The sequence below is a fragment of the Streptomyces sp. NPDC089799 genome (assembly GCF_040684755.1).
Taxonomy (GTDB): Bacteria; Actinomycetota; Actinomycetes; order Streptomycetales; family Streptomycetaceae; genus Streptomyces.
Genome location: NZ_JBFBGR010000014.1, coordinates 110664 through 166536, shown reverse-complemented (window position 1 = coordinate 166536; position 55873 = coordinate 110664). Strand labels below are relative to the sequence as shown.

At 73.3% G+C, this 55873-nt stretch carries 53 protein-coding genes and 1 tRNA gene (1 of these 54 running past the window's edge); 31 read left to right on the top strand and 23 right to left on the bottom strand.

What is annotated here, in order from left to right:
- From fbaA to AB0O36_RS18165, 5 genes are all read left to right on the top strand, one after another.
- On the top strand, positions 1–474 hold the 3' portion of the coding sequence (gene fbaA, locus AB0O36_RS18185; RefSeq protein WP_365110970.1) for a class II fructose-bisphosphate aldolase. The gene continues 549 nt to the left of window position 1, outside the view; the window shows 474 of its 1023 coding nt (coding positions 550–1023); its start codon lies beyond the left edge, outside the window; its stop codon occupies positions 472–474.
- A gap of 292 nt (positions 475–766) precedes the next feature.
- Positions 767–1531 carry a ScbR family autoregulator-binding transcription factor gene (locus AB0O36_RS18180; protein ID WP_365110967.1) on the top strand — a complete coding sequence of 255 codons (765 nt, stop codon included), beginning with the start codon at positions 767–769 and terminating at the stop codon, positions 1529–1531.
- Between the two features lie 172 nt (positions 1532–1703).
- Positions 1704–2408, top strand: coding sequence for a BTAD domain-containing putative transcriptional regulator (locus AB0O36_RS18175; RefSeq protein WP_365110964.1), 705 nt, complete (start codon positions 1704–1706; stop codon positions 2406–2408).
- Positions 2409–2648: 240 nt separating this feature from the next.
- Complete coding sequence (locus AB0O36_RS18170; protein WP_365110962.1) at positions 2649–3122, top strand: hypothetical protein; 474 nt, start codon at positions 2649–2651, stop codon at positions 3120–3122.
- A gap of 97 nt (positions 3123–3219) precedes the next feature.
- The gene (locus tag AB0O36_RS18165; RefSeq protein ID WP_365110959.1) at positions 3220–5208 is read left to right on the top strand and encodes a helix-turn-helix domain-containing protein; all 1989 of its coding nucleotides are present in this window, start codon (positions 3220–3222) and stop codon (positions 5206–5208) included.
- A 139-nt stretch (positions 5209–5347) separates the two neighbouring features.
- On the opposite strand, the gene AB0O36_RS18160 is transcribed toward AB0O36_RS18165, so the two are convergent.
- Positions 5348–6532, bottom strand: coding sequence for a transposase (locus AB0O36_RS18160; RefSeq protein WP_365111045.1), 1185 nt, complete (start codon positions 6530–6532; stop codon positions 5348–5350).
- A 272-nt stretch (positions 6533–6804) separates the two neighbouring features.
- The gene (locus AB0O36_RS18155; RefSeq protein ID WP_365110956.1) at positions 6805–7224 is read right to left on the bottom strand and encodes a DUF3151 domain-containing protein; all 420 of its coding nucleotides are present in this window, start codon (positions 7222–7224) and stop codon (positions 6805–6807) included.
- A gap of 145 nt (positions 7225–7369) precedes the next feature.
- On the opposite strand from AB0O36_RS18155, the gene AB0O36_RS18150 reads away from it, so the two are divergent.
- The 4 genes from AB0O36_RS18150 (at position 7370) to AB0O36_RS18135 (ending at position 11953) form a co-directional block, all read left to right on the top strand.
- A complete protein-coding gene (locus AB0O36_RS18150) occupies positions 7370–8146 on the top strand; it encodes a VOC family protein (protein ID WP_365110954.1) in 777 nt (258 codons plus the stop codon).
- Between the two features lie 297 nt (positions 8147–8443).
- Complete coding sequence (locus AB0O36_RS18145; RefSeq protein WP_365110951.1) at positions 8444–9292, top strand: tryptophan 2,3-dioxygenase; 849 nt, start codon at positions 8444–8446, stop codon at positions 9290–9292.
- A complete protein-coding gene (gene kynU, locus AB0O36_RS18140; protein ID WP_365110948.1) occupies positions 9285–10517 on the top strand; it encodes a kynureninase in 1233 nt (410 codons plus the stop codon). Before AB0O36_RS18145 ends, kynU begins: the two co-directional genes overlap by 8 nt.
- A gap of 551 nt (positions 10518–11068) precedes the next feature.
- Positions 11069–11953 carry an alpha/beta hydrolase gene (locus AB0O36_RS18135; RefSeq protein WP_365110946.1) on the top strand — a complete coding sequence of 295 codons (885 nt, stop codon included), beginning with the start codon at positions 11069–11071 and terminating at the stop codon, positions 11951–11953.
- A gap of 155 nt (positions 11954–12108) precedes the next feature.
- Here the strand turns inward: AB0O36_RS18135 and AB0O36_RS18130 are convergent, their stop codons facing one another.
- The gene (locus AB0O36_RS18130) at positions 12109–12906 is read right to left on the bottom strand and encodes a hypothetical protein (protein ID WP_365110943.1); all 798 of its coding nucleotides are present in this window, start codon (positions 12904–12906) and stop codon (positions 12109–12111) included.
- 54 nt (positions 12907–12960) lie between these two features.
- On the bottom strand, positions 12961–13353 hold the full coding sequence (locus AB0O36_RS18125) for a VOC family protein (protein WP_365110941.1): 393 nt from the start codon (positions 13351–13353) through the stop codon (positions 12961–12963).
- 93 nt (positions 13354–13446) lie between these two features.
- Between AB0O36_RS18125 and AB0O36_RS18120 the strand changes: the two genes are divergently transcribed.
- From AB0O36_RS18120 to AB0O36_RS18110, 3 genes are all read left to right on the top strand, one after another.
- Complete coding sequence (locus AB0O36_RS18120; RefSeq protein ID WP_365110939.1) at positions 13447–13677, top strand: hypothetical protein; 231 nt, start codon at positions 13447–13449, stop codon at positions 13675–13677.
- Between the two features lie 164 nt (positions 13678–13841).
- A complete protein-coding gene (locus tag AB0O36_RS18115) occupies positions 13842–15095 on the top strand; it encodes a histidine kinase (protein WP_365110937.1) in 1254 nt (417 codons plus the stop codon).
- Positions 15080–15733 carry a response regulator transcription factor gene (locus AB0O36_RS18110; RefSeq protein ID WP_365110934.1) on the top strand — a complete coding sequence of 218 codons (654 nt, stop codon included), beginning with the start codon at positions 15080–15082 and terminating at the stop codon, positions 15731–15733. The genes AB0O36_RS18115 and AB0O36_RS18110 overlap by 16 nt, the downstream gene beginning before the upstream one ends.
- 10 nt (positions 15734–15743) lie before the next feature.
- Here the strand turns inward: AB0O36_RS18110 and AB0O36_RS18105 are convergent, their stop codons facing one another.
- Together AB0O36_RS18105 and AB0O36_RS18100 are read right to left on the bottom strand one after the other, a co-directional pair.
- A complete protein-coding gene (locus tag AB0O36_RS18105; RefSeq protein WP_365110931.1) occupies positions 15744–17810 on the bottom strand; it encodes an NACHT domain-containing protein in 2067 nt (688 codons plus the stop codon).
- Between the two features lie 194 nt (positions 17811–18004).
- Positions 18005–19288 carry an adenylosuccinate synthase gene (locus AB0O36_RS18100; protein WP_365110929.1) on the bottom strand — a complete coding sequence of 428 codons (1284 nt, stop codon included), beginning with the start codon at positions 19286–19288 and terminating at the stop codon, positions 18005–18007.
- 185 nt (positions 19289–19473) lie between these two features.
- Between AB0O36_RS18100 and AB0O36_RS18095 the strand changes: the two genes are divergently transcribed.
- Positions 19474–20358: a diacylglycerol kinase gene (locus tag AB0O36_RS18095; RefSeq protein WP_365111043.1), complete on the top strand. Its 885-nt coding sequence runs from the start codon at positions 19474–19476 to the stop codon at positions 20356–20358.
- A gap of 72 nt (positions 20359–20430) precedes the next feature.
- Here the strand turns inward: AB0O36_RS18095 and AB0O36_RS18090 are convergent, their stop codons facing one another.
- Positions 20431–20979, bottom strand: a complete 549-nt coding sequence (locus tag AB0O36_RS18090; protein ID WP_365111040.1) for a MarR family transcriptional regulator — start codon at positions 20977–20979, stop codon at positions 20431–20433.
- 72 nt (positions 20980–21051) lie between these two features.
- Here AB0O36_RS18090 and AB0O36_RS18085 point away from each other — a divergent pair, with 72 nt between their 5' ends.
- Positions 21052–21969, top strand: a complete 918-nt coding sequence (locus AB0O36_RS18085; RefSeq protein ID WP_365110926.1) for an ABC transporter ATP-binding protein — start codon at positions 21052–21054, stop codon at positions 21967–21969.
- Positions 21966–23540, top strand: coding sequence for an ABC transporter permease (locus AB0O36_RS18080; RefSeq protein ID WP_365110924.1), 1575 nt, complete (start codon positions 21966–21968; stop codon positions 23538–23540). Before AB0O36_RS18085 ends, AB0O36_RS18080 begins: the two co-directional genes overlap by 4 nt.
- An 82-nt stretch (positions 23541–23622) precedes the next feature.
- Here the strand turns inward: AB0O36_RS18080 and AB0O36_RS18075 are convergent, their stop codons facing one another.
- Complete coding sequence (locus tag AB0O36_RS18075) at positions 23623–24828, bottom strand: cytochrome P450 (RefSeq protein WP_365110921.1); 1206 nt, start codon at positions 24826–24828, stop codon at positions 23623–23625.
- A 59-nt stretch (positions 24829–24887) separates the two neighbouring features.
- Between AB0O36_RS18075 and polX the strand changes: the two genes are divergently transcribed.
- Positions 24888–26615, top strand: coding sequence for a DNA polymerase/3'-5' exonuclease PolX (gene polX, locus AB0O36_RS18070; RefSeq protein ID WP_365110918.1), 1728 nt, complete (start codon positions 24888–24890; stop codon positions 26613–26615).
- Here polX and AB0O36_RS18065 read toward each other — a convergent pair.
- From AB0O36_RS18065 to AB0O36_RS18025, 9 genes are all read right to left on the bottom strand, one after another.
- Positions 26602–27270 (bottom strand): response regulator transcription factor, encoded by a 669-nt coding sequence (locus AB0O36_RS18065; RefSeq protein WP_365110915.1) that lies wholly within the window; start codon positions 27268–27270, stop codon positions 26602–26604. The genes polX and AB0O36_RS18065 overlap by 14 nt on opposite strands.
- Positions 27267–28601 (bottom strand): histidine kinase, encoded by a 1335-nt coding sequence (locus tag AB0O36_RS18060; RefSeq protein WP_365110913.1) that lies wholly within the window; start codon positions 28599–28601, stop codon positions 27267–27269. Before AB0O36_RS18060 ends, AB0O36_RS18065 begins: the two co-directional genes overlap by 4 nt.
- A gap of 87 nt (positions 28602–28688) precedes the next feature.
- The gene (locus AB0O36_RS18055; RefSeq protein WP_365110910.1) at positions 28689–29360 is read right to left on the bottom strand and encodes a response regulator transcription factor; all 672 of its coding nucleotides are present in this window, start codon (positions 29358–29360) and stop codon (positions 28689–28691) included.
- 7 nt (positions 29361–29367) lie between these two features.
- Entirely contained in the window at positions 29368–30765 is a 1398-nt protein-coding gene (locus AB0O36_RS18050) for a sensor histidine kinase (RefSeq protein ID WP_365110907.1), read from the bottom strand.
- A 10-nt stretch (positions 30766–30775) separates the two neighbouring features.
- A complete protein-coding gene (locus AB0O36_RS18045; protein WP_365110904.1) occupies positions 30776–31945 on the bottom strand; it encodes an acyltransferase in 1170 nt (389 codons plus the stop codon).
- The gene (locus AB0O36_RS18040) at positions 31938–32897 is read right to left on the bottom strand and encodes an alpha/beta hydrolase (protein ID WP_365110901.1); all 960 of its coding nucleotides are present in this window, start codon (positions 32895–32897) and stop codon (positions 31938–31940) included. Before AB0O36_RS18040 ends, AB0O36_RS18045 begins: the two co-directional genes overlap by 8 nt.
- 153 nt (positions 32898–33050) lie before the next feature.
- A complete protein-coding gene (locus AB0O36_RS18035) occupies positions 33051–35006 on the bottom strand; it encodes a serine/threonine-protein kinase (protein ID WP_365110898.1) in 1956 nt (651 codons plus the stop codon).
- Between the two features lie 88 nt (positions 35007–35094).
- Positions 35095–35652 (bottom strand): MarR family transcriptional regulator, encoded by a 558-nt coding sequence (locus AB0O36_RS18030; RefSeq protein ID WP_365111037.1) that lies wholly within the window; start codon positions 35650–35652, stop codon positions 35095–35097.
- A 133-nt stretch (positions 35653–35785) separates the two neighbouring features.
- Positions 35786–36505 (bottom strand): DJ-1/PfpI family protein, encoded by a 720-nt coding sequence (locus tag AB0O36_RS18025; protein ID WP_365110895.1) that lies wholly within the window; start codon positions 36503–36505, stop codon positions 35786–35788.
- Positions 36506–36766: 261 nt separating this feature from the next.
- On the opposite strand from AB0O36_RS18025, the gene AB0O36_RS18020 reads away from it, so the two are divergent.
- From AB0O36_RS18020 to AB0O36_RS18010, 3 genes are all read left to right on the top strand, one after another.
- Positions 36767–38149, top strand: a complete 1383-nt coding sequence (locus tag AB0O36_RS18020) for an aspartate aminotransferase family protein (RefSeq protein WP_365110893.1) — start codon at positions 36767–36769, stop codon at positions 38147–38149.
- 64 nt (positions 38150–38213) lie between these two features.
- Positions 38214–38978, top strand: coding sequence for a GntR family transcriptional regulator (locus AB0O36_RS18015; protein ID WP_365110890.1), 765 nt, complete (start codon positions 38214–38216; stop codon positions 38976–38978).
- 98 nt (positions 38979–39076) lie between these two features.
- Positions 39077–39727 carry a hypothetical protein gene (locus AB0O36_RS18010; RefSeq protein WP_365110887.1) on the top strand — a complete coding sequence of 217 codons (651 nt, stop codon included), beginning with the start codon at positions 39077–39079 and terminating at the stop codon, positions 39725–39727.
- Positions 39728–39860: 133 nt separating this feature from the next.
- Here the strand turns inward: AB0O36_RS18010 and AB0O36_RS18005 are convergent, their stop codons facing one another.
- Positions 39861–40613, bottom strand: coding sequence for an SLATT domain-containing protein (locus AB0O36_RS18005; protein WP_365110884.1), 753 nt, complete (start codon positions 40611–40613; stop codon positions 39861–39863).
- Positions 40614–40888: 275 nt separating this feature from the next.
- On the opposite strand from AB0O36_RS18005, the gene AB0O36_RS18000 reads away from it, so the two are divergent.
- From AB0O36_RS18000 to AB0O36_RS17965, 8 genes are all read left to right on the top strand, one after another.
- Positions 40889–41233 (top strand): YbaB/EbfC family nucleoid-associated protein, encoded by a 345-nt coding sequence (locus AB0O36_RS18000; protein WP_365110881.1) that lies wholly within the window; start codon positions 40889–40891, stop codon positions 41231–41233.
- A gap of 129 nt (positions 41234–41362) precedes the next feature.
- Positions 41363–41962 carry a recombination mediator RecR gene (gene recR / locus AB0O36_RS17995; protein WP_365110878.1) on the top strand — a complete coding sequence of 200 codons (600 nt, stop codon included), beginning with the start codon at positions 41363–41365 and terminating at the stop codon, positions 41960–41962.
- Positions 41955–42617 carry a DUF5063 domain-containing protein gene (locus AB0O36_RS17990; protein ID WP_365110875.1) on the top strand — a complete coding sequence of 221 codons (663 nt, stop codon included), beginning with the start codon at positions 41955–41957 and terminating at the stop codon, positions 42615–42617. The genes recR and AB0O36_RS17990 overlap by 8 nt, the downstream gene beginning before the upstream one ends.
- Positions 42618–42753: 136 nt before the next feature.
- Complete coding sequence (locus tag AB0O36_RS17985) at positions 42754–43308, top strand: superoxide dismutase family protein (RefSeq protein WP_365110872.1); 555 nt, start codon at positions 42754–42756, stop codon at positions 43306–43308.
- A 144-nt stretch (positions 43309–43452) separates the two neighbouring features.
- The gene (locus tag AB0O36_RS17980) at positions 43453–44733 is read left to right on the top strand and encodes an aspartate kinase (protein ID WP_365110870.1); all 1281 of its coding nucleotides are present in this window, start codon (positions 43453–43455) and stop codon (positions 44731–44733) included.
- Positions 44730–45803: an aspartate-semialdehyde dehydrogenase gene (locus AB0O36_RS17975; protein ID WP_365110867.1), complete on the top strand. Its 1074-nt coding sequence runs from the start codon at positions 44730–44732 to the stop codon at positions 45801–45803. The genes AB0O36_RS17980 and AB0O36_RS17975 overlap by 4 nt, the downstream gene beginning before the upstream one ends.
- A gap of 168 nt (positions 45804–45971) precedes the next feature.
- Entirely contained in the window at positions 45972–46715 is a 744-nt protein-coding gene (locus AB0O36_RS17970) for a SigE family RNA polymerase sigma factor (protein ID WP_365110864.1), read from the top strand.
- Positions 46712–47761 carry a hypothetical protein gene (locus AB0O36_RS17965; protein ID WP_365110861.1) on the top strand — a complete coding sequence of 350 codons (1050 nt, stop codon included), beginning with the start codon at positions 46712–46714 and terminating at the stop codon, positions 47759–47761. Before AB0O36_RS17970 ends, AB0O36_RS17965 begins: the two co-directional genes overlap by 4 nt.
- Here the strand turns inward: AB0O36_RS17965 and AB0O36_RS17960 are convergent.
- Positions 47745–48656 carry an SURF1 family protein gene (locus AB0O36_RS17960; protein WP_365110859.1) on the bottom strand — a complete coding sequence of 304 codons (912 nt, stop codon included), beginning with the start codon at positions 48654–48656 and terminating at the stop codon, positions 47745–47747. The two genes, AB0O36_RS17965 and AB0O36_RS17960, sit on opposite strands and share 17 nt — an antisense overlap.
- An 88-nt stretch (positions 48657–48744) precedes the next feature.
- Entirely contained in the window at positions 48745–50535 is a 1791-nt protein-coding gene (locus tag AB0O36_RS17955) for a prolyl oligopeptidase family serine peptidase (protein ID WP_365110856.1), read from the bottom strand.
- Positions 50536–50643: 108 nt separating this feature from the next.
- On the opposite strand from AB0O36_RS17955, the gene AB0O36_RS17950 reads away from it, so the two are divergent.
- The 3 genes from AB0O36_RS17950 to AB0O36_RS17940 all read left to right on the top strand — a co-directional run bounded on the left by AB0O36_RS17950 (position 50644) and on the right by AB0O36_RS17940 (position 52946).
- Complete coding sequence (locus AB0O36_RS17950; RefSeq protein WP_365110853.1) at positions 50644–50817, top strand: hypothetical protein; 174 nt, start codon at positions 50644–50646, stop codon at positions 50815–50817.
- Positions 50818–50988: 171 nt separating this feature from the next.
- Positions 50989–52323 (top strand): cytosine deaminase, encoded by a 1335-nt coding sequence (gene codA, locus AB0O36_RS17945; protein ID WP_365111034.1) that lies wholly within the window; start codon positions 50989–50991, stop codon positions 52321–52323.
- 41 nt (positions 52324–52364) lie between these two features.
- On the top strand, positions 52365–52946 hold the full coding sequence (locus tag AB0O36_RS17940; RefSeq protein ID WP_365110850.1) for an HD domain-containing protein: 582 nt from the start codon (positions 52365–52367) through the stop codon (positions 52944–52946).
- Between the two features lie 62 nt (positions 52947–53008).
- Here the strand turns inward: AB0O36_RS17940 and AB0O36_RS17935 are convergent, their stop codons facing one another.
- The 3 genes from AB0O36_RS17935 to AB0O36_RS17925 form a co-directional block, all read right to left on the bottom strand.
- Positions 53009–53806, bottom strand: coding sequence for a DUF4118 domain-containing protein (locus AB0O36_RS17935; RefSeq protein WP_365110848.1), 798 nt, complete (start codon positions 53804–53806; stop codon positions 53009–53011).
- Positions 53807–54018: 212 nt separating this feature from the next.
- Positions 54019–54092, bottom strand: a tRNA-Pro gene (locus tag AB0O36_RS17930).
- 155 nt (positions 54093–54247) lie between these two features.
- The gene (locus AB0O36_RS17925; RefSeq protein ID WP_365110845.1) at positions 54248–55186 is read right to left on the bottom strand and encodes a metallophosphoesterase; all 939 of its coding nucleotides are present in this window, start codon (positions 55184–55186) and stop codon (positions 54248–54250) included.
- Positions 55187–55262: 76 nt separating this feature from the next.
- On the opposite strand from AB0O36_RS17925, the gene AB0O36_RS17920 reads away from it, so the two are divergent.
- A complete protein-coding gene (locus AB0O36_RS17920) occupies positions 55263–55724 on the top strand; it encodes a GatB/YqeY domain-containing protein (protein WP_365110842.1) in 462 nt (153 codons plus the stop codon).
- Positions 55725–55873: the final 149 nt, after the last annotated feature.

The following is a 55873-nucleotide window of genomic DNA, read 5'->3' as shown; positions in this document are numbered from 1 at the left end:
GTCGAGGACGCGATCCGCACCGCCGAGGCCCTGGGCCTGGGCGAGAAGGGCCGCTACCTGCTGGCCGCCTCCTTCGGCAACGTGCACGGCGTCTACAAGCCGGGCAACGTGGTCCTGCGTCCCGAGCTGCTGAAGGACCTGCAGCAGGGCGTGGGCGAGAAGTACGGCAAGACCAGCCCGTTCGACTTCGTCTTCCACGGCGGCTCCGGCTCCACCGAGCAGGAGATCGCCACCGCGCTGGAGAACGGCGTCGTGAAGATGAACCTGGACACCGACACCCAGTACGCCTTCACCCGCCCGGTCGCGGACCACATGCTGAAGAACTACGACGGTGTGCTGAAGGTCGACGGCGAGGTCGGCAAGAAGTCCACCTACGACCCGCGGACCTGGGGCAAGCTGGCCGAGGCGAGCATGGCCGCGCGCGTCACCGAGGCCTGCGCGAACCTGCGTTCCACCGGCACCAAGCTGAAGTAACCCGCCGAGGCGGCGTCAGCCGCCCTGTGCAGCCGTACACGAGAGGGCCCTGGCCCGCCTGTCCCCCGACGGGCGGGACAGGGCCCTTCCGCTTTCCTTCATGATCCAAGTGAAACATACTCCAGGGTTTGCCAGCCACTCGGATGGAAAGGATTCCGCCTCATCTGCGAGCCCAAATGCCGCTCGGGGGGCCGGAATCGGGCAGGAAGTGCAGGGTTCCGGGCCGCGCCGCGTGTGAAATCATACCTCCAGGTATGTATTTGGCCGCGGTGTGGAGAGGGACCTACGGCACATGAGTACGGAACGACCCCAGGCCAGGCAGGACAGGGCCGTGCGGACCCGGCAGGCCGTCCTGGAGGCGGCCGCGCTGGTCTTCGAGGAGCGCGGCTACGAGGCGGCGAAGCTCTCCGACATCGTCTCCCTCGCCCGGGTCACCAAGGGGGCGCTGTACTTCCACTTCGGCTCCAAGGAGGAGCTCGCCCAGGCCGTCATGGAGACCGAGCCGGACCTCGGGCCGGCGTACGTGCCGCAGGAGTTCAGGGTCCAGGAGTTCGTCGACGTGGGGATGGTCTTCTCGCACCGGCTCCGCCGTGACGTACTGCTGCGCGGCCGGGCGCGGCTGGCCCTGGAGCGCGGCGGGCGCGGCCTGGACCGGGCGGCCCCGTACCGGGACTGGATCGACCTGCACACCGGGCTGCTGGCCGGGGCCAAGGCCCGGGGCGAGCTGCTCGCGCACGTGGACCCGGCGCAGTCCGCGCGCACGGTCGTCGGATCCTTCACCGGGCTCCACATCATGGCGCAGACCCTGGGCCTGGACCTGGAGCGGGAGGTGTCGGCGTTCTACTCCTCGGTCGTGCCCAGCCTGGTGCTGCCGGCGGTGGCGGTCCGGCTGGACACCGCTCCCGGCCGCGGCGCGCGCGCCCTGCACGGGCCGGACGGGGCGGACGGGGCGGACAGGTCGGGAGAGGTGGCAGGGGCGGGAGCGTCGGAAGGGGCGGACGGTGCGCGCTCGTGCGGCTGCGGAGCGGACCTGCCGGTATCGCAGGCCGGTGAATGACCCTGGCGCTTGTCCTCAATGTCCGAAATCCGGATGATGGGTATGTTCTGGGAAAAAAGATAGCGCTATTCTTTTTTATCGGTGAGCGTGGATCGGACGCGTCCGCGGGGGAGTGTCCGTCGGGAAGCATCTGTCGAGGAGCGCGTCCGGGGCGCGCGCCGGGGGGAGGGCCGTGGACATCGAAGTGCTCGGAGGGCTGCGGGTCAGGGAGAACGGCGTACCGCTCGCCCCGGCCACCCCGCACGCCAGGCAGGTCCTCGCGGTGCTCGTCGCCTACGCCGACCAGCTCGTCCCCGCCTCGGTGCTGGCCGGGGAACTCGCCGTCCGCACCCCGGCCGAGCGCACCCGCACCGTCCTCCACGCCTGTGTGCGCCAGTTGCGCGACCTGCTGGCCGGCGCCGCGGACCCGCGTGGCCGCCGCACCCCGGAAGCCGTGCTGGTCTCACGCCCCGGCGGGTACCTGCTCGACACCGGGGGCGGCCGGAGCGACCTGGACGAGTTCGCCCGGGACGCCGGGGCCGGCTACCGCGCCATGGCCCGGGGCGACTTCGAGGCCGCGGCCCGGCGGCTCCGGGGGGCGCTCGGACTGTGGCGGGGGCCGGCCTTCGACGGCATCACGGCCGGCCCCCGGCTCACCGAGCGGATCGACGGGCTGGAGCGGACCCGGCGCTCGGTCCTGACGCAGTGGGTGGAGGCCCAGCTGGCACTCGGCCGGTACCGCGAGCTCCGTACCGAACTGCGCACGGGCGGGGTCCGCAAGGCCCTGGAGACCCACCGCGAACTCGCCGACGTGCTCGGCGGCGCCGGCTCCGGGCCGGGCGGCCCGGGCGCCGACCGGGACGTGCGGCGGGCCCTGCTGCGCGGTGCGGTCGTCTGAGCGGGGTGCGGAGCGCGCGGCGCTGCCCCGACTGTGCCGACGAACAGTCAATTCCGGTACGCACACGATCGGTTGCCGGGAGGTGCGGTGAGTTGACAAGCCGTGTCGAGGGGCTGGAGATCGGAAAATTCGGCGGATATCTTTCTATGCGAATCGAGGTGCATGCGCTATGGGCGGCTTCGCAGACGACTCCGGCTGGGGGCTGACCGGCTCCGGCCGAAGCGGCGAGGAACGGAACGGATGGCACGGAAGACGCCGTTGATCGCGGTGGTCCACAACGGCCCGCAGGGCAGCGCCTCCCCGCTGGCCTTCGCGGCCCGCGACGGGGTCGCCGAGTCCGGTGTGCGGAGCGTCCTGATCGGTGCCGAGGGCATCGACGAGGCGCAATGGGCCGTGCTCGAATCCGCCGACGGATACGTCCTGGGGGCGCCGCTCCCGGACGCGGCCGAGGCCCGCCCCGCGGCGTGGCGGGGCAAGCCCGCCTCGCTCTTCCTCGACGGGGCGCCCGCCGCCGCACCGTCCGTGCGGCGGCTCGGGATGCGCCGCATCAAGCCCGGCCCGCTGCCCGGCTGGTACTCCGCGTGCGCCAACGAGGACGCACTGGACTCCGTCCGCCGCCTGGGCGCCCTGGTGGCGCTCGCCCTCCGGGACCCCCGCGAAGACCCCTCGGACCCCGCGGCCCTGCGCCCCGAACCGGCCATCTGCCCCCGCTGAGTCCCCACTTGACCACGCCGCGTGAGCAACCTACGTTCGACGGACTGATTTCCGTGGCCATGCCATGGAACGGGGGGACAGAACGGGGAGCGGGGGCATGGAAACGGCGCATCCGGCCGAGGGGACCAGGGCTGCGGTGACGACGGGGGTGACGGCGGCGGTGACGAGCACGGCGCCGAGCGCCGTGACGGCGGCGGGGGCCGCCGCTCCGGCAGTCGCGGCCACCACGACCACTGCGGCCACCACAAGGTCGTCCGACCTGCCCGAGCTGTCCGAAGGATCCGTGGACCGGGCCGAACGTGACCGGCTGGCCCACGCCCTGGAGTCGGCCCGCACGCTGCTGGCCGGCCGCGAGGCCGCCCTGGGCGCGCTCACCGACACGGTGCACGACCTGGCCGGCCCCTGCGAACCGGACACCCTGCTGCGGGTGGTCGCCCGCCGGGCCCGCCGGCTGCTCGACCTCGACATGGTCTGGGTCGGCTGCACCCGTCCCGACGGCAGCTCCCGCCTGCGGGTCAGCGAGGGCGAGAGCATCCCCTACCACTCGGGCCTGGACCTCGGCACCGGCCAGGGCGCCGGCGCCCCCGCCTGGACCGCCGACTACACCGCCGACCCGGCCGTCCCGCGCAGCCCCGGCCTCGACGGGCTGGTGCGCGAGGAGCGGCTCCGCGCCGTCGCCGCGGTCCCGATCCGGCACGGCGACGTGGTGCTGGGCGTGCTCTACGGCGCCCGCCGCACCGCCCGCCCGTTCACCCCCGACGAGATCGGACTGCTGCTGCCGCTGGCCGACCTGGCCGCCGTGGCCCTGGACAAGGCGGCCAGGGACGAGCGGAACCGGGCCGAGACCGCCGAACTGGAACGCTTCGGCTCCACCGCGAACACCGCCCTCACCCGGATCCGTCACCTGTGGGACTGCCAGGCCCGGCTGGCCCGGCTGGTGATCGACGGGGCCGGCCTGGCCACCCTTGCCCGGACCGCCGCCGACGCCCTGGACGGCGTACTGCAGGTGCGGGACCCCGGCGGGCGGCCGCTCACCGCGACCGGCGACCTGCCCGGCGCGGACGAGGAGGCCGTCGCCCGCGCCGCGCTCCGCGCGCACACCGCCGGCCGCCCGGTCGGGCTTCCCGGAAACGTGTGGGTGGCCGCGGTGACCGCCGGGGCCGAGGACCTCGGGGTCCTGGTGCTGCGCGCGTCCGCGCCGCTCACCGAGGAGGACGTACGGCTGCTGGAGCTCGCCGCGCTGTCGGTGGCCTCGCTGACGCTGATCCAGCGCGGCACCGGTGCCGTGGAGCGCCCCGTACGCGACGAACTGCTGCAGGAGCTGCTCGACCACTCCGGTCCCGCGGAGCACGTGCAGCACGCGGACGACCGTCTGCGGGACCGGACCGTGCGGCTCGGCATGGACCCCGACGCCCCCCACGTGGTGGTGGTGGCCCGCCCCGAGGGCGGGGACCTGGGCAAGGCGGCGGCCTGGGCCGGCTCCTACGCGTACCGCAAGGGCGGCCTGCGGACGGTCCGGCGCGGCTGCGTGGTGCTGCTGCTGCCCGGTACCGACGCCTCGGCCGTCGCCCGCCGGGCCTCGGCGGAGCTTTCCCCGCTGCTCGGCCGGCCCGTCTCCACCGGGGCCGCCGGACCGGGCACGGGGATCACCTCGGTGGCCCGGGCCTACGAGGAGGCCGTGCGCTGTCTGGAGGTGCTGACCGCGCTGGACGGGGCGGGCGGCACGGCCTCCATGCGCGACCTCGGCTTCGTCGGCCTGCTGCTCTCCGCCGACCACGACGTGGACGCCTTCGTCCGTTCGGTGATCGGGCCGGTCCTGGAGTACGACGCCGCCCGTCTCACCGAGCTCACCCGCACGCTGGAGGCGTACTTCCAGTCTGGCGGCAGCCCCATGCACTCCGCAGAGGCGCTCCACGTCCACCCCAACACCGTCTCGCGGCGGCTGGAACGGATCGGGGAGCTCCTGGGCGAGGACTGGCAGAAGCCGGCCCGCGCCCTGGAGATCCAGATGGCGCTGCGGCTCCAGCGGACCCGCGAGGCCCTGCACCGCGGCCACCAGGCCCGGCCGGGCGGCCCGGGCGGCTGAGGGGGCCCGCCGGTCCGGCCGGGCCGGGCACGCACCGGGCACGACACCCGGCACGGCACAGGGCCTGGCACAGACCTGGCATCGGTGCCCGGTACCCGGTGCCGGAGCCCGGTACCGGGCCCCGGTTCACCGGAACGGGCTATTCGATCTCGGCCAGCGCGCGGGCCGCGTGCGCCACCGAGGCCATCGTGACGTGCCGGTGCCAGCCGGACAGCGAACGCCCGGAGAAGTCCCGCAGGCCGATCTCCTGCGCGCTCTGCCGGGACGCCTCGGTGACCCGCCGGGTCTGCTTCGTCATGCGCAGCAGGGCCGCCGCCGGCGGCCGCAGCATGTCCGTGATCCACAGCTCGGCCGGCGGGTGCGTCGGGTCGACCCAGTCCCCGACCAGCATCAGGTGGCGGCGCCGGGCGGGGGACGGGTCCGGCATCATCACGCGCACCGCGGACACCCAGGAGGTGCGCCACCGGCCCTGGCTCAGCGGATCGGCCCACTTCACCGGCAGCCGGAGCCCCCGTACGTTGCGCAGCACGTCCCGCGCGGCCAGGGTGCCGGCGCCGTGCCCGGGCAGTGCCGGGTCGGTGACCAGCAGCCGGGTGCCGGGGTCGATCCGGGCGAGCACGGGCAGACCGGCCTCGGTGAACCGGTTCATCGTGGCCCGGGTGCCGATGCCGCGTACGTCGAGCACGATCGGGCGGGCCGGCAGCCCCGTCTGCCGGACCATGTCCAGCGCGGCGGTGGCCGCGCACTCCTCGTAGGACAGGTCGCCGGAGTCCACACCGGCGTGCGGCGTGCCTCCGGAGCCGTCTTCGGGGAGGAACAGCCGCCAGCCCGCGGGGGTGGTCAGCTCGGGGGAGCAGAACCACACCCCGAAGGCCTGCTGGCCGCGGAACATCTGCCCCCGGTGCGGGTCGAAGCGGTGCCCCGTGCCCACCGACTGCTCGCCGCCCTTGGGGATCGACATCGGCTGGACCACCCACGAGGTGAGCGGGGACAGCTGCCCCAGGTACTCGGCGAGGGCGGCCCGGATGGGCTGCCAGTCCCAGGTGGAGTCGGAGATGAAGTGGTGGAGGCTCTGCTCGGCGCCCACCCCGCCGGTGTGCGTGGCGATGTTCCGGATCGACTTGCGGCCCCGGGTGGCCAGCAGGCCCAGCACGTACTGGCGGCCCTTCTCCCGCTGGTCGCGGCGGCGCAGGGAGCCCAGGACCGCCGCACAGAGTTCCTCGCCCACGTCGAGGGCCGGATCCCGGCGGAGGATCGGACGGCGGCGCTGGAGCGCGCCCGAGGGCGCGCCGGTACTCGTGTCGGTACTCGCGGCGACGGTCATGGTGCTCACGGAACATTCCCCCTTGTTCGACTGCACCACCACGGTCCTGCGGACCGGCGTGCGGGGGGAGGTGTGCCGGGCACCGACCTGACGGCCCCGGTGGTGGGGAGCCCACACACCGGGAGCGGGCATCGCGTTCCGCTTACGGCCTGCGGGCCGGACGGTCGCGCGTGCGGTCGGGTCGGCCGGGCGGTCGCGGCTACGACCGGGTCGGCCGGGTCGGCCGGGCGAATGCGGTGGCGGGCCGGCCGGTGGGCCGGCCCGCCCGCCGGTCAGGCGCCGAGCAGCTCGGCGTAGCCCGTCTCGCTGCTGTCCTTGAGGAACTGCCGGCAGCGGTCGGCCTCCTCGGTCTCCTCGATGGTGCCGGCCGCCCGGGCGAGGGCCGCGAGGCAGCGCAGGAAGCCGCGGTTGGCCTCGTGCTCCCACGGGATCGGGCCGTGGCCCTTCCAGCCGGACCGGCGGAGCGCGTCCAGGCCCCGGTGGTAACCGGTACGGGCGTACGCGTAGGACTCCACGGTGCTGCCGGCCTTCGCGGCGTCCTCGGCCAGCTCCGCCCAGGCGAGGGAGTAGGTGGGGAAGCGCGCGGCGACCTCGGCGGGGGCCGCGCCCCCGGCAAGCAGCTTCTGCGCGTCGGTGTTCTCCTGCAGGTAGGTCGGGTCGGGCCCGCCGAGCAGGTTCTGGTGAATGCTCATGGTCGCAGTCTGCCAGCGCGGTCCCGGCATCGGACGCGGTGCTCCCGGGCAGGCGCCCGGGACCCACCGCCAGGCAGGCTGGAGGTGGTGTGATGCCGTTCGTGATGCCGTTGGTGATGTCGTTCGCGGTGCAGGAGGTGGCCTGATGGTGCTGGTGGCGTCGGACGCGCTGGGTGCGCCGTGCTGGCTGAGTCTCACGGCGCGCGACCGGGACACCGCGGAGCGGTTCTACCGGGAGGTGCTGGGCTGGACCTTCCGCCGGGACACCTTCGGCCGGGCGTTCTCGGTGGCCGAGCACAACGGGGTTCCGGTCGCGGGCATCGGCGCGGTGGCCGGGGAGCTCGCCGTACCGGTGGTCTGGACACCGTACTTCGCGGTCGACGACGCGGATCAGGCCGTGGCCCGGGTCCGCGAGCGCGGCGGCACGGTCGGGGTGGGGCCGGTGTCGTACCCGCCGCGTGGCCGGGCGGCCCTCGCCACCGACCTGGAGGGCGCGGTGTTCGGGCTCTGGGAGGGCACGATCGAGGAGCAGTGGCGGGTGGGCGAGGACGCCCCGGCCTGGCTGGAACTGCACACGCGCAACGCGTTCGAGGCCGCGTTCTTCTACGGCGAGGTGCTGGAGTGGGCGACCGTCGACGACCCGACCGGATGCTGCGACGTGTCCTACGAGGAGGACCAGGTCGTGCTGCGGCGCAGCGGTACGCCGGTGGCCCGGCTGAACAGCGGGCCGGTGGAGCAGGCGTCCCCCAAGCCGCAGCGGCGCCCCCGCTGGCTGGTCCACTTCAAGGTGCCGGACCTGGTGGCGGCGACGGCGGCGGTGAACGCGCACGGCGGCACGGTGGTCGAGGAGGAGGGGGCGACCCGGGTGACGGTGAGCGACCCGGACGGCGGGCTCTTCACGCTGGACGAGGTGGCGACGTAGGGCCGGCCGGCCGGCGGGCGCGTACGGCGCGTGCGCGGCCTTCGCATGCGCGGCCTCCGGCCGTGTCGTGACCCGGTCCGGGGCGCATACGGCGCACGCAGGGGCTGCGTACGGGCCGGGCGGGAGTGGTCTCCGTGCCGTACGGGGGCCCCGTGCCGCACGGGGCGAGAGTGGCGGGCTTCACATGGTCCCTCTGCGAAAACCCGGGCATATGATGCGGGCAGGGGACCGGGGCTCCACTTTTCCCGTCAGGAAGGAGCGGACCGCTACCCGGAAGCTCGTGTCGAGGAGACAGCGATGTCGCATTCCCTTGATGCCTCCGGAGTGGGCGGTTCGGATACCCCGAACCTCGACTTCGCGGGCACTACCCCGTACGAGGACTACGTCCAGGCGGACGTCCTCACCCACCTCCAGCACCCCCGTTCGGACGACCCGGGCGAGATGGTCTTCCTGGTCACGACCCAGGTGATGGAGCTGTGGTTCACCGTCATCGTCCACGAGTGGGAGACCGCGGCCCGCGCGCTGCGCGAGGACCGGCTCGATGTCGCGATGGACGCGCTGAAACGATCCGTCCGCGAGCTGGAGGCCCTCAACCAGTCCTGGCGGCCGCTCGCCCAGCTCACCCCGGGCCAGTTCAACTCCTACCGCGCCGCCCTCGGCGAAGGTTCCGGTTTCCAGTCCGCGATGTACCGCCGGATGGAGTTCCTGCTCGGCGAGAAGTCGGCGTCCATGCTGGTCCCGCACCGCGGCGCGCCCCGCGTCCACGCGGAGCTGGAGAAGGCCCTCCAGGAGCCGAGCCTCTACGACGAGGTGCTGCGCCTGCTGGCGCGCCGCGGCCTGCCGGTGCCGGACGCCGTACTGGACCGGGACCTGTCCCGGCGCTACGAGTCCTCGCCGGAGGTGGAGGCGGTCTGGACCGGCCTCTACGCGGAGCCGCAGGACCGGGCCGACCTGGTCCGGCTCGGCGAGGCCCTGACCGACGTCGCCGAACTGGTCTGGCGCTGGCGCAACGACCACCTGGTCGCCACCCGGCGCGCGATGGGCGCCAAGACCGGCACGGGCGGCTCGGCCGGCGTGTCGTGGCTGGAGAAGCGCGCCGCGAAGAACGTGTTCCCCGAGCTGTGGACGGCGCGCAGCCATGTCTGAGACCTCTGTGAACGCCGAAGCCACCGCGGCCTCCCTTTCCATACGGGCGGAAGTCCTGGACGCCGAGGACGCGCTCGGCAAGCTCCGCGAGCGCTTCACCCTGCCGGACGGCCTGGTCTACCTGGACGGGAACTCGCTGGGGGCCCTGCCCGCCGGGGTTCCCGGGCGGGTCGCCGACGTCGTGTCCCGCGAGTGGGGCGAGCTGCTGATCCGTTCCTGGGACGAGAGCGGCTGGTGGACGGCCCCCGAGCGGATCGGCGACCGGATCGCCCCGCTGGTCGGGGCGGCACCGGGGCAGATCGTCGTCGGCGACTCGACCAGCGTGAACGTCTTCAAGGCGCTGGTGGGCGCGGCCCGGCTGGTCGAGGCGTCGGCCGGCGCGGGCCGCGACGAACTGGTCGTGGACGCCACCACCTTCCCGACGGACGGTTACATCGCCGCGTCGGCCGCCCGCATGACGGGGCTGAAGGTGGTCGCGGTGGAGCCCGGCGAGGTCCCGTCGGTGCTCGGGCCGCGCACGGCGGCAGTGCTGCTCAACCACGCCGACTACCTGTCGGGCCGGCTGCACGACCTGCCGGGCCTCACCGCCGCCGTGCACGCGGCCGGCGCCCTCGCGGTCTGGGACCTCTGCCACACCGCGGGCGCGCTCCCGGTGGAACTGGACGCGAACGGCGTGGACCTCGCGGTCGGCTGCACGTACAAGTACCTCAACGGCGGGCCCGGTTCACCGGCCTACCTGTACGTGGCCCGGCGCCACCAGGAGGCCTTCGACTCCCCGCTGCCCGGCTGGACCTCGCACGCCGAACCCTTCGCCATGACCCCCGACTACGTACCGGCGCAGGGCGCCGTGCGCGGCCGGGTCGGCACCCCGGACATCCTGTCCATGCTGGCCCTGGAGGCTTCGCTGGAGGTCTGGGAGGGGGTCTCGATCGAGGCCGTGCGCGCGAAGTCGCTGGCCCTGACGGACTTCTTCCTGGAGTGCGTCGAGGCGTACGTCCCCGCCGGGCGGGTGGAGTGCGTGACCCCGAGGGCCCACGCGGAACGCGGCAGCCAGATCGCGCTGCGCGGCGGGAACGCGGCCGGGGTGATGCGCGAACTGGTCGCCCGGGGCGTGGTGGGCGACTTCCGCCACCCGGACGTGCTGCGCTTCGGGTTCACCCCGCTGTACGTCGGATTCGCCGACGCGGAACGGGCCGCCCGGACGCTGGGTCACATCTACGGGTGATGATCACGCGGCACATGCCGGACTGCTGAAACGTCCCGCCCGCCCACCCCGGGTGAACGAACCGGGGGAGAGGGACGGGCGGGACGGGCATCCGGGGCACGGGTGGTGAGCGGCCGGGGGCGGCGGCCGGTGGAGGGGTGGCCGGTGGGCGGCTGCGGTGCTGCCGCAGGGCGGGAGCGGTGGTGCTGTCGTGCGCACGTCGTGCTTCTGCCGTGTTTCCGCCGTCTTCTGCCGTGCTCCCGCCGTGCCGCTGTCGTGCATCCGTCGTGCCTCCGCAGTGCCTCCGCAGTGCCTCCGCAGTGCCTCCCTCGCGCTCCTGCCGGGCTCGCGGGCTTTCTTCTGCGGGCCGCCCGCTGCCTGATAGCGTCCCGCTGCCCGGAACATGTGTCCCAGCTGTCCCCCGCCCGCCCCGCGTAGTGGCCGGGCGGGAGCGGCGGGGTGCGCGCCTCCGGGCGTGTGCAGCCGTGCCATCCGCGTTCTGCGTGTCCCCGCGTTCTCCGCGGACCGGGGGATCCGCAGGATCCGCGTACCGAGAGGTGTGTGTCGAGCCGATGACGGACCCCGCAGTCGAACGGGACGCCGCCGAGTCCGCGTCGGCCTTCTCCCACCCGCCGGTGGTCCCGGACGCGACCGCCGCGTACGGCGAACACCCTGACCAGATCGTGGACTTCTACGCACCGCGCGGGGACCACGGGCCGGGACCGGCACCGCTGGTGGTCCTCCTGCACGGAGGTGCGTGGCGCGCCCCGTACGACCGGCAGCACATCACGCCCCTCGCGGACTTCCTGGCCCGCCGGGGCTTCGCGGTGGCCAACGTGGAGTACCGGCGCGGGAGCGCGCTGCCGCACCAGGGCGGATCCGGTCCGGTGGCGGGCCGGTGGCCCGAGACCTTCGACGACGTGGCAGCGGCGATGGACGCCCTGCCGGCCCTCGCGGCCGCGGCCGTTCCCCGGGCGGACCTCCGCCGCACGGTCCTGACCGGCCACTCGGCGGGCGGCCACCTGGCGCTGTGGGCGGCGGCGCGCCACGTCCTGCCGGCCGACGCCCCGACCGCCTGGCGGCTGCCCGAACCGCCGGAACTGCGCGGCGTGGTGGCACTGGCACCGATCGCGGACTTCACGGTGGCGGAGGAGCTCGGCGTGTGCGGCGGCGCGTCGGCACAGCTGCTGGGCGGCGAGGGGCCGTTCGCCTCCCGCCTGCCGTACGCCGACCCTGCCGCCCTGCTCCCCACGGGCATCGCGACGGCGATCGTCCACGGCCGCGAGGACATCGTGGTCCCGCCACAGGTGGCCGAGGCCTACGTCGAGGCGGCCGCGAAAGCCGGCGAGACGGTGGGCCTGACGCTCCTGTCCGACGTCGGCCACTTCCCCCTGATCGACCCGGCGGCGGACGCGAGCGCGGTGGTGGCGGAGGAAATCGCCCAACTGGGCTGGTGAGCGCGCCGGCGGCCGGCACGGAAGGACAGTGAGGACTGACGGGCAGCCCCGGGGCACCTCCCTGATGCCGTCCAGGCGGAGCCTCGGCGCACCAACACCCCCACCCGCCGACCGGTCCCGACCGACACGAGTCCCGCTGTTGCCCCCCGCCCCGCTCACGGAGACGGGCCGTCCTCGTCCGCACCCGCCAGTGCCTTCGTCAGCAGTACGCCCAGGATGATCAGGGCCACGCCCAGCCACCACACCCCGCCGTCGAAGATCAGCACCCCGATGCCGATGGGGACCAGGAGCCCGGTCAGGGGGAGCAGGAAGCCGGCCGGGTGTGGTGGCCGTTCTCCCCGGGCGCGGGCGCGGGCCACGTCCGGGTACCAGACCGTGAACTTCACGGCCGCGACGATCGCCAGGATCTGGATGATCCAGCCGGTCCAGATGTTGTCCGGGTTGTGCAGCACCAGGTCGCCGTAGGCCCCCGCGAGCGCGGCGATCAGGAAGGCCAGGCCCCAGACGGCGGTGATGATCCGGTTGGTGCGGAGGAACGCGGGCGTGTTCCAGTACGCCGGGTCCACCTGTTCCTTCGCGTACTGGAGGGTGAAGGGGACACCGACCGCGATCGAGCCGAAGGCGATCACGGTGAGCGCGATGTTGGAGAGCTCCCCGGCGTACGTTTCCAGCCAGCGCAGCGTCCCGTCGCTCGCCAGTGCCCCGATGACCGCCAGCGCTGCGAAGAAGACGACGTCCGCGATCTCCAGGATCTTCCAGGAGCTGCCGCGGTGGACCAGCTTGCCGGCCGCGACCAGGACCACCGCCGAGGCCAGGGCCAGGCCGACCGCGAGCTCGAACCGGCCCGGTCCGACCAGCAGCGAGAAGATGATCCACGGCGCCATGCCGACAACGGGGTTCTCCAGGAACCCGGCCACCCCGCCCTTGTCGGAGCCGTATGCCTCGGTGCCCACCCTTCAAGCCTGTGATCCTCCCGCCCCGCCCGCCACTCGGCAACGGGTCGGGGATCAGGACACCGGCGCGGCCAGGTAGTCCGCGCGGCCGTCGTCGTCGACGTCGAACGGTCCCTCGGGGATGATGCAGAACTCGTTGCCCTCGGGGTCGGCCATGACCAGGAACCCGCCCCCGGCGTACTCCTCCAGCCTGCGGCCGCCGAGGGCCTCGACGCGCCGCTGTTCGGCGGCGGGGTCGGGGGAGGCCAGGTCGACGTGGATGCGGTTCTTGCCGGTGGTGGGGCGGTCGACCTTCTGGAAGGCGAGTCCGGGGCCGTCGCCGCGGGTGAGGAAGACGTACGGGCCGATCGTGGCCGTGACGGGGCGGTCCAGCAGCGCGGACCAGAAGGCCGCCACACGCTGCGGGTCCTCGCAGTCGATGACGAGATCTTTGATGACCAGGGGCATGCGCCCATGCTCGCACCGCATCCGCCACGGAGGCCTGTCCTCCGAGCGGTCCCGCTGCCGTGATCGCTGCACCTGCGACAGGGGGAGGCGGGAGTGAGTCCGTACCGCACGTCCGTGAAGCGCTGGATGGAGCCGCCGGCCGCCGCGGTCCTGCACGACCGGCCGGTGCGGATCCTCCAGGAGCCGCCGGCCGCCGCGGTGGCGACGACGGCCATCGCCGCCTTCGAACTGTTCCGCCTCCGGACCCGTCACGGGATCACCCTGCGTGCGGTCCGGGACCGGGCCGGAGGACCGGGACGCGGGGCCGGACGAACGGCCGGATGACCGGCTGTCGCGCGACTTCACCAGGGCGGACGCCGACGCCGGGCAGGGTGTTGCCAGGTACACCATCGGCGGGTGTCCCGGCCCCGTGATCTTTCCGGGGCCGGGACGGAGACTTGTCCCGGAACGGGGCGGAACGGCTGCCCGGGGAGCAACGGGGGACGACCATGAGAGCGCGCAATTCCGTACGGGCGGCCCGGCGCGGGTTCCGGCTGTCCTGGCAGGCCGTGCCGCTCTCGGCGCTGCTGTTCACATGCTGCGTCGCGGCCATCCTGCTCCTGCCGGTGGGCGGACTGTTCGTGCTGCCCGCGGTGGTGGCCCGGGTCCGGGCGCACGCCGACCGGCGCCGCCGGCTCGCCGCCGACTGGTCGGACGTACGGATCTCCGCCGGCTACCTGCCGCTGCCGGAGCTCCGCGGCGGCGGCTACGGCGTACGGCTGGAGCGGTCGGCGGCGCTGCTGCGGGACCCGGCCACCTGGCGTGACCTGCTGTGGCTGTTCCTCGACATGTGGGCCGGCTGGTTCACCGCCGTCCTGCCCTTGACCCTGTTCCTGTTCGCCGCGGAGGGGCTGGCCCTCGCGGCCGGGATGTGGCGGCTGGTGGTCCACGGGATCGCGTTCCCGTACGGGTTCGTCATGGTGGAGGGTCAGGCCACCGCGTACGCCGCCGGCGTCCTGGGGCTCGTCGTGCTGCACCTGACGCTGCGGAACGGCGAACGGCTGCTGCGCGGCCACTTCCTGCTGGCCAGGGCGCTGCTCGACCGTCCGCTGACCGCCGAACTGAACCGGCGTATCGACCGGCTCACGGAGACCCGGCACGACGCCGTGGACGCCTCCGCCGCCGAACTGCGCCGGATCGAACGGGACCTGCACGACGGGGCGCAGGCCCGCCTGGTCGCCATGGGCATGCACCTGGGCACCATCGAGGCGGTGGTGGAGAAGGACCCGGCCATGGCCAGGGAACTTCTCGTGCAGGCCCGGAAGAACTCCTCCGAGGCGCTGGCCGAACTGCGGGACCTGGTCCGGGGCATCCACCCGCCGGTGCTGGCCGAGCGCGGCCTGGGCGACGCCGTACGGGCGCTGGCCCTGCGGCTGCCGCTGCCCGTGGAGGTGGAGGTGGAGCTGCCGGGGCGGGCCGGGGCGCCCGTCGAGGCAGCGGCGTACTTCGCGGTCAGCGAGGCGCTCACCAACGCGGTCAAGCACGCGGAGGCGGACCGGGTGTGGGTGGACATCGCCCACGCGGACGGGTCGCTGCGGGTCTCGGTCACCGACAACGGGACCGGTGGAGCGGTGGTCGGTGCGGGCTCGGGGCTGGTGGGGGTGGAGCGCCGGCTCGGTACATTCGACGGTGTCCTGGCCGTCAGCAGCCCCGTGGGCGGCCCCACCATGGTGACCATGGAGATCCCTTGCGTGTTGTCATAGCCGAGGACCTCTTCCTGCTGCGGGACGGACTGGTGCGCATGCTGGAGGCGCACGGTTTCGAGGTCGCGGCCGCCGTGGAGAGCGGACCCGAACTCACCCGCGCCCTGGCGGAGTCGCGACCGGACGTCGCCGTGGTCGACGTCCGGCTGCCGCCCTCGCACACCGACGAGGGCCTGCAGTGCGCGCTCGCGGCCCGGCGGGCCCGGCCGGGGCTGCCGGTGCTGGTGCTCTCGCAGCACGTGGAGCAGCTGTACGCGCGGGAGCTGCTGGCGGACGGCCGGGGCGGTGTGGGCTACCTGCTCAAGGACCGGGTGTTCGACGTGGAGGAGTTCACCGGTGCGATCCGCCGGGTGGCGGCGGGAGGCACCGCGATGGACCCGCAGGTCATCTCGCAGCTGCTGACCCGCCGCGGCCGGGACGGGCCGGTGGCCGGGCTGACCCCGAGGGAGCTGCAGGTGCTGGAGCTGATGGCCGAGGGCCGCTCCAACACCGCGATCGCCGCACAGCTGGTGGTGACGGAGCGGGCGGTGGCCAAGCACACCTCCAACATCTTCGCCAAGCTCGGCCTGGAGGTCTCCGAGGACGACAACCGCCGTGTGCTGGCGGTCCTGGCCTATCTGGACCACGGCCGGTCGTGACGACCGCGGGTCATTCCGCGGCGGCCGTGGCGGGTGTCTCCTCCGAAGGTTCCGGCCGGGCCAGCCAGTCCTGCAGTTCCCGGTGGCGGAACTGGTAGGCGAACCCCTCCACCCGCAGCAGTCCCGCCTCGCAGCACCAGTCGAGGAAGCCGCCCAGCCGGAGCGGCAGTTCGCCGCCCAGGGAGCCCTTGAACGCCAGGTGGCGGCGCCAGGCGGGGGCCGCCAGGCCCAGGACCAGCGGGGCGACGACCACCGCTCCGTACACAAAGCCCCGCGCGTCGGCCAGGAACTGGGCGACGAAGGCACCTCCGGCCAGCGCTCCCGTCGCCGCGAGCACGAGCGCGTACCGCAGTTCGGCGCGCAGCGGGTCGCGCGGGCCGGTGAGGGTGGCCTGCGGGTGGTCGGCGACGTGCCGGCCCGCCAGCAGCACCGGGACCGGCGCCACGTAGCCGAAGGTGACCGCAGTGACCAGCAGGGGACGGTCGCCCAGCTGGTCCCACACGTACAGGCCGAAGCCGAGTGTGCCCAGCAGGCCGGCGACGACGAAGCCCGGCTCGACGAGCCGCCGCACGTGCAGCCTGCGGGGTACGGGCTGGCGACGGCGGCGGTTCATGACCAGCTGCGGCAGGTCGGACATCAGGAAGAACGCCACCAGGAAGGCCAGGGGGCTGCCCTGGGGGATGGTGAAGCCGAGCCGGTCCGCCACGACGATCCCGATGACGAACGGCAGGCTGACGAGGACCATTTCGCTCAGGGCGACCTGGAACCTGCCGATCGGCCAGAGCCGGTGCAGCACCAGGTCGGTCTCGGCGACCACCTCGTCGCCCGGGCGGCGCTCCTCCTCGGGGTCCCGGCCGCCGTTGCGCAGGTGCCGTGCGAGGACGGTCAGCGCGACCTGGACCTTTTCCGGGTCGTGTCGTCGGCCGTGCCCAGGTCCCGGCCGCGCGTTGTGCGCCCTGGTCGCGGCACGGGTGTACAGGTCCAGCAGGTGGTCCGGCACCGCGTGGGAGGGCATGGCGAGCAGCGCGCCGGGCAGGCGCACCGGGCGGTAGTCGACCCGTTCGGTGTAGCCCGTGGTGAGCAGTGCCATCCGCCAGGGGGTCTGGACGGCGCGGGCCAGTCCGCGGGGGGTCCTGTTCCAGGTGAGGGCCTCGACGACGGGCTGCCATTCGGGCAGCCACTGCCCGGCCTCGTCCGTCAGTCCGCTCTCGCGCAGGAACGCCAGCTGCTGTTCGCTGGTGAGGGGACGGAGGGTGACCGTGGTGGAGTGTCCCAGGCGTGCCTTCCGGGACAGGTTCCGGTAGCGGTCGGTGCGGCACACCACCACCAGCGGGGCCTTGCCGGTGCGGCCGTCGTACTCGACGTCGAGCCGCTGCAGGGCGCGCAGCGCGCGGGTGGCGCGCAGGGGCGCGTCCGGCGGGTCCATTTCGTCGAGGCCGTCGAAGATCGGCAGGACGAGCCGGGCGTCGAGGAGTTCGCGGGCCACGGTCCGGGAGGGGGTGAGCCTGATCTCGGTCAGGTAGTCCGCCAGCCAGTCCCTCAGCGGCCGCTCGGTGTTCCAGGTGGAGAGCGGGATGCGGACCGGTACCGGCTCGCCGTCCTTCCGGCGCTCCAGGAGGTGGGCCATCAGCTGGGTGGCCGCGACGGTCTTGCCGGAGCCCGGGTCACCGAGGATCACCAGGCGGCTCCTGCCGGGCGGCAGGCCGGTGAAGTACGGCCCCAGCGGCTGCGCCACGGCCGTCCCGGGGCGGGCGGCGTCCTCGAAGCCGACGGGGATGGTGTTGCCGGAGCCGGGGAAGTAGCCGCGGGGTGCGGCGAGCAGCTGTTTGTCGACCTGGTTCCGGAAGTCGGCGAGCCTGCGGCCGAGGTCCGCTTCCTCCTGCCGGCGGCCGAGCAGCACGGCGTACGCGGCGATGCAGGCGGAGGCCGCGCCGGTGGCCACGGCGGCGATGTCCGCGAGCGGGCTGTCGCGCAGCGGCGGGGTCCCGCGGAGCAGCACGAAGGCCACGGCCACGACAGCGAATCCGGCTGCCACGATCTTCCACACGCTGCCCCGGTAGGAGCCCCCCGTCGCCATGGGCACGAAGTCTGCCGAGTGGCGGGCCGGTCCGGCAGCCGTTTCGGCGGATCGGTGCGGGACGGCCGGATACGCGTGCCGGGGGATGCGGAGGGGGCGGGGGGTGCGGAGAGGGCGGGGGATGCCGAAGGGCCGGGGGATGCCGAAGGGGCGGCGTGCCGGCCGGCACACCGCCCCTTCGGATCCGACCCTGCTTACAGGAAGGAGTTGATCTCGATGGTCTCGGTGCGGCCCGGGCCGACGCCGATCGCCGAGATCGGGGCGCCGGACATCTCCTCCAGGGCCTTCACGTACGCCTGCGCGTTCTTCGGCAGGTCGGCGAAGGTCTTGGCCTTGGTGATGTCCTCGGACCAGCCCGGCAGCATCTCGTAGATCGGCTTCGCGTGGTGGAAGTCCGACTGCGAGTAGGGCAGCTCCTCGACGCGCTTGCCGTCGATCTCGTAGGCCACGCAGACCGGGATCTGCTCCCAGCCGGTGAGGACGTCGAGCTTGGTGAGGAAGAAGTCCGTCAGGCCGTTCACGCGGGTCGCGTAGCGGGCGATCGGGGCGTCGAACCAGCCGCAGCGGCGGTCGCGGCCGGTGGTCACACCGCGCTCGCCGCCGATGCGGCGCAGGTCCTCGCCGTCCTTGTCGAACAGCTCGGTCGGGAACGGACCGGCGCCGACGCGGGTGGTGTAGGCCTTGAGGATGCCGATGACCCGGGAGATCTTCGTCGGGCCCACGCCGGTGCCGGTGCAGGCGCCGCCCGCGGTCGGGTTCGAGGAGGTGACGAAGGGGTACGTGCCGTGGTCGACGTCGAGCAGGGTGCCCTGGCCGCCCTCGAACAGCACGACCTTGTCCTCGTCGAGCGCGTTGTTCAGGATCAGCGTGGTGTCGGCCACGTACGGCTTGATCTGCTCCGCGTACTGGAGCATCTCCTCGACGATCTGCGCGGGCTCGATCGCGCGGCGGTTGTACAGCTTGGCGAGCAGCTGGTTCTTGCCCTCCAGCGCCGCCTCGACCTTCTGGGTGAGGATCGACTCGTCGTACAGGTCCTGGACCCGGATGCCCACGCGGTTGATCTTGTCCGCGTAGGTCGGGCCGATGCCTCGGCCGGTCGTGCCGATCTTGCGCTTGCCGAGGAAGCGCTCGCCGACCTTGTCGAGGGTGACGTTGTAGGGGGTGATCAGGTGCGCGTTGCCGCTGATCAGGAGCTTGGACGTGTCGATTCCGCGCTCGTTCAGACCGCGCAGCTCGGACAGCAGCACGGACGGGTCGACGACGACACCGTTGCCGATCACCGGCGTGCAGCCGGGGGAGAGGATGCCGGAAGGGAGCAGGTGAAGGGCGTACTTCTGGTCGCCCACGACGACCGTGTGGCCGGCGTTGTTGCCGCCCTGGTAGCGGACAACGTAGTCGACGGAACCACCGAGGAGGTCGGTGGCCTTCCCCTTGCCCTCGTCACCCCACTGGGCTCCGAGCAGCACAAGAGCGGGCACAGGCGTACACCTCTTCCGGATGGGGCATGTCCAAGGTCAGGGGGCGTACGACGATGTACACCGCAGGCTGAGCCGTCGGACCGGTTGCCCCGGAATAGACGAAGCCCCTGGCGCAATAGCGCAAGGGGCTCTTGCACAAAGATGCTACCCGAGGAAGGACCGAGGTGTCGGCTCCAGAGCCCACCATGAGCCAGGCGGGTGCGCCGGCGGGAGCCCTGCTGGTGCTCGTCGACCCGGTCGCCCGCCGCCTGGACGGCGAGTCCGTGCGGATCGCGAAGGACGTGCTGAGCGCGGGGGCGGCGGCGAAGATCTGCCTCCCCGAGAGCCCTGAGGAGTTCGCGCGGGCCCTCGCCCGCAGGGGTCATCGGCGTCCGGTGATCGTGGGGGACGACCGGGCTCTGGTACGGGCGGTGGGCCTGCTGCACCGGGAGCGGGCGCTCGCCGCGGCGGGGGCGCTGTCCCTGGTGCCGGTGGGTCCGGCGCCCGCCCTGTCGCTGGCGCATGCGCTGGGGGTCCCGGTGGGGGCGGTGGCGGCGGCGCGGGCCGTGCTGGACGGCGCGGTGCGGACGTACGACCTGCTGGTGGACGACAGCGACGGGGTGGTGCTGGGCGGGCTGCGGATCCCTTCGGCGTCGCCGGGGGCGGGGCGCGCGGCCGGCGGCCCCGAGGGTGCCCGGCGGCCCGGGGCGGCGCCGGCGGGGGCCGAGCGGTCGGTGTGGAGTGCCTGCCGGTCGCTGGTACGGACCCTGGTGCGCCCGCCCGTCGGCGGGGCGGTGGCCCCGGCCGCCGCCGGCGCGCACCGGCTGCGGGTGGAGGCCGACGGGGTGCTGCTGGCCGATCTGGACCGGCCGGTGGCGGGGGTGTCGGTGGCCCGGCGGGAAGGGCTGGCCGAGGTGGTCGTCCGTACGGGTGATTCCGAGCGGCCCGTGACGGCCCTGGCGCGGTCGGTCACGGTGTCGGGGACGGACTTCCGCTACCGGGCCGACCATGCGGTCAGCGGTCCGGTCCGCCGCCGCACCTGGACCCTCCGCCCGGCGGCCTGGAACCTGACGGTCCCCCGGCCGGACTGACCCGCGGGGCGGGGGAGCGGGCAGGGGAGCCCGGGCCTCCGGGCGGGCCTGCGCCCACGCCTATGCCTATGCCTATGCCTCCGCCGTCGGCGGCGGAGGCAGGTCCAGCGTGGCCCGGTGGGCGCGCCAGCGGTGCAGCATCGAGTGCATCTCGCTCTGCAGGAACTCGAAGAACGCCGCCGTCTCGGCGAGCCGTGCACCCGCCGCGGTGTACTCGCCCAGGCCGGACGCGCCCTCGCGGAGGGTCTTCTCGAACATGCCCAGCACCTGGTCGCGGCGGGTGAAGGTCTCGTACCAGAGTTCGTTGTGCAGCACGTACCGGTCCCGCCTCGATCCCGGTTCGCGTTCCCGGCTGACCATGCCGACCTGCGACAGGTAGGAGATCGCGCCCGACACCGCCGCCGGGCTGATCCGCAGGGCCGCGCCCAGCTCCGCCGACGTCATGCTCGCCCGGTCGCTGGCCAGCAGGGCTGCGAAGACCCGCGCCGCCATCCGCTGCATGCCCGCGTCGGTCAGCTGTCCGGCGAAGCGCTCCACGAAGCGCGAGACCGCCTCGCCGTCGCGGTCGCCCCCGGTGCCGCCAGTGCCGCCGGCCGTCCCGCCCGTCTCCGTCTCATCCATCTCCGTCACGCACCCGACTTTACGCGATTCCAGAGATTCACAAATTTGTGAAAGTCGCGTACGTTCAGAAACATGACGAAGGCAATCCGCGTCGCCGGACTCCACAAGGCGTTCGGCCGCACCCGCGCACTGGACGGCCTCGACCTGTCGGTCGCCACCGGCGAGGTCCACGGCTTCCTCGGCCCCAACGGAGCCGGCAAGTCCACCACCATCCGGGTCCTCCTGGGCCTGCTGCGCGCCGACTCGGGCACCGCCGAGCTCCTCGGCGGCGACCCCTGGGCCGACGCCGTCGCCCTGCACCGCCGCATCGCCTACGTCCCCGGTGACGTCACCCTGTGGCGCAACCTCTCCGGCGGGGAGGTCATCGACCTCTACGGCCGGCTGCGCGGCGGCCTGGACAAGGCGCGCCGGGCCGCCCTCCTCGAACGCTTCGAGCTCGACCCCACGAAGAAGGGCCGCACCTACTCCAAGGGCAACCGGCAGAAGGTCGCGCTGGTCGCCGCCTTCGCCTCCGACGCCGAACTGCTCGTGCTGGACGAGCCGACCTCCGGCCTCGACCCGCTGATGGAGGAGGTCTTCCAGGGGTGCGTCGCCGAGGCCCGCCGGGCGGGCCGGACCGTCCTGCTCAGCTCGCACATCCTCAGCGAGGTCGAGACCCTCTGCGACCGCGTCAGCATCATCCGCAACGGGCGGACTGTGGAGAGCGGCTCCCTCGCCGACCTGCGCCTCCTGACCCGGACCTCGGTCACCGCGGAACTCGCCGGCCCGCCGGACGGACTGGCCCGGCTGCCCGGAGTGCACGACGTGGACGTCCGCACCGCGCACGACGGCCCGGGCACCCGGGTCCGCCTCCAGGTCGACACCGACCGGCTGGACGCCGTCCTGCGCTCCCTGGCCGGCTCGGGCGTACGGTCGCTCACCTCGACTCCGCCCACCCTCGAAGAGCTCTTCCTGCGCCACTACACCACCGAAGGGGCGGAGGAGCGATGAAGCAGCCGTACGCCGGCACCGGCACCCTGCTGCGACTCGCGCTGCGCCGCGACCGGGTCATGATGCCGGTCTGGATCCTGCTGACGGGGCTGACCGTCGTCAGCATGCCGGGATCGCTCGGGACCGTTTACCGGACCGCCGCCGAGCGGGAGGGCATCGCCGCGTCGATGAACGCCAACGGCTCGATGCGCGCCCTCTACGGGCCGGTGTTCGCCGATTCCCTCGGTGGCCTGACGGCCTGGCGGACGGGCGTCTACGGCGGGGTGCTCGCCGCCGTGATGAGCCTGCTCGTCGTGGTCCGGCACACGCGGGAGGAAGAGGAGACGGGCCGCCAGGAGATGCTGTCCGCGGCCATGGTGGGACGGCGGGCCCCGCTCACCGCGGCGCTGCTCGCCGCCCTCGCCGCCAACGGCCTGCTCGGTCTGCTGATCGCGGGCGGACTGGCGGGGCAGGGCGCGGACGGCGCGCTCGCCCTCGGCCTCGCGATCGCCGGTACCGGCATGCTGTTCGCGACGACGGCCGCCCTGGCGGCGCAGCTCACCGAGAGCGCGCGGGCCGCCAAGGGCCTCACGGCCGCCGCCCTGGGCGGGGCCTTCGTGCTCAGGGCGGCCGGCGACGCGGGCCGGGCAGGCGGCGGGTCCGTGCTGACCTGGGCCTCGCCGTTGGGCTGGCTGGAGAACGTACGGGCCTTCGCCGGGGAGCGCTGGTGGGTGCTCGCGCTGCTCGCCGCGGCCGTGGCGGTGCAGTGCCTCCTCGGGTACGCCCTGGCCGCGCGGCGGGACACGGGCATGAGTTTCCTGCCGGGCCGGCCGGGGCCGGCCGAGGGGCGGCTGGGCTCGGCCGGTGCCCTGGCCCGGCGGCTCCAGCGCGGCAGCGCGGTCGGCTGGGGTGCGGGCTTCCTGATCGCCGGTCTGGTGTTCGGAGGGATGGCCGACGGGGCCGCCGAGCTCGTCGGCGGGAACGAGCGGACCCGCGAGATCTTCGAGCGGATGGGCGGGCAGACCGACCTCACCGAGGCGTTCCTGGCATCGGTCACCGGGCTGCTCGGCCTGGTCGCCGCCCTCTTCGTCACCGCCTCGGTGCTCCGGCTGCACGGCGAGGAGACCGGGCAGCGCGCCGAGTGGCTGCTGGCCGCTCCGGTGAGCCGGCGGGCCTGGGCCGGTGGGCACCTCGCCGTCGCCTTCGGCGGCGCCGCGGGGATCCTCGCCCTGGGCGGGCTCGGGATCGGGATCGGGCACGGCACGGACGCCGCGGGGGCGGTCGGGGCGGCGCTGGCCCAGCTGCCCGCGGTGTGGCTGATCGGCTCCCTGGCGGTGCTCCTGCACGGCGCGCTGCCGAAGTACGCGCCGGCCGCCTGGGGCGTGGCCGGGGTCGCGCTGGCCCTCGGCTGGATCGGCCCGGCGCTGAACCTCCCGCAGGCCGTGCTGAACCTCTCGCCTTTCGCTCACCTGCCCAAGTGGCCGGGCGCGGCGGATCCGTCCTGGACCCCGCTGTTCCTGCTGACCGCCCTCGCGGCGGTCCTGACCGCGGCAGGAGTGCTGGCCCTGCGCCGCCGGGACATGACCGGCTGAGCGGCCGGGGCTGCCGCCCGCCGGGCGGCAGCCCCGCCGGACCGCCCGACTGCCGAGGGCCGGCTCGCGGCCCTGAGAGCCGTCAGCAGGAGACGACCAGCTCCCGCAGCCCCCGGATCACATACCCGTCGGACCACTGCGGCTCCCGCACGAGCCGCAGCTCCGGCACCCCGGCACCGAGGAACGCCCCGAAGGACGCCGCGAGCTCAAGCCTCGCCAGCGGCGCCCCGAGGCAGTAGTGGATGCCCGCACCGAAGCTGAGGTGCGGGTTGTCCCGCCGGGACAGGTCCAGCGCGTCGGGGTCGGCGAAGCGCGCCGGATCCCGGTTCGCCGAACCGAACAGCAGTGCCACCTCGGCCCCGCGCGGCAGCACCGTGCCGTCGATCTCCACCTCGTCCAGCACCCACCTCTCGAACATCTGCAGCGGGGTGTCGTAGCGCATCAGCTCGTCCACAGCTGTGGACAACATCTCGGCCGGACGCTCCCGGAGCGCCCGGAGCTGCTCCGGGTTGCGGAACAGCGCCCACCATCCGTTCGCCGTGGTGTTGACGGTGGCCTCGTGTCCGGCGTTGAGCAGCAGCACACAGGTGGAGATCATCTCCTGCTCGCTGAGCCGTCCCCCCTCGTCGTGCGCCGCGATCAGCGCGGAGATCAGGTCCTCCCCGGGCGCCCGCCGCCGTTCTTCGATCAGCCCCCGCAGATAGGCGCTGAACTGCACCGACGCGGTCACCGCCCGGTGCGCGGTCTCCTCGTCCGGCCGGAGTTCGAACATCCCGCAGATGTCCGCCGACCAGGGCCGCAGCAGCCCGCGGTCCGCCTCGGGCACCCCGAGCAGCTCGGCGATCACCGCGACCGGAAGCGGTTCGGCGACGGCCGACAACAGGTCCCCGCCGCCCTTCGCGACGAACCCCGCCACCAGCTCCCGCGCCATCCGCCGGACGGCCGGTGCCAGCCGCTCCACGGTCCGGGGGGTGAACGCCTGGGACACCAGCCGCCGCACCCGGGCGTGCGCGGGGTCCTCCAGGTCCAGCAGCCCGTTCGCGTTCAGGACGTGGAAGGGCTCGTGCCCGGGCGGTGGCGGGGTCCGCCCGAACTCCTCGTGGGAGAAGCGGTGGAGGTAGGTGCGTCCCAGCCGGCGGTCCCGCAGCAGCGCGCTGACGTCCTCGTGGTGCGGCACCAGCCACTGGCCCGTGGCCTCGCACCACAGCACCCGCCCCCTGGCCCGCAACTCCGCGTAGGCGGGGTACGGATCGGCCACGAACGCGGGGTCCCACGGATCGAAGTCCATTCCCGCAGCCTATGACCGGCCGCGCGGATCTTCCCGGGAAACCGGAGCACCATGGAGGTATGCCCCGAGCCAACGACGCGGTGCAGGCGATGCTCCAGGAGTACGCCGACCTCATCGCCATCCGAGGCGGCGACGCCTTCAAGGCGCGCGCCTACGAGAAGGCCGCGCGGGCCGTGGGCGGCCATCCGGCCGACATCGCCGGCCTCGACGTCAAGGGCCTCAAGGAGATCCCGGGCGTCGGCACCTCGGTCGCCGGGAAGATCGTCGAATATCTGCGCACCGGGCACATGACCGTCGTGGACGAGGCCCGCGACTCGATACCCGCCGGGGTGAGAGAGCTCATCGGCATCCCCGGCCTCGGCCCCCGCAAGGCCATGCTGCTCCACCGGGAGCTCGGCATCTCCTCCGTGGACCAGCTGCTCGACGCCATCCGCCGGGAGCGGCTGCGCGACCTGAAGGGCTTCGGCGAGCGCACCGAGGAGAACATTCTGCACGGCATCTCCCTGCTCCGGCAGCCCGGCGCGGACCGCATCCTGATCAGCCGGGCCATGGAGGTCGCCGAGCAGATCGTCGCCGAACTCTCCGCCCTCCCCGGCCGCGCCCGCTGCACGTACGCGGGGTCGCTGCGCCGGATGCGCGAGACCATCGGGGACGTCGACGTCCTGGTCGCGTCCCGCAAGCCCGATGCCTACATGGAGGCCCTGACCTCCATGCCCACGACCACCGAGGTCATCGCGGCCGGGCGGAAGAAGACCTCCGTCCGCACCGCCGACGGCCTCCAGGTCGACCTGCGGGTGCTGCCCCCGGAGTCCTGGGGCGCCGGCCTCCAGTACTTCACCGGGTCCAAGGCCCACAACATCCGCACCCGCGAGCTCGCCGTCCACCAGGGGCTCAAGCTCTCCGAGTACGGGCTGTTCGACGCCGAGAGCGGCGAGCGGCTCGCCTCGGAGACCGAGGAGGAGGTCTACGCCCGCCTCGGCCTGTCCTGGATCCCCCCGGCGCTGCGCGAGGACCGCGGCGAGATCGCGGCCGCCCGGCGCGGGGAGCTGCCCGCGCTGGTGACCGAGCGCGACATCCGCGGTGACCTGCACACCCACACCGACCTCACCGACGGTCTGGCCTCCCTGGAGGACATGGTCGCCGCCGCGGCCGCCCGGGGGTACACGTACTTCGCCCTCACCGACCACGCCCCGGACCTGGCCATGCAGCGCATGACCGCCGAGAAGATCCTCGCCCAGCGCGAGCAGGTCCGTGCCCTGGACCGCACCCACCACGGGATGCGGCTGCTGCACGGCACGGAGCTCAACATCGGCCCCGACGGCGGCCTCGACTGGCCCGACGAGTTCCTGGCCGGCTTCGACCTGTGCGTGGCCTCGGTCCACTCCCACTTCAACCAGAGCCGCGGGGACCTCACCCGCCGCTTGGTCCGCGCGGCCGAGAACCCTTACGTCTCGGTCATCGGCCACCCCACCACCCGGCGGATCGGCAAACGCCCGCCCATCGACGCCGACTTCGACGAGGTCTTCGCCGTGTGCGCCCGTACCGGCACCGCCCTGGAGATCAACGCCCATCCCGAACGGCTCGACCTGTGCGACGAGGACATCCTCCGCGCCCGGCAGTACGGCGTGAAGTTCGCCATCGACTCCGACGCCCACGCCACCACCCACCTCCCGTACCTGCGCTACGGGATCGGCACCGCCCAGCGCGGCTGGCTCACCAAGGACGACGTGATCAACACCTGGCCCCTGACCCGGCTCCGCCGCTTCCTCCGGCCTACGAAGGGGTGACCAGCCGGGCCTCGTAGGCGAAGACCGCGGCCTGCGTACGGTCGCGCAGCCCCAGCTTCACCAGGATGCGGCTCACATGGGTCTTGATCGTGGACTCGGCGATGACCAGGCGGTCGGCGATCTCCGCATTGGACAGGCCGTGCGCGATCAGCACCAGCACCTCCGTCTCCCGCTCCGTCAGCTCACCCACCGTCGGACGCTCGACGGGCCGGCCGGTGTCCGACAGCTTGGAGAACTCGGAGATCAGCCGCTTCGTCACCGACGGGGCCAGCAGCGCCTCCCCGGCCGCCACCACCCGCACCCCGTCCGCCAGCTGCCGGGCCGAGGCGTCCTTCAGCAGGAACCCGGAAGCCCCCGCCCGCAGCGCCTGGTACACGTACTCGTCGAGGTCGAAGGTCGTCAGGACCAGCACCTTCGCGTCCGCGTCCGCCGCCACGATCTCCCGGGTCGCCTCCAGCCCGTTCAGCACCGGCATCCGGATGTCCATCAGGACCACGTCCGGCCGCAGCGCCGCCACCTGCGCGACGGCCTCCCGGCCGTCGACCGCCTCGCCCACCACCTCGATGTCGGGCATCGCGTTCAGCAGGACCGAGAAGCCCTCCCGGACCATCATCTGGTCGTCCACGATCAGGACCCGGATCGTGCCGCCGGTCATGCCGCTCCCTCGGCCGGCAGAGCGCGCACGGGTATGAACACCGCCACCTCGTACCCTCCTTCCGCCGTCCCACCGGCTGTGATCTCACCTTCCAGCATGGCCACCCGTTCGCGCATCCCCGTGATGCCGTGCCCGGCACCCGGCGAGGGCCGCACGTCTTCGGTCGGCGGATCGTTGACCACCCGTATCCCCAGTCCGCCCAGCACGTAGGACACCTCCACCCCGGCCCGGGCGCCCGGCGCGTGCCGCAGGGCGTTGCTCAGCGCCTCCTGGATGATCCGGTACGCCGACAGCTCCACCCCCTGCGGAAGCTCCCGCACCGCCCCGGTGACGGTCTTCTCCACGGTCAGCCCGGCCTCCCGCACATTGGCGAGCAGCCCGTCCAGCGCGGCCAGCGTCGGCTGAGGTGCCTCCGGTGCCTCGTAGTCCGCAGACCGCACCACCCCGAGCACCCGGCGCAGTTCGGTCAGCGCCGCCACCGCGTTCTCCCGGATCGTCGCGAACGCCGCCTCCAGTTCCGGAGGCGGGTTCTCCACCCGGTAGGGCGCCGCCTCGGCCTGGATCGCCACCACCGACATGTGGTGGGCGACCACGTCGTGCAACTCGCGCGCGATGGTGGTCCGTTCCTCCAGCAGGGTCCGCTTGTCCCGTTCCACGGCGGTGACCTCCTGCTGCGCGGTGATCTCCTGGGTGGCCTTGCGCTGGATCTGCCAGACGCTGACGGCCAGCATCGCCACACCGGACAGGAAGACCATCGGGCCCTGGTTGAACGCCTGGCCGTACCCGGTGGCGGCGGCCAGGAACATGCCGAGGGCGACCGTGCACACCCACATCCAGGCGGCCGCCCGGGGGCCGGTCCGTACCGCCACGATCACCATGGTCGCCAGGTGGGCGACGAAAGAGGCGGGGGTCCACGGCCAGGTGACCGCGGAGCTCACCACCACGGCGAGCACACAGGTGATGAACATCGAGCACCAGAACGCGCCGACCGGCCGTGCCAGTGTCATCAGGACCGGCACCGCGGCGATGGCTCCCAGGACCACGGCCTCGGTGAACCCCATGTATCCGCGGTCCAGGTTCACGGACACCATGACCACGAAGGCGGCCGCCGCCAGTACCAGCAGCTGGGGGAGCTTGCCGGACCGGGACCGTATCCCTTCCGGCAGCCCGCGGGCCAGCGGCCCGTCCGGCCGCAGCCGCGGCAGCGGCCGGTAGGCGAACGCCCCGGTGAACAGGGCCTCGCGAAGACTGCGCAGCAGGCCCGTGAACAGGCCGCTGGCGAGCTCGAACTCCGGTGCGCGGGATGCTCCCCCCGCAGTGGTCTCCTTCATGCCAGAACCGTAGTTCCCGGTCCCCGTCGTCCGCGTCGCCGCTGATGGGGATCTCTCAAGGTCCCCCTCAAGTACTACCCGGGCCGTTCAGTAACCCGCGGGACGGACCAGACCCGTCTCGTACGCGTACACCGCCGCCTGGGTCCGGTCGCGCAGCCCCAGCTTCACCAGGATCCGGCTGACGTGGGTCTTCACGGTCTGCTCGGCCACGATCAGGTGCGCGGCGATCTCCGCGTTCGACAGGCCCTGGGCGATCAGCGCCAGCACCTCCGTCTCCCGCTCGGTCAGCTCCCCGATCCGTTCCTTCGAGGGCGCGCGGGGCGCCCCCAGCCGGGAGAACTCCGTGATCAGACGCTTGGTGATGTTGGGGGAGAGCAGGGCCTCGCCCGCCGCGACCACCCGGACCGCCTCGGCGAGCTGGTCGGCGGAGGCGTCCTTGAGCAGGAAGCCGGAGGCACCGGCCCGCAGCGCCTCGTACACGTACTCGTCGAGGTCGAAGGTGGTCAGGACGAGCACCTTCACCGTGGCGCCCGGGACGGCCGTGATCGTCGCGGTGGCCTCGATACCGCCGACGCCGGGCATCCGGATGTCCATCAGGACGACGTCCGGGGCGAGTTCGGCGACCTTGGCCACGGCCTCGGCCCCGTCCACGGCCTGACCGACCACCTCGATGTCGGGCTGGGCGTTGAGCAGCACGGTGAAGCCCTGCCGGACCATCATCTGGTCGTCGGCGATCATCACCCGGATCGGCATGGTCATGCGCAGGTCAGTCCTTCTTCTTCCGGGCGGCCGGGACGGCCGCGGTGGCGGGGGGCGCGGTGGCCGGGACGGCCCGGGTGGCCGCGCGATCCGCCGGTCCCGCCGGTTCCGGCGCTCCCGCCGGGGAGTCCATCGGGAGCACCGCGGTGACCTCGTACCCGCCGCCCGGGCGGGGGCCGGCGGCCAGTTCACCTCCCAGCATGCCCGCCCGCTCCCGCATTCCCAGCAGCCCGTGCCCGGCCCCGGGAGAGGGCGGCGCCTGCCGGGTCGGAGCCGTGTTGGCCACGCACAGGTGCAGCTCGTGCGGCCCGTACGCGATGCCCACCTCCACCCGCGAACCCGGCGCATGGCGCAGGCAGTTGCTCAGCGCCTCCTGGACGATCCGGTATGCCGTCAGCTCGACCCCCGGAGTGAGCGGCCGCCGGACGCCGGCCAGCTCGGTGGTCACCTCCAGGCCGGCCCCGCGCACGTTCTCCACGAGACCGTCGAGATCGGCGAGGGTGGGCTGCGGATGGTGCGGGTTCGCCTCGTCACCGGGCTGCTCGGAACGCAGCACGCCCAGCACCCGGCGGAGTTCGGTGAGCGCCTCCACGGCGTTCTCCCGGATGCCCGCCAGATTCTCCTTCAGCTCCTCCGACGGCTTCTCCACCAGGTGCGGGGCCACCTGGGCCTGGATGGAGATCACCGACATGTGGTGGGCGACCACGTCGTGCAGTTCGCGGGCGATCCGGCTGCGCTCCTCCAGCAGGGCCCGCTGGGCGCGCTCCGCCTCGGTGAGCGTCTCCTGTTCCTCCAGCCTCCCCCGCGCGAGCCGGACCGCCTGCAGGGCGTATCCCAGCACCCCGGTGAAGGCGAACAGTACGCCGGCACCCCCCACCGACGAGCTGCTGAGCTCGGGGCTCCACAGGAGTTCGCCGAGCAGTGCGAGCCCGAGGGCCGTGGAGACGGCGGCAGTCGTCACCCGTGCCGGAACCCGCAGCGCCACCAGCAGGACCACGACCGCGTAGGCAAACATCGCGCTGGGTATCCACGGCCAGAGCTGGCCCTGGCCGACCGTGTCGTGGATCTCGACGGCCATGGCCGTGGCCGTGGCCGTCGCCAGCCACCAGCCGGCCATGGGGCGGAACATGGCGAGCAGGATGGCCACGCCCATCAGCACCGCGAGCCAGTACACGAAGCCGTTGGCCGAATGGTAGTTGTGGCTCAGCTGGTTGTTGGTGATGGCGGTGAACGACACGGCCGCCACCACCGTCAGCACGTGCGGCAGACGCGCCAGCCACGGGGGCCGGGACATCCTCGGCAGCGGGTCCCGCCGCAGGGTGAACACCTGGCGGGTCGTGCTCTGCGGCTTCCCGCCGTCCCCGCTCGTTCCGTTCGTCCGCGCCCCCGCGCTCGTCTCGTTCACGACGCTCAGCCTAGGCATGGGCCATTCCTTTACGAACCGCTCCGTGCTGCCGCACGGGGCGCCCCTCGTACGTGCGGAACGCCGCCAGGCAGATGCCCAGCGCCAGCCCGAACACCGGTAGCCACAGCAGCCGGACGGGTATCCAGCCCGGCCCGTCCGGCACGGTGTGCAGACCGGGCAGGTCGCTCCCGGCCAGCAGGCCGAGGGCGGTGACGGCCATCATCGCCGTCTGGTGCCACAGGAAGACCGTCATCGCGGACAGGTTGAGCAGGGCCACCCCGGCCCACGCCAGTGGCCGCCGCATCGCCCGTGCCAGCGGTCCGCGGAGCAGCAGGGCCAGCCCGCACTGGGCCAGCCCGAAGGTGACCGCGGCCAGCGTCGGCGGGTTCAGATTGGACACCTGCGCCCCCGGCACGCCCACCATGGAGGCCGGATAGCCGCCCCACAGCACCAGCGCCACGGTGGCCGCAGCCCCACCGGCCAGCAGCACCCACGGATCCCGGCGGCCGGCGAACGCCCCCCGAGCCCAGGCGGCCCCGAGGGTGTACGGGACCAGCCAGCCGGCGGCCACGTTGATCCAGCCGGTCCACTCGGGCGCGCCGAAACCGAACCGGGCGAGGTCCACGTGCAGGACGACGGCCAGCGGCCACAGCGGGTGGAGCCGCGCCACCAGCGGGGTCGCCGCGGTCAGCGCGGCGAAGACCAGCAGGAACCACAGCGGGGACAGCACCAGCTTCAACAGGGCCCGCACGGTCTCCGGGGAGGCCCCGCCGAGCAGCATTCCGGCGGCGGCCACCGACCACAGCACGAGCACCATGGCCACCGGCCGGAACAGCCGGCCCAGCCGCCCCGCGATCCACACGCCGTACGTCACTCCGCGCGCCCGCGCCGAGGCGTGGCTGCGGGCACCGACATGCCCGCCGACGAGGAAGAACACCGCGAGGGTCTGGAACAGCCAGGACACCGGGGCCAGCCACGGCATGCGTATCAGCGGGCTGGTGGTGGCCAGGCCGCCGTCCGCCGTGGTGAGGGCGGTGACCAGCCAGTGCCCGAGGACCACACCGAGGATGGCGAAGGCCCGCAGGGCGTCCACGGACCGGTCCCGTCCGGCCGGGGTGGCCGCGTCCACCCGGGCGGCCGACGCGCGGCCACGGGCGAGCAGTTCACGAAGATCAGCCACGGCCCTCCTCCGATCCGCCACCGAGCACGATCCGGGCGAGGCTCTCCAGGGACTCCGTACCGGGCTTCAGATAGTCGCTGTGGCCCGCCGTACCGGCGGCGAACGGGCGGGCCCCGAAGGAGGGGTCCACGGGGTCGGTGCCGAATCCCAGCCCGGCGAACCGGACGTGCGGCACCTCGGCTATCCAGTCCCCGGAGCCGCGCCCGGCCCAGACCCGGGCCGAGGTGGGCAGTTCGTCCGCCCGTGCGGCCCCGGTGCCCGGGCTGCCGAACAGGGCGAGGTCGTCGACGGCCGGCCCCGTCTCCGTACGGGCGCAGACCACCGAGCCGTACGAATGGCAGAGCAGCGAGTGCCGTGCGCCGGCCGGGCCGAACCGCTGCAGCAGGTCCATGAAGTCGCCCAGTCCGGCGGCGGCGTCGTCGGCGCGGCCGGTGGTGAGCACGGCCGGGCTGACCGTGCCGGGGGTGTCGTATCCGAGCCAGGCCACCACCGCGGAACCGGGATGCTCCGCCCGGAGGCGCTCCTGCAGCGCGACGGCCCCGGCACGGAACCTCTGGTACGTGTCCAGTGTCGTGTCCGAGCCGGGCACCAGTACGGCGACCCGGTCGGCGGTCGCCAGGTCGCCGAGGACCTCCACGGCCCGGCCGTCACCGCGGCCGTCGAAGGCGAGGAACTGCGCGGACCCGCCGGCCGCCATGGCCCGCAGCCGGTCGGCCCGGCCGGTCCGCCCGGCCTCCTCCGCCATGCGGGCCGCCTCCGCGAGACCGGCGCGGTTGGCGGCGTACCGCTCGGCGGGAGTGGCACTCCCGGTGAACTCCACGGGTGCGGGCGCGGGCACCCGGGCGGATGCTGCGGCGGACACCGGTACGACGACGGCGGCGGCCACGAGCACGGCGAGCAGCGTGCGGCGGAGCCGCCCCGGGCGGCGCTGTCCGGGAGCCAGACGTGTCATGTCGGTGTTCCTTCACTCCGGTCACGAAGGGCGCGCTGCCCTTCTGATCCGAAGTTAGAAACCAGCCCCCATGGTCGTCGTCACACTGCGGAGCGGCCTTCGCGCGTAGCTCTCAGGTATGACGTGGGCTACCTGAGAGGGTTCGACATGCGTTCACCGGCGGTAGGTCAAGGGCGTGCCGCCGCTGCCCACCAGTTCGCGCACGAGACTGCCGTCGGCCTGCAGGGTGAGGCGACTCCAGTTGCCCGGTGCGCAGGGGGACGGGCCGTACGTGAGGGCCGACGGGCTGATCTCCACGGGCGGCCCGGCCGCCTGCAGGGTTCCCGACCAGCCGCATTCGTAGTCGGGTGTGCGCAGTTCCACGCGCATCACGGGATCGCCGACCTTGCCCTCGGAGAGCGTCAGCTTCCAGGACCAGGAACCGGACTGCGTCGTCCAGGTCCCGAGGTAGCCGGCCGGAACGCCCCCGGGGGTGGCCGCCGGGGTGGAGGGGCCCGCCGTGTTGCCGCCCGGAGCGGTTCCCGAGGTTCCGGAGGACCCGGACGCCCCCGAGGACCCGGACGACCCCTGGGCCCCCGTGGAGCCGGAGGAGCCGCCGGAGTCCGCGTTCCCCGGGGTCCCCGAGGAACCCGTCGGCCGGTCCGGAGCGGTCGTACCGGCACCGGGGGACGAGCTCGGCCCGGCCGTCGTGTCCCCCTTGGCGTTCATCACGGTGTACACGGTGGCGCCCGCGGCCACCGCCACCACGGTGGCGACGGCCACCAGGAAGGCGGTGGAGGCGGCACGGGAGCGCGAGGCCGGCGGCGGTGGCGGGGGAGCGGGGTAGTACGCCGGCGGACCCGCCACCGCGGGACCGTAGCTCGGCGCAGGGCCGTAACTCGGGTACACCGCCGGGGGCAGTGCGGGCGGCGGCCCGGCGGCCGCGGCGGGACCCGACGGGAAGCCTCCCCCGGCCATGGAGGGCGGTGCGGCCAGCGTCGGCGGGTCCTGGCGCGGCCGGTCGGCCTGCCCCGGGTGCCCGGCGGCCGCCTGCCCGGCGGCCGCCTGCCCGGCCGCTACGGTCCCTGCCGTGGCGGGATCCGTCGCCCCGGCACCTGCCGTGCCGGCACCAGCCGTCCCGCCGGCCCCTGCCGCCCCCGCAACACCCGCCGTCCAGGCAGCACCAGCCGGGTCCGGACCCGCGTCCTCCCGCCCCAGCAGCTCCACGGCGTGCCGCCCGAGCTGGGCCACCAAGGCGCCCGGAAGCCACGGTTCCAGGGCCTTGCCGTCGGCGACGGTGTCGCCGGCGCCGACCCGGGCCAGCACCTCCGCCGGGCTGGGCCGGTCCGCCGGAACCTTGTGGAGGCAGTCGGCGATGATCTCGCGGAGTTCCTCCGGGACGGCGCTCAGATCCGGTTCCGCTTCGGTGATCCGCAGGAACAGCGGGGCGATCCCGCCCGCGGCCTCCGTGTCGCCGAACGGCAGCGCGCCGGTCGCCGCGTAGGTGAGCACCGCCCCGAGGCAGAAGACGTCACACGCAGGGGTGACGGCCTCGCCGCGGAGCTGCTCGGGCGCCATGAAGCCGGGGGAGCCGACGAGTTCGCCGGTACGGGTCAGCCCGCCGTCCGTGGCTCCGCCGTCCTCCAGGGCGCGCGCGATGCCGAAGTCGATGACCCGCGGCCCGTCGATGGTGATCATCACGTTGGACGGCTTGAGGTCGCGGTGGATCAGCCCGGCCGCGTGGATGTCCTGCAGGGCGTACGCGAGTCCGGCGGCGAGGATCCGCACGGACCGGGTGGGCAGCGGACCGAAGTCCCGGGCGACGACCTGGCGGAGACTGGTGCCCGCGACGTAACCGGTGGCCAGCCAGGGCGTGTCGGCCTCGGTGTCGGCGTCGAGCACGGGTGCGGTCCATTCGCCGCCGACGCGCCGGGCCGCGGAGACCTCCTGGCGGAAGCGGCGGCGGAACTCCTCGCGCCGGGCGAGTTCGTGGTGCACCAGCTTGACCGCGACGGTCCGGCCGCGGTCGGACCGCGCCAGGTAGACCTGCCCCATGCCGCCGGCACCGAGCCGGGACAGCAGGCGGTACGGACCGATGCGTTGTGGGTCCCCCGGATGCAGTTGCTCCATGGCCGTGTGTCCCTCCCCCTGGGCTGGCCGAACAGGCCGAGAATAGTCGGCCGTTCCGCCGGCCCGCAGCGGGAGGGACGATGACGGTTCAATTCCGGTTGTCTCCGGGGGCCGCCGCCGGAGCCGTGCCGGGTCCCGCCGGAGCCACTTCGGCCGCCGCCGGAGCCGCTTCCGGAGCCGAGTGAGGGGCCAGGTCCGGAGCCGAGCCCGGGGACGCGTCCGGTGCCGCCGAGAGCGTGTCCATGGCCCGGGACAGCCGTTCCAGCACCCGGACCGTCTCGGCGAGACCCTCCTCCCCGAGTTCCGCGGCCAGCCGGGCCGCCAGCGCGGCGTGCCCCGGCCCGATGCGTTCCACGGCGGCCCGGCCGGCCTCCGTGGGCCGGAGCAGTTTGGCGCGCCGGTGCGCCGGGTTGGCGACGTACTCGGCGAGTCCCCGCTCGGCCAGCAGGTCCGCGATCCGCTGCACGCTCTGCCGGGTGATGCCCATCTCGCGGGCGATCCCGGCGACCGTGAGCGGCCCGTGCAGCACCGCGCCCAGGACCTGCCACCAGGCCGCCGTCAGCCCGGCCGGGCGGGCCAGCTCCTCCGAGACGGCGAGGAACCGGCCGTTCAGCCGGAAGACTCCGAGTGCCGTACGGCTGAGCAGCTCCTGCCGGTACCGCCCCGACTCCCCAGACTCTCCCGACTCCCCAGACTCCCCCGACTTCCCGGACGCGCCGCTCCCCTCGGCCCCCTCGGCCCCTTCGGCCCCTTCGGCACCCTCAGCCACATCGGACATCTCAGGCTTCGCCGTTCTCCGCCGCAGCCATCAGCACCGGAAACGCGCTCGCGTCCGAGTCGTGGAAGAGCCGGTACCAGGCGTCGCGGACCTCCGGCCCGTACGCGCCCAGCCGGGCGAACACCTCGCGGGCGAAGGCCACCGGCTCCGTCGGCCCCGCCGTGATCAGGTCGCCGTCGGTCACCGCGTCGGCCTCGACGTACCGGGCACCGCCCGCGTAGCCGGTCTCCGCCAGGTAGAAGGAGGCCGCGCCGGTGTGCGTACGGTCGTCCAGCAGGCCCTCGCGGGCCAGCCCGGCTGTCGCTCCGCAGATGGCCGCCACCGGGACGCCCGCGGCGAGGAACTCGCGGGCCTTGGCCGCGAACGGGGCCAGCGCGTCACCCTGGTCCCACAGGCCCGCGCCCGTGAGGATCAGCAGGGAGGAGTCCGCCGGGTCCAGGGTGTCCAGCGCGGAGTCGGGCTGGACACGGAGTCCGCCCATGGTCACCACCGGCTTCTCCGCGTCGAGCGCGACCGTACGGATCTCCCAGCCGCGCTGGGTCAGATGGGCCGTGGTGTGACCGGTCTCCCAGTCGGCGTACGTGTCGTACACCGCGACGTGCACGGGCTTGCGCGGGGCGCCGCCGGCGTTCGGGTCCTTGCCGGGGCTCGCCTCGGTGCTGGTGCTGGTGCTGGTGCTGCTGGTGCTCGGGTCGCTGCTGGTGTGCGTGCGGTTGGTCATCCTGCTCGCCTCCATCGTTCCGGCTCATCCGGCCGGTTCCGGCTCATGCGGCTCATGCGGCTGGTTCCGGCTCGTGCGGCTCATCCCGCTCGCGCCATCTCCGTATGACAACAGGCTGTCATGTTGTCAGCATGCTGTCAATCGTTTCTCTGCCGTGAAGGCTGCCGCCGATTCCGGCCGGACAGACCGTCGAGGCCCGGCCGCCACCTCCATACAAGGCGCCGATACCGCCTCCCACCTGCGCACTTCTAGCCTCCCTCCATGACCCCTCACCCGCAGCCCGCCCCCGCCGCCGATGCCGCCGCCGTCGGCGCCGCCGTCAAAGCCGCCGACCGCGCGCACGTCTTCCACTCCTGGTCCGCCCAGGCCCTCATCGACCCGCTCGCCGTCGCCGGGGCGGAGGGGTCGTACTTCTGGGACTACGACGGAAACCGCTTCCTGGACTTCTCCTCGCAGCTGGTCAACACCAACATCGGCCACCAGCACCCGAAGGTCGTCGCCGCGATCCAGGAGCAGGCCGCGAAGCTCTGCACGCTCGCGCCCGGCTTCGCCGTGGACGTCCGCTCCGAGGCGGCCCGGCTGATCGCCGAGCGCACCCCCGGCGACCTCGACAAGATCTTCTTCACCAACGGCGGCGCCGAGGCCGTCGAGAACGCCGTCCGCATGGCCCGTCTGCACACCGGCCGCACCAAGGTGCTCAGCACCTACCGCTCGTACCACGGCGCCACCGCCGCCGCCATCAACCTCACCGGCGACCCGCGCCGCTGGCCCTCCGACACCGCCTCCGCCGGGGTCGTGCACTTCTGGGGCCCGTTCCTCTACCGCTCGCCCTTCCACGCCACCACCGAGGCCGAGGAGTGCGAGCGCGCCCTGGCGCACCTCGCCGACACCATCGCCTTCGAGGGCCCGCAGTCCATCGCCGCGATCATCCTGGAGACCGTGCCCGGCACCGCCGGGATCATGGTCCCGCCGGCCGGCTACCTCGCGGGCGTGCGCGAGCTCTGCGACCGCTACGGGATCGTCTTCATCCTCGACGAGGTCATGGCCGGCTTCGGCCGCACCGGCGCGTGGTTCGCCGCCGAGCACTGGGACGTCACCCCGGACCTCATCACCTTCGCCAAGGGCGTCAACAGCGGTTACGTGCCGCTCGGCGGCGTCGCCATCTCGCCCGCCATCGCCGAGACCTTCGCCACCCGCCCCTACCCCGGCGGCCTGACCTACTCCGGGCACCCGCTGGCCTGCGCGGCCGCCGTGGCCACCCTGACCACCATGGCCGAGGAGGGCGTCGTCGAGCACGCCGCCCACCTCGGCGAGAACGTCATCGGCCCCGGCCTCGCCGAACTCGCCGAGCGCCACCCGTCGGTGGGCGAGGTCCGCGGACTGGGCACCTTCTGGGCGGTGGAGCTCGTACGGGACAGGGAGACGCGCGAGCCGCTCGTCCCGTACAACGCGGCCGGCGCCGACAACGCGCCCATGGCCGAGTTCGCCGCCGCCTGCAAGAAGTCCGGCCTGTGGCCCTTCGTCAACATGAACCGGACGCACGTCGTGCCGGCCTGCAACATCTCGGAGACCGAGGCGAAGGAGGGCCTGGCCCTGCTGGACGAGGCGCTCACGGTCGCCGACCGGCACACCACCTCCGCCTAGCCCCCGCGCGGCCCCCCGCTGCCTGGCCTAAGGTGTCCCGGACACTGCAAAGGAGACGGACCCCATGCCAGGCAGCGGAGCTGTCACCCGCAACACCCTTCGCCGGCAGATCGCGGACGCGCTGCGCGACGAGGTGCTGGCGGGACGCCTGCCCGCGGGCAGGGAGTTCACGGTCAAGCAGATCGCCGAGCAGTACGAGGTCTCCGCGACCCCGGTGCGCGAGGCGCTGGTGGACCTCTCCGCCCAGGGGCTGCTCGAATCGGTCGAACACCGCGGCTTCCGGGTGAAGGTGTTCACCGTCGAGGACTTCCGCGGAATGATCGAGGCGCGCAAGCTCGTCGCGGACGGGATCTTCCGGCTGCTGGTCGAACGGGGCACGGGTCCGGGCTGCGGCGAACGGCTGGTCTCCGTGCGCCGCCGGGCCGAAGAGGCGCAGCGGGCCGCGGAGAGCGGCTCGCTGGAGGTCCTGATCGGCTACGACCTGCGGTTCTGGCGGGAGCTGGGCGAGCTCCTCGGCAACGTCTACATCAGTGAGTTCCTGCACCGGATCCGGGTGCAGTGCTGGGTCTTCGCCGTTCCCCACCTGCAACGGGAACCGCAGCTGCGGACCCGGCTGTGGTACGGGCACACCCGGCTGCTGGACGCGGTGACCCGGGGCGACGCGGAGGCGGCGCGCCTGCTGGTCCAGGAGTACAACCAGAGCGGCCTGGACTGGGCCGCGCAGCTCCAGGACGCCGGGGCGGTTCCGGGGTCCGGTCCGGGGTCCGGTCCGAAGGTCCGGCCGGGGGCCGGGCGGGGAGTCCGGTCCGGCGTCCGGCCCGAGGCCTGAGCCGAACGGGTACTGCCGACCCCTTCGCGGAGCGTGTCCGGCGCACTACGCTGGCCCGACCAGCGGAACGGCTGACTCGACGACCGATCGGAGCCCGCGTGGCCTGTGACCTGTGGCTCGTTCCCCTTGTCGACGTGCTGTGCCACAGCCCCGACAACCCCTTCGCGGAAGAGATCGCCGCCTACGACAAGGCGCTCGGCGAAGCCGGGCTGCCGTCCGTGCCGGTCTTCGCCTACATGCCGGGCCTGTCCGGGGACGTGGCCCCGGTCGCCGGCTTCGACTACGACGCCCTGCACTTCCTGCGCCGGGCCTACCTGCTGCAGATCTGCGGGCTGCCGGTGACCCCGGTGGACGAGCTCGGCGGCGACTACGAACAGCTCCTGGAAATGTTCGAGGCCACGGCCCAGGCGTCCCACCTGGTCTGGCACTACGACCACGCCGGCGCCTACGTACCGGTGGACTTCGCGGCTCCGCTGGCCAACGAGGAGCTGCTGGCCGGAGGAGGGCCGCTGGGCTCGGCCCAGGGCCTGCTGCGGGAGCTGGCCTTCGTGGCCCCGGCCATCGGCATCGATCCGGCCAATCCGCCGGCGGCCCCCGCCCCGCCGGGACGGGCGACCTCGCTGGAGGAGTCCGCGGGCCCGATCCCGTACGACGACAGCCCCTTCGCGCGCGAGCGGCACGTGTGGCTGGGACTGCACGCCGCGGCCACCCGGAGCCTGGGGCAAGGCTCGATGATCATCTTCAGCTGACGGCGGCCCGGTACGGGCGACCGGGTCCCTGAGCCGTACGGGTACTCCGGTCGCGGAGCCGTACGGGCACCCGGGTCGCGGAGTCGTACGAGTACCCGGGCCGCGGAGCCGGAGCCGAAGCCGGAGCCGCGGTTCAGCGGGGCTGCTCCGGCGGGCGCTGTCTCGGCATGTTGGGCCGGGTCCCCGGCGGCAGCGGGAAACGGCCCGGGTGCCCGCCCTGCTCCGGGAGGCGCGGGGCGGCACCCGGCAGGGACTGCATCATCAGCGGCGTCGGTCCGGAACGGAACTCGACCATCCAGTCGGCCGTCTCGGACCGCACCAGGTCGCTGATGTCCTCCGAGAACCGCCGCAGCACGGTCAGGCACCGCTCGGCGGCCTCGCTCGCGGTCCCCTCGGTCGGGCCGAGCACCTCCCGCACGTTCTCCGAGGCCCAGTCGAACTGCAGGGTCTGCAGCCGGCGCTGCACCGCCTGTGCCGTGGCCACGTCCCGCATCCACCCGGAGGTCAGCCCGAAGAACCGGTCGCAGGCCAGAGCGGCCCCCGCGAGCAGAAGGGAAAGGTATCCGTACACCGACGCGCCGGGCGCCGAGCCGGTCAGTTCCAGCAGCGGCATCGAGGCGCCCGCGACCGCGCCGAGGGCGGCCCCGGCACGCAGCAGCCGGGCCCCGCGCCGCTTCCACGCGCGGTCGGACAGGTACCACTCCGCGGTGCGCAGCGCATCGGCCTCCACCCGCCGGTAGAGCTCGTCCAGCCGCTCCGCGGGCTCGCCCCAGTCCCCGAGGGGGAACGGCCGGCCGGTCAGATCGCCCGCCGCCTTCGCCCCGCTGCTGCCTTCCTCCCGGGGATCCCGGGGTGGCCCCTCGGGCTGCATCTCCGGCTGGCTCACCCGGCACTCCCTCTGCCTGCGCTGACTGTGGTGGTGCGCGTGTGCGCAATGGTGCGCATGCTCGTCCATGCTCTTCCTACCGCCGAATGGCGGGCCGTGGGCAACGATTCCCGGGATTTCCGCCCGCAAGGAGGTCTTGATCAGGTACCCGCGGGCAGTGTCTCTCACTCGAAAGAGTTGGTCCTCACGGTGTAGGGCGCGGGGGCCGGGGAAGCCGTAGGCTCGGTTTGACCAAACGCTTTGACCGAGCGCGCAGCGAACCTCAGGAGTGAACCGTGATCCCCGGTGGTGGCCAGCCCAACATGCAGCAGCTGCTCCAGCAGGCCCAGAAGATGCAGCAGGACCTTGCCGCGGCGCAAGAGGCTCTGGCGGCGGCCGAGGTCGAGGGGCAGTCCGGCGGCGGGCTGGTCAGGGCCACGGTGACCGGTTCCGGCGAGCTGAGGGCCCTGGTGATCGACCCCAAGGCGGTGGACCCGGAGGACACGGAGACGCTCGCCGACCTGGTGGTGGCGGCGGTCCAGGCGGCCAACGAGAATGCGCAGCAGCTCCAGCAGCAGAAGCTGGGTCCGCTGGCGCAGGGCCTCGGCGGCGGGTCGGGCATCCCCGGCCTCCCGTTCTGATCCCGCCCCGACAGATCCACCGGATCCGCCGATCCGATCCACCGGATCTTGCAGATCCGGCAGAGCCGGCAGATCCACTCATCCGCAGATCCCCAGATCCCCAGATCCACTCAGGAAGAAGGCAGTCCGTTGTACGAAGGCGTGGTCCAGGACCTGATCGACGAGCTGGGCAGGCTGCCCGGCGTCGGGCCCAAGAGCGCGCAGCGGATCGCCTTCCACATCCTGCAGGCCGAGCCCACGGACGTGCGCCGGCTGGCGCACGCCCTGCTGGAGGTCAAGGAGAAGGTCCGGTTCTGCGCGGTGTGCGGGAACGTGGCGCAGGAGGAGCGGTGCGCGGTCTGCCGCGACCCGCGCCGCGACGCCACGGTGATCTGCGTGGTGGAGGAGCCCAAGGACGTGGTCGCGATCGAGCGGACCCGCGAGTTCCGGGGCAAGTACCACGTGCTGGGCGGGGCGATCAGCCCGATCGAGGGCGTAGGCCCCGACGACCTGCGGATCCGTGAGCTGCTCGCGCGGCTCGCGGACGGCTCGGTGACCGAGCTGATCCTGGCCACCGACCCGAACCTGGAGGGCGAGGCGACCGCCACCTACCTCGCCCGGATGATCAAGCCGATGGGCCTCAAGGTCACCCGCCTGGCCAGCGGCCTCCCCGTCGGAGGGGACTTGGAGTACGCGGACGAGGTCACGCTCGGGCGGGCCTTTGAAGGAAGGCGACTTCTTGATGTCTGACGCAACGCTGCACGCCCTGGCACAGGATCCGGACGACTTCGCCGTCCAGATCGCCGATCAGATCGAGTCCTTCATCGTCGCGGTCGCCGAGGTGGCCAGGGGCGAGGACCCGGACAGCGCGGTGCCCTTCCTGCTGCTGGAGGTGTCGCAGCTGCTGCTGGCGGGCGGACGGCTGGGCGCGTACGAGGACGTGCTGCCCGACGAGCGGTACGAGCCCGACCTCGGCCCGGAGCCGGACGTGGACGAGCTCCGGGAGCGGTTCGCGTACCTGCTGGACCCGGTGGACGTGTACTCCGAGGTGTTCGACCCGTACGAGCCGCGCAAGGCTCCGGTGGCGCACCGTATCTCCGACGACCTCGCCGACGTGGTCGCCGACCTGCGGCACGGCCTGGCCCACTACCGGGCGGGCCGCACCACCGAGGCGCTGTGGTGGTGGCAGTTCTCGTACTTCACCAACTGGGGCACCACCGCCTCCGCCTGCCTGCGCGCCCTCCAGTCGCTGGTGGCGCACGTACGCCTGAACCAGCCGCTGGAGGAACTGCACGGCCTGGACACGGACGAGGACCTGGCCGAGGACGACCTCGCCGAGCAGGCGGGCCGGGTGATGGCCGAGGAGCTGGGTGGCATCGGCCGCCGAGGGCCGGGCGTCCTGTAGCGAGCGTCCTGAAGCGGGCATCCCGAAGCGGGCGCTCGGCGGGCGGCTCGCCGCGCGCTCCCGCACGTCCCTGGCTAGCGTGGAACGAGGGGGAAGATCCTCGAAAGCCCCGGTGACCCGGTGAGAGGGGCGAACCATGTCTTTCCTCCTGTCCGCGCTCGCCTTGCCGCTGGCAGCCGCCATCCCATTCGCCGGGGTGGTGCAGGACGTGACGGTGGACGAGCAGTTCCGGGCCGGCGACGGCAAGGCCGCGTACCGGGCGGTCACCTTCGACCCGAAGGCCGTACCGGCCGGCGCCCGGGTCACGGTCATCGAGCACGTCGGCGACGGCGGGGCGACCCAGGTCGAGCTGAAGGTGCAGGGCGCGCAGGCGCACCGGACCTTCGGGGCGCACGTGCACCGCAAGCCCTGCGGCGCCGTCCCCGACGCATCGGGTCCGCACTACCAGGACAAGGCGGACCCGAAGCAGCCCTCCACCGACCCCGCCTACGCCAACCCGCGGAACGAGGTGTGGCTGGACTTCGGGACGGACGCCAAGGGCGACGGCAGCAGCGCCGCCACCGTGGACTGGCGCTTCCGGCCCGGCGAGGCCCGTTCCGTGGTGATCCACGAGCACGCCACCGAGGCCGGGCACGGGACGGCCGGCAAGGCCGGCGACCGGCTCGCCTGCGTCAACGTGTCGTTCGAATAGCTCCCCCGCGACTCGCCGACTGATCATCGGGTGAACGGGACGTCTCATGATGTGGTACGCCGCGGTCGGATGCCGGGCGCTCGTTAGACTGGCCCGCGACCGCAGTACCGACTGCGGACGTAATGGACTGAGCGAGGAGCGCACGTGGGCCTTGTCGTGCAGAAGTACGGAGGCTCCTCCGTAGCCGATGCCGAGGGCATCAAGCGCGTCGCCAAGCGGATCGTCGATGCCAAGAAGAACGGCCACCAGGTGGTCGTCGTGGTGTCTGCGATGGGCGACACGACGGACGAGCTGATCGATCTCGCCGAGCAGGTATCCCCGATGCCTGCCGGGCGTGAGTTCGACATGCTGCTGACCGCCGGAGAGCGGATCTCCATGGCCCTGCTGGCCATGGCGATCAAAAACCTGGGCCACGAGGCCCAGTCGTTCACCGGCAGCCAGGCAGGCGTCATCACCGACTCGGTCCACAACAAAGCGCGCATCATCGATGTCACGCCGGGCCGTATCCGCACCGCGCTGGACGAGGGCAACATCGCCATCGTCGCCGGCTTCCAGGGCGTGTCCGCCGATTCCAAGGACATCACCACCCTGGGCCGGGGCGGCTCCGACACCACCGCCGTGGCGCTCGCCGCAGCGCTGGACGCCGAGGTCTGCGAGATCTACACGGACGTCGACGGCGTCTTCACCGCCGACCCGCGCGTGGTGAAGAAGGCCCGGAAGATCGACTGGATCTCCTCCGAGGACATGCTGGAGCTGGCGGCCTCCGGTTCCAAGGTGCTGCTGCACCGCTGCGTGGAATACGCGCGCCGCTACAACATCCCGATCCACGTCCGCTCGTCCTTCTCGGGACTGCCGGGCACCTGGGTCAGCAACGAAAAGCCCGAGTCGCAAGGGGACGAGCAGGTGGAGCACGCCATCATCTCCGGAGTCGCCCACGACGTCTCCGAAGCCAAGATCACGGTCGTCGGGGTTCCGGACAAGCCCGGCGAGGCCGCGGCGATCTTCCGCGCCATCGCTGACGCCGAGATCAACATCGACATGATCGTGCAGAACGTGTCCGCCGCGGCGACCGGTCTGACCGACATCTCCTTCACGCTCCCCAAGGCCGAGGGCCACAAGGCCATCGACGCGCTGGAGAAGGCGAAGTCCGCGATCGGCTTCGACTCGCTCCGCTACGACGACCAGATCGGCAAGATCTCCCTGGTCGGCGCGGGCATGAAGACCAACCCGGGCGTCACCGCCTCCTTCTTCCAGGCGCTGTCCGACGCGGGCGTGAACATCGAGCTGATCTCCACCTCGGAGATCCGCATCTCGGTGGTCACCCGCCAGGACGACGTGAACTCCGCCGTCGTCGCCGTGCACTCGGCCTTCGGCCTGGACTCCGACAGCGACGAGGCCGTCGTCTACGGAGGCACCGGACGATGACCGCCGACCGGTCCTCCCGCCCGGCGCTCGCCGTGGTGGGGGCGACCGGGGCCGTCGGATCCGTTTTGCTCCGGATCATGCCCACCCGGGCGGACCTCTGGGGCCCCATACGCCTGATCGCCTCCTCGCGCTCGGCCGGCCGCATGCTGGCCGTGCGCGGGGAGGAGACCGAGGTGCTCGCCCTGTCCGATGACGCCTTCGACGGCATCGGGCGGGGCGACGTCGTCGTTTTCCTGACCCCGGCGGACGTCTCCGCGCGCTGGGCCCCGGCGGTGACCGCGCGCGGCGCCACCGCCGTCGACACCTCCGCCGCGTTCCGGCTGGACCCCGAGGTGCCCCTGGTGGTGCCGGAGGTCAACCCGCACGCGGTGCGGACCCGACCGCGCGGCATCGTCGCGGGCCCCGACTGCGTCACCGCCGCGATGATCGCCGCGGTGGGCGCGCTGCACACCGCGTACTCCCTCACCGGGCTGACCGTCTCCTCGTACCAGGCGGCGGGCGGCGCCGGGCGGGTCGGCGCCGAGGCGCTGCGCCGCCAGCTGTCGCTGGTCGCGGGGACGGGGCTCGGCGAGGCGACCGGGGACGTACGCCGGGCCGTGGGGGAGGACACCGGGCCGTTCGCGGCTCCGCTGGCCCTCAATGTGGTCCCGTGGTCGGGCGAGCTGCGGGAGGACGGCTGGTCCTCGCACGAGCTCGCGGTACGCGCGGAGACCCGCCGCATCCTGGGACTGCCCTCGCTCCCGGTCTCCGTCACCTGTGTCCAGGTGCCCGTGGTGACGGGGCATTCGCTGACCGTCCGGGCGCGCTTCGGGGAGCGGGTGACCGCGGCCGCCGCCCGCGAGGTCCTGGAGACCGCCCCGGGCGTGGTCCTCGTCGACGATCCCGCGGCGGGCGAGTTCCCCACCCCCGTGGACGCAGCGGGGACCGATCCGGCCTGGGTGGGGAGGGTGCGGACCGCGCTCGACGATCCCTGCGTGCTGGAGTTCTTCGTCTGCGCGGACAATCTGCGCAAAGGTGCTGCTCTGAATGCCGCTCAGATCGCGGAGCTGATCGTGGGTGAATTCGCGTAAGTCGCTTTGTAGGATCATCCTCGATCCCTTGATCAAGGTGATGGCCGACTGCCGCCTGGAGAAACGGGGCAATCGGGAAGAGCGGGTACGCATGAGGGCAATGGGGGAATTGCTGTTGAGTATGCCTCGCGCGTACAACCCTGACGGGGGGACGCGTGTCCAACTGGCGTGGCAGAGGCACTACTCGACTTCGCCGTTGTCCCGGTGCGCACCGGAATCGTTCCGGCGCCCCGGCGCCCACGCATCCCCGGAACCGGTGGGTTCCCTGTGATCGTGCCCGATAAGACGGCCGGCTCATCGACCACCCGCGACGGCCGCGTGCCGTCCCCCAGGGACAGCGGGGAGGGCGCCCCGGGCGCACCCGGCTCCGGGAGCACCGACCAGGCGGCGGCCCCGCCCGCAGACGCGGGCGTCGTCGCGGGCACCACGGTCGACCACCTCACGGAGACCTACCGGACGCACTACCGCTCGCTGCTCGGCCTGGCCGCGCTCCTCCTCGACGACACCGCGTCCTGCGAGGACGTGGTGCAGGAGGCGTTCATCCGCGTGCACTCGGCCCGCAGCAGGGTGCGCGACCGGGAGAAGACCCTGGCGTACCTCCGCCAGACCGTGGTCAACCTCTCGCGCTCCACGCTGCGCCGACGCATTCTCGGGCTCAAGCTGCTCTCCAAGCCGATGCCGAACATGGCGAGCGCGGAGGAGGGGGCGTACGACCAGCTGGAGCGCGAGGACCTGATCAGGGCGATGCGCGGAATCCAGCGACGGCAGCGCGAGGTCCTGGTGCTGCGGTACTTCGCGGACATGACGGAGGCCCAGGTGGCCGAGACGCTCGGCCTGTCCCTGGGCTCGGTGAAGGCGTACGGATCGCGGGGCATTGCCGCGCTGCGGGTGGCGATGGAGGCCCAGTCGTGACGGAACCCAACAACCGCGGCACCTCGGCGGAAGCCGAACTGCGCGACCTCTTCCACGGGGCCGTCAGCAGTCTGGAGCCGTCCGAGGACGCGCTGGACCGGTTGCGCCACGCCGTCCCGCGCCGACGGGCCCGCAAGCGCCGGGCGCTGATCGGGGCGGCGGTCGCGGTGGTGCTGGCCGGCGCCGGCATCCCCACCGTGCTGCAGCTGACGTCCGGCCAGGACGCCGGCCGGGGCACCAAGACCGTCGCGGGCCACGGGCAGGGCACGGACGGCGAGAACGACGACGGCGACCCGAACCTCGCCAAGCCGGGCGGCGGCAAGGGCAAGTCCTCGAAGTCGCCGGGCAAGGGCAAGGGCAGCCCCGAGCCGGGCAAGCCCGACCCCAAGGACAGTCAGGCCCCGCACCCGCAGGAGAGCGGAACCTCGGGCACCGCGCCCGGCGGCGGCGACCCCTCCGCGGGCAAGCCCTCCGGGAAGGCCAAGCCCCGCCCGGTGCCGCCGGCCTCGGCTCCGCCGGCCCCGACCTGCCGGGCGAACCAGCTGGGAGCGGTCGCGGACACCCAGACGCCCGACGCGGACGGCAAGGTGTACGGCTCCTTCCGCGTCACCAACGTGTCCTCGCAGGGCTGCGTGGTGACCGGGTCGGGCGTGGTGACCGCGGTGACGGCCGGCTCCGGAAGCCCGGGATCGGTCCCCGTGGTGCGGCACACCGACAACGACCCCGCGTCCGGACTGACCCCGCCGTCCTCGTCGGCCGAGTCGCTGATGCTCCCGCCGAACACGGCGTACGAGGTGCAGTTCGCCTGGGTGCCCAACGAGGACCCCTGCCCCGGCGGGACGCCCGACTCGTCCCGGTCGGAGGGCACGGGATCGGACGCCGGCGCGGAAGGCGCCACCGGCACGGACACGCAGGACGGACAGACCGGTGGGGGCCTCGCGGTCTCCCACACGGCACAGCCGGGGGCGCCCGAGACCCGGACGACGATCCCGTCGGCCTGCGGCACCGGGACGGTCTACCGGACGGGCGTCATTCCGGTCGCGTGACCGCGGCCCCGGCCGGGGCCGCGGCTTCGGGGGTCCCGGCTGCCGAGGTCCCGGCCTCCGAGGTTTCGGCCTCCGAGGTCCCGGCTTCGGGGGTCTCGGCTTCGGGGGTCTCGGCGGCCGGTACGGGCTGGGCGGCCGGTGCGGGCACGGCCAGGCCGGCCTCCGCGTCGCGGATGGCCTCCACCTCGCGGCGGTAGAGCCGGACCCACATGAACAGCACGAAGGCGGAGAAGACGAACCACTCGCCGGTGTAGCCGAGGTTCTGGAACGCCTTGAGGTCCAGCCCGGTGTCGGACGGGGCCACGGCCGGGACCGGCGTCATGCCGTCCGCGCCGGCCTGCACCGTCACCCAGGCGTCGTACAGCTCGTACGGCACCAGGTTCACCAGGGAGGCCGCCCCGATCACCCCGAGCTGCCCCGCGGGCAGACCGCCGGACGCGTGCACGCCCTCGGTGCCAGCGTTCTCCGGGGCCTGCAGTGCGCCGGTGACCTCGACCCGGCCGGCCGGCGGCGCGGGGGCCCGCCCGGCGTCCGCCGCACCCGGGAGCCAGCCGCGCACCACGGGCAGCGTCCGGCCGCCGTCGGTCCGCAGCAGGGTCAGCACGTAGAAACCGGACTTCCCGTCCAGCCTGCGCTCGGGCACCAGGAACTGGTCGGCGTACTCGCCGGAGACGGTCGCGAGCCGTCCGGAGGTCTTCTTGTCCACCGGGAGCAGCGAGTCCAGCGGCGCCGCCGCCTCCGCGCCGGGCCGCTCGGAGGTGGCCTCCCGGTGCGTGTCGACGCGGTCCTCGAACCGGCCGAGCTGCCACGTCCCCATGAAGAGGCAGAAGGGGACCGCCAGGACGGCGAAGACGTTGATCCCCCACCAGCGCGGGGTCAGCAGAAACCGGTGCACCCCACCACCGTACGGGCCCACCCCCGGCACCCGACCCCCGGGGCGGACCCGCACGCCGCCCCGGGAACCGGGCCCGTGCCCCCGCGCCCTAAGGCGCCACGTGCCGGAGGGCGAAGTCGATCTCCATCCGGACCTGCTTGATGCGCTCCTCCACGACCAGCGAGCCGTGCCCCGCGTCGTAGCGGTACACCTCGTGCACCGCCCCGCGCGCCGCCAGCCGGTCGACGTAGTTGTCGATCTGCCGGATCGGGCAGCGCGGGTCGTTGACCCCGGCCGCGATGTGCACGGGAACGCGGACCGCGTCCACGTACGTCAGCGGCGACGAGGCCGCGAAGCGGTCCGGCACCTCCTCCGGAGTGCCGCCGAACAGCGTCCGGTCGAGCGCCTTCAGCGCCTCCATCTCGTCGTGGTACGCCGTCACGTAGTCGGCCACCGGTACGGCGGCCAGCCCGACCGCCCAGTCCCCGGGCTGCGTGCCGAGCCCCAGCAGGGTCAGGTAGCCGCCCCAGGAGCCGCCCGACAGCACCAGCCGGGCCGGGTCGGCGAGGCCGGAGGCCACCGCCCACGCGCGCACCGCCGAGATGTCCTCCAGCTCGATCAGGCCCACCCGGTGCTTGAGCGCGTCGGTCCATTCGCGGCCGTAGCCCGTGGACCCCCGGTAGTTGACCCGGACCACCGCGAAACCGTGGTCGAGCCAGGCCGCCGGGGCGGCGCCGAAGGCGTCGCTGTCGTGCCAGGCCGGCCCCCCGTGGATCTCGAAGACCGTCGGGAACGGGCCGTCCCCGTGCCCCACCGGCCGCTGCGCGAGCGCATGGATCCGCCCGCCCGGCCCCTCCACCCACACGTCCTCGACGGGCACCGAGCCGGGCGCCGTCATGCCCGGCGCGTCCAGCACGGTGCCGCCCGCGGTGGACCGTACGGAGGACGGCTCGGCGGCCGAGGACCACAGGTACTCGACCGTGCCGTCGGGGCGGGCGCCCGCGGCCGACACGGTGCCGGGCGGGGTGTCGACGCGGACCAGCTCGCGGGTGACCGGGTCGAACCGCCACAGCTCGCTGCGCGCCTCGTACCCGTGCTCGACCAGCAGGGCGCTGCCGTCCGGGTACCACTGCGCCCCGACGTCGCCGGGCAGGTCCAGCGCCAGCTCCGTCTCGGTGCCGGTGGCCACGTCCCAGATCATCGGCTCCCAGCGGCCGCGCCGCTGGTGGCCGACGAGCAGCCGGGTGTCCCCGGCGACCGGGGCGAAGCCGAGGACTTCGAGGCCGAGCTCCTCGGCGCCGCCCTTGGTGTCGTCGAGCTCCGCGACGGTGGTGCCGTCGAGGGTGACCACGCGGAGGGAGGCGTGCATGGCGTCGCCGTGCTCGGTGTGCTCGAGGGCGATCAGGGTGCCGTCGTGGGAGAGGTCGCCGACGCCCGCCGACTCGCGGTGCCGGTAGATCTCCACCGGGGCCGTGCCGTCGGTGCGGGCGATGTGGACGGTGGTGCCGTCCTCGTCGGTGGAGCGGCCGACGACGGCGGTCCCGTCGCGGCCGATGGCCAGGCCGGCCGGGTAGGAGGGCGCCAGGCCGGGCGTGGCGGGTTCGTCCGGTCCGCCGGCGAAGGGCTGCCGGACCCAGGTCCCGAACTCGTCGCCGTCGGTGTCGGAGAACCACCAGATCCACTCGCCGTCGGGGGAGAGGGTGCCGTCGGTGGTGCCGTTGGGCCGGTCGGTGGCCTGGCGACGGGTGCCGGTGGCCCGGTCCCAGGCGTAGAGCTCGTAGGTGCCGGTGGCGTTCGAGACGAACAGCGACCGGTCCGGGGCGTCCTCCGCCCACTCGGGCAGGCCCACGCGCGGAGCGCGGAAGCGCTTCTCCCAGTCGGGCATGTCGTTGGTGGTCATGCCCTCCATTCTGTCGGGATGCCGACGCGGCCGAACGGGGGGAGAGTGGACTCCGTACGCCCCCCGGCCCCGAGCCGGGTGCGGTGCGCCCTCCGAGGAGGAACGATCATGGCCAAGAAGGCTCGTACCGGCAACACCACCGGCCACCATGATTCAGAGCAGGCAATGGCGAGGAACACGGCGGCCGAGGCACGTGCCAAGGCCGCGGTCAAAGATGTAGCGCAGTCGCTCTCGGCGAAGACGAGGGGCATGCACCAGAAGGCTCAGGCCAAGCGCGGCTGAGTTTCGGCACAGGTGGCCCGGCCTGCGGCTTCGAGCGGGAAGCCGCAGGCCGGGTCTGTCCGGGGACGGAGGCGGAGCGAGCGTGAGCGGACCGAGCGGCAGCGGACCGAAGGTGAGCGGACCGAGGGTGAGCGGACCGAGGGTGAGTGACCCGGCGGTGAGCGCGTGCTGATGATCGTCCGCGGTGCGCGGCTGTACGAGGGGGACGGCCGGGTCGGGCCCGGCCTGGTCGACGTGGAGGTGGCGGAGGGCGGGCACGTCGCGCGCGTGGTCCCGTACGACGATCAGAAGGAGCCGCCCGCCACCGGCACGCTGATCGAGGCGCACGGCGCGCTGCTCAGCCCGCCCTTCGTGGAGCCGCACATCCACCTGGACACCGCCCTGACCGCCGGGGAGCCGCGCTGGAACGCCTCGGGCACCCTCTGGGAGGGCATCGCCTGCTGGAGCGAGCGCAAACGCACGCTGACCCGCCGGGACGTGGCCGACCGGGCCACCGAGGTGCTGCGCTGGCAGGCGGCGCAGGGCGTGCTGCACGTCCGGACGCACTGCGACGTGACCGACGAGGGGCTCGTGGCCCTGGACGCGCTCACCGAGGTCCGGGACCGCGTCCGGGACGTGATGACCCTGCAGATCGTCGCCTTCCCGCAGGAGGGGGTGATCTCCTACCCGGGCGGCGAACGGCTGCTGCGCGAGGCCGTCGCCCGCGGCGCGGACGTGGTCGGCGCGATCCCGCACTTCGAGGACACCCGGGAGGACGGGGTGGCCTCGCTTCACCTGGCCTTCGAACTGGCCGCGGAACACGGACTGCGGGTCGACGCGCACTGCGACGAGATCGACGACGAGCAGTCCCGTTTCGTCGAGGTACTGGCCGCGCTGGCCCTGCGCTCCGGCCTCCGGGACCGCGCCACGGCCTCCCACACGACGGCGATGGGCTCGTACAACGGCGCGTACAGCTACAAGCTCCAGCGGCTGCTGGCGCGCTCGGGCATCAACCTGGTGGCCAACCCGTTCGCCAACCTCAACCTGCAGGGGCGCTTCGACGACTACCCCAAGCGCCGGGGCATGACCCAGGTGAAGGAGATGCTGGCGGCCGGGGTGAACGTGGCCTTCGGACACGACGACGTCATGGACCCGTGGAACGCCCTGGGCACCGGCAATCCGCTGCAGACCGCCCTGGTCGGGCTGTACGCCGCCCAGCTGACCGGAGCCGACGAGATCCCGACGGCGTTCGCGATGGTCACCGACCGGGCCGCGGCGGTGCTCGGCATCTCCGAGGAGTACGGCGTCCGGCCCGGCAACCCCGCCGACTTCGTGCTGCTGCCCGCCCCGTCCCCCGCGGAGGCGGTCCGCCGCCAGGTCCGGCCCCGCTACGTGGTCTCCCGGGGCCGGGTGGTCGCACAGACCCCCGCCACGCCGACCCGGCTGACCTGGCCCGGCCAGGAACCGGCCGACGTCGACTTCACGCGCGCGTCACGGCACGGGACGGCACCGCACCCCGGCCCGTAAAGTGATCATCCTTCGGGGCCGGACCGACAGGGGGAGCAGACATGTGGCACGTAGCGGGCCGCGCGGCGGAGGCCGCCCACGAGATCGCCGCGGAGTACGCCGACGAGGCCCTGCTGAACCACTCCGTGCGCTCGTACGCCTTCGCCGCCCGGTACGCCGCCGACCACGGCCTGGCCTTCGACGCGGAACTCCTCTACGTCTCCGCCCTGCTGCACGACCTGGGCCTGACCGCCCCCTTCGACTCCCACACCCTCCCCTTCGAGGAGGCCGGCGGCCACCTGGCCAACGTGCTGACGGCCGGTCTCGGATGGCCGCCCGCCCGACGGCGGCGGGCCGCCGAGGTGATCGTCCTGCACATGCGGGACGACGTGACGGCGGCCGAGGACGTCGAGAGCCACCTGCTCCAGGTCGGCACCAGCGCCGACGTGTCGGGGCTGCGGGTCGAGGCGTTCGACCCGGGCTTCCGGGAGGTGCTGCTGAAGGCCTACCCGCGGGCCGGCTTCGGCGACCGCTTCCTCTCCCTGGTCACCGACCAGGCGGCCCGCAAGCCGTCCTGCGCCGCGGCCGCACTGGTCACCGGCGGCGTGGCCGCCCGGATCGCGTCCAATCCACTGGACGCGTAAACGGGGCCCGGGCAGCGAGGGCGAGGCAACAAAGAAGGGACGGGGAACAGGAGGGGGAGAGCTCAGCCCTCCGCCGCTCCCACCCCGTGGACGGCGTGCAGCGCGGCCCCGACCTGTGCCACCAGCGCGACCGCCACCCTCCTGGCCTGCAACGGCGGCAGCGCGCCCGGGACCGGTTCGAGGACGAAGCGGCCGTACGGGTGGCCGCCGCCGGTGACGGGCAGCTCGACCTCGTCATCGGGCCACCGGTCGGGCCAGTAGGTGCACTCGGCGTCATCGGTCCCGAGCCCCTGCCAGATGGTCCCGCCGTGCTCCAGCCGCGGCAGCCGCCCGGCCGGGTGCACCGCCGGCTGCCCGTGCCCGGCATGCGGCACGGGCTCGAACCGGCAGCCCCGCAGCCCCAGCAGCTGCACCAGCTCTCCGCGCACGTGCTCGACCAGCTCCTCCGGCCCGGTGCCCTCCTCGGAGAGCCGTACGGTCCCCTCCAGCCGGGCCAGGTCGGCCTGGTCGGCGGTCACCTCGCCCTGCAGGGTCCGCGCCCGTACCGCGAGCTGCCCGACGATCAGGCCCGTCACCAGCAGCAGGACGGCGGTCTGCAGCTCGCCGCCGTTCTCGACGGTGAACTGTTCGTACGGATGGGTCAGGAAGAAGTCGAACCAGGCGGCCGCGGACAGCGCGGCGAGCCCCCCGGCCGCCCGGGTACCGAGCGCCGCGACCGCGACCACCGCGATGACCAGGATCAGGGCCTCGTTCGTCGCCGACAGCTCATCCCGGAACGGCACCAGCAGAAGGGCCACCAGGAAGGGCACCACGACGGCGGCCACGAGCACGACTCGGTCACGCAGTCGGTTCCCGGACATCGCCTGCCTCCCGTCCGGACGCGCGCTCCGCCCGTCCCGGCATCACACCCCGCCCCCACCCACGCTCCCAGCCCCCACCCACCCCCGCGAGCCCAGACCGGCCTCCCCCTGCGCCCCGAACGGCCGCCGGACCTTGCGCAGTACTGCCCAAAACGCCAATCAGGGGCCTGATCCGATTTCTCGGATCAGGCCCCTGATCTGGTCTTACTCTGTCGGGGTGGCGGGATTTGAACCCACGACCTCTTCGTCCCGAACGAAGCGCGCTGCCAAGCTGCGCTACACCCCGATCGCCGCCCCGGCGGACTTGCTGCCCTGGCGACATCGATTACTCTAGCGGACCCTCGCCCGGAGACGAAATCCGGTTTTCACGAAGGGGTGGCGCGGGGCGGCCGCCGGGTGGGCGGCGGCCCCGGATGGATCCGTCCGGCGTGGTGGCGGGGCCTACGCGCGGGGGGTGAGCGTGAGGAGGGTCGCCTCCGGCGGGCAGGCGAAGCGGACCGGGGTGAAGCGGTTGGTGCCGCAGCCGGCGGAGACGTGGAGGTAGGCGCGGTTGCCGTTAGCCTCGTGCGCGGACAGGCCCTTCACCCGGTCGGTGTCCAGGTCGCAGTTGGTGACCAGGGCCCCGTAGAAGGGGACGCACAGCTGTCCGCCGTGCGTGTGCCCGGCCAGGATCAGCGGGTAGCCGTCCGCGGTGAACGCCTCCAGCGAGCGCAGGTACGGCGCGTGCACGATGCCCATGGAGAAGTCGGCGTCCGGCTCCGGCCCGCCCGCCACCTGCTCGTAGCGGTCCCGCTTGATGTGCGGGTCGTCCAGGCCGGTGAAGGCCAGTTCGAGGTCGTGCAGCTTGAGCCGGCCCCGGGTGTTGGTGAGGTTCAGCCAGCCGGCCGCGTCGAAGGCGTCCCGCATGTCCTCCCACGGGTTGTGGACGGCTCCGACCACCGGCTTGTTGCCGTTCAGCCCGTGCCGGCCCTGCACCTTCTCCAGGAGGTACCGGGCGGGGTTCCGCAGCCGCGGGCCGTAGTAGTCGTTCGAGCCGAAGACGTAGACGCCCGGGAAGTCCATCAGCGGACCGAGCGCGTCGAGCAGCTCGGGGATCCCCTCGGTGTCCGAGAGGTTGTCGCCGGTGTTGACCACGAGGTCCGGACGCAGGCCCGCGAGCGACTGCAGCCAGGCGCGCTTCTTGCGCTGCCCGCAGACCATGTGGATGTCGGAGACCTGCAGGACCCGCAGAGGACGCATGCCGCGCGGCAGCACCGGCACGGTCACCCGGCGCAGTCGGAAGGACCTGGCCTCGAAGCCGGCGGCGTAGGCCACACCGGCTGCCCCGACCGCGGCGAGACCCGCGGTCACCTTCAGGGGAACTCCGTAACGCGCACGCATGCACACATCGTCGCAGACCAGGGGGACGCGTAAAACGAGTGGGCGACACCCCGGGCGCACCTGGCAGACTCGGGGCATGACCACGCTCAAGGCCAAGCTCCAGGACGACCTCACGACCGCCATCAAGGCGCGCGACGAGCTGCGCTCGTCCACGCTCCGGCTCACCCTCTCCGCGATCACCAAGGAAGAGGTTGCCGGCAAGACCGCGCGCGAGCTCTCCGACGAGGAGGTGCTCAAGGTGATCGCCAAGGAGGCGAAGAAGCGGCGCGAGGCCGCCGAGGCCTTCGCCCAGGGCGGCCGCACCGAGCAGTCCGAGCGGGAGATCGCCGAGGGCGGGGTCCTGGACGAGTACCTGCCGAAGCAGCTGACCGACGACGAGCTGCACGAGATCGTGGCGCAGGCGGTCGAGGAGGCGAAGGCGGCGGGTGCCGAGGGGCCGCGGGCCATGGGTGCCGTCATGAAGATCGTGAACCCGAAGGTGGCCGGGCTGGCCGAGGGCGGCCGGGTCGCGGCCGTGGTCAAGCAGCTCCTCGCCTGACCCGGACAGAGAACAGAACAGATGGGGAGAGGGGCTCCCGGCCGACCGGCCGGGAGCCCCCCACCCCCCCCGGGGTTGTGTACACCCGGTGGCCGTGGGTGGCGGCCGGCCCCCGGTACGGTTTCGAGAGGTGCCCCACCCCCCCAGAT

What these genes read in the sequence shown, in the direction of transcription:
- AB0O36_RS18080 (WP_365110924.1), top strand. Translation starts at nt 21,966, where the DNA reads ATGAAGCAGCCGTACGCCGGCACCGGCACCCTGCTGCGACTCGCGCTG.
- AB0O36_RS17950 (WP_365110853.1), top strand. Translation starts at nt 50,644, where the DNA reads ATGGCCAAGAAGGCTCGTACCGGCAACACCACCGGCCACCATGATTCA.
- AB0O36_RS18060 (WP_365110913.1), bottom strand. Translation starts at nt 28,601, where the DNA reads ATGAAGGAGACCACTGCGGGGGGAGCATCCCGCGCACCGGAGTTCGAG.
- AB0O36_RS17925 (WP_365110845.1), bottom strand. Translation starts at nt 55,186, where the DNA reads ATGCGTGCGCGTTACGGAGTTCCCCTGAAGGTGACCGCGGGTCTCGCC.
- AB0O36_RS18095 (WP_365111043.1), top strand. Translation starts at nt 19,474, where the DNA reads ATGAGCCAGGCGGGTGCGCCGGCGGGAGCCCTGCTGGTGCTCGTCGAC.
- AB0O36_RS18040 (WP_365110901.1), bottom strand. Translation starts at nt 32,897, where the DNA reads ATGACACGTCTGGCTCCCGGACAGCGCCGCCCGGGGCGGCTCCGCCGC.
- AB0O36_RS18160 (WP_365111045.1), bottom strand. Translation starts at nt 6,532, where the DNA reads ATGACCGTCGCCGCGAGTACCGACACGAGTACCGGCGCGCCCTCGGGC.
- AB0O36_RS17940 (WP_365110850.1), top strand. Translation starts at nt 52,365, where the DNA reads ATGTGGCACGTAGCGGGCCGCGCGGCGGAGGCCGCCCACGAGATCGCC.
- AB0O36_RS18035 (WP_365110898.1), bottom strand. Translation starts at nt 35,006, where the DNA reads ATGGAGCAACTGCATCCGGGGGACCCACAACGCATCGGTCCGTACCGC.
- AB0O36_RS17955 (WP_365110856.1), bottom strand. Translation starts at nt 50,535, where the DNA reads ATGACCACCAACGACATGCCCGACTGGGAGAAGCGCTTCCGCGCTCCG.
- AB0O36_RS18065 (WP_365110915.1), bottom strand. Translation starts at nt 27,270, where the DNA reads ATGACCGGCGGCACGATCCGGGTCCTGATCGTGGACGACCAGATGATG.
- AB0O36_RS18170 (WP_365110962.1), top strand. Translation starts at nt 2,649, where the DNA reads ATGGCACGGAAGACGCCGTTGATCGCGGTGGTCCACAACGGCCCGCAG.
- kynU (WP_365110948.1), top strand. Translation starts at nt 9,285, where the DNA reads ATGTCTGAGACCTCTGTGAACGCCGAAGCCACCGCGGCCTCCCTTTCC.
- codA (WP_365111034.1), top strand. Translation starts at nt 50,989, where the DNA reads ATGATCGTCCGCGGTGCGCGGCTGTACGAGGGGGACGGCCGGGTCGGG.
- AB0O36_RS18015 (WP_365110890.1), top strand. Translation starts at nt 38,214, where the DNA reads ATGCCAGGCAGCGGAGCTGTCACCCGCAACACCCTTCGCCGGCAGATC.
- AB0O36_RS18135 (WP_365110946.1), top strand. Translation starts at nt 11,069, where the DNA reads ATGACGGACCCCGCAGTCGAACGGGACGCCGCCGAGTCCGCGTCGGCC.
- AB0O36_RS17985 (WP_365110872.1), top strand. Translation starts at nt 42,754, where the DNA reads ATGTCTTTCCTCCTGTCCGCGCTCGCCTTGCCGCTGGCAGCCGCCATC.
- AB0O36_RS18105 (WP_365110931.1), bottom strand. Translation starts at nt 17,810, where the DNA reads ATGGCGACGGGGGGCTCCTACCGGGGCAGCGTGTGGAAGATCGTGGCA.
- AB0O36_RS18125 (WP_365110941.1), bottom strand. Translation starts at nt 13,353, where the DNA reads ATGCCCCTGGTCATCAAAGATCTCGTCATCGACTGCGAGGACCCGCAG.
- AB0O36_RS17975 (WP_365110867.1), top strand. Translation starts at nt 44,730, where the DNA reads ATGACCGCCGACCGGTCCTCCCGCCCGGCGCTCGCCGTGGTGGGGGCG.
- AB0O36_RS17990 (WP_365110875.1), top strand. Translation starts at nt 41,955, where the DNA reads ATGTCTGACGCAACGCTGCACGCCCTGGCACAGGATCCGGACGACTTC.
- AB0O36_RS18075 (WP_365110921.1), bottom strand. Translation starts at nt 24,828, where the DNA reads ATGGACTTCGATCCGTGGGACCCCGCGTTCGTGGCCGATCCGTACCCC.
- AB0O36_RS18115 (WP_365110937.1), top strand. Translation starts at nt 13,842, where the DNA reads ATGAGAGCGCGCAATTCCGTACGGGCGGCCCGGCGCGGGTTCCGGCTG.
- polX (WP_365110918.1), top strand. Translation starts at nt 24,888, where the DNA reads ATGCCCCGAGCCAACGACGCGGTGCAGGCGATGCTCCAGGAGTACGCC.
- AB0O36_RS18055 (WP_365110910.1), bottom strand. Translation starts at nt 29,360, where the DNA reads ATGACCATGCCGATCCGGGTGATGATCGCCGACGACCAGATGATGGTC.
- AB0O36_RS18085 (WP_365110926.1), top strand. Translation starts at nt 21,052, where the DNA reads ATGACGAAGGCAATCCGCGTCGCCGGACTCCACAAGGCGTTCGGCCGC.
- AB0O36_RS18090 (WP_365111040.1), bottom strand. Translation starts at nt 20,979, where the DNA reads ATGGATGAGACGGAGACGGGCGGGACGGCCGGCGGCACTGGCGGCACC.
- AB0O36_RS18165 (WP_365110959.1), top strand. Translation starts at nt 3,220, where the DNA reads ATGGAAACGGCGCATCCGGCCGAGGGGACCAGGGCTGCGGTGACGACG.
- AB0O36_RS17935 (WP_365110848.1), bottom strand. Translation starts at nt 53,806, where the DNA reads ATGTCCGGGAACCGACTGCGTGACCGAGTCGTGCTCGTGGCCGCCGTC.
- AB0O36_RS18180 (WP_365110967.1), top strand. Translation starts at nt 767, where the DNA reads ATGAGTACGGAACGACCCCAGGCCAGGCAGGACAGGGCCGTGCGGACC.
- AB0O36_RS17920 (WP_365110842.1), top strand. Translation starts at nt 55,263, where the DNA reads ATGACCACGCTCAAGGCCAAGCTCCAGGACGACCTCACGACCGCCATC.
- AB0O36_RS18020 (WP_365110893.1), top strand. Translation starts at nt 36,767, where the DNA reads ATGACCCCTCACCCGCAGCCCGCCCCCGCCGCCGATGCCGCCGCCGTC.
- AB0O36_RS18150 (WP_365110954.1), top strand. Translation starts at nt 7,370, where the DNA reads ATGGTGCTGGTGGCGTCGGACGCGCTGGGTGCGCCGTGCTGGCTGAGT.
- AB0O36_RS18145 (WP_365110951.1), top strand. Translation starts at nt 8,444, where the DNA reads ATGTCGCATTCCCTTGATGCCTCCGGAGTGGGCGGTTCGGATACCCCG.
- AB0O36_RS18155 (WP_365110956.1), bottom strand. Translation starts at nt 7,224, where the DNA reads ATGAGCATTCACCAGAACCTGCTCGGCGGGCCCGACCCGACCTACCTG.
- AB0O36_RS18025 (WP_365110895.1), bottom strand. Translation starts at nt 36,505, where the DNA reads ATGACCAACCGCACGCACACCAGCAGCGACCCGAGCACCAGCAGCACC.